The organism is Xanthomonas sp. LMG 12461 (genome assembly GCF_009192935.1).
In the GTDB taxonomy this organism is placed as follows: domain Bacteria; phylum Pseudomonadota; class Gammaproteobacteria; order Xanthomonadales; family Xanthomonadaceae; genus Xanthomonas_A; species Xanthomonas_A sontii.
Map to the genome: position 1 here is coordinate 57,672 of NZ_NQYT01000035.1, position 43,171 is coordinate 100,842.

Genomic DNA, 43,171 nt, shown 5'->3' on the forward strand with positions numbered 1-43,171 from the left:
AGCTGATCGGCGATCCCGAGCAGCGCTACCGCGAAGACCCGGTGCGCATGCTGCGTGCGGTACGTCTGGCGGCCAAGCTCGATTTCGAGATCGAGGCCGTTACCGCCGAGCCGATCCCGCGCCTGGCCGGGCTGCTGGCCGAGGCCGCGCCGGCGCGGCTGTTCGAGGAAGTGCTCAAGCTGTTCCTGTCCGGCCATGGCGTGGCCAGTTTCGAGGGCCTGGAGCGGCACGGCCTGCTCGCCGCGCTGTTCCCGGAGAGCGCGGCGGCGCTGCGCTCCAACCGCAGCGGCGCGCTGCGGCGGATGCTGATCGAAGGCCTGCGCAACACCGACAACCGCGTCGCCAACGACGAGCCGGTGTCGCCGGCGTTCCTGTTCGCGCTGCTGCTGTGGCCGGCGTACTGCCGCGCGCTGATGACCCTGCAGAAGCAGGGCATGCAGATGGAGGAGGCGCAACGCCGCGCCGCCGACCGGGTGACCCTGCACCAGCTTAGCACTGTGGCGCTGCCGCGGCGTTTCTCGCTGCCGATGCAGGAGATCTGGCTGCTGCAGTCGCGCTTCACCTCGCGCCAGCGCAAGCGGGTAGTGCGCACGCTGTCGCATCCGCGCTTCCGCGCTGCGTTCGATTTCCTGATCGTGCGCCAGTCCGCGTCGGACGAGCATGCGGCCGACATCGGCTACTGGCGCGAACTGCAGCAGCAGCCCGGCTACGCGCCGCCGCCGCGCGGCTTCGATCCGGAGGTGGACTACGCCGGCGACGAGCTGGCGTTCGCGCCGCCGGCCGACAGCGAAGAGACCCCCAAGCGCCGCCGGCGCCGGCGCCGCCGCCCGGACGCCGCCACGCCCGTCGAGTGAGCGCTGCGACACCGGCGCCGGTCCAGGCCTGCATCGGCCTGGGCGGCAACCTTGGCGACGCCGCGGCGACCCTGCGCGCGGCCCTGGCCGCGCTCGACACGCTGCCGCAGACCCGCCTGCTGCGTGCCTCGCAGCTGTATCGCAGCCCGGCCTGGGGCCGCGAAGACCAGCCGGACTTCATCAACGCCGCGGCGCTGGTGACCACCACCTTGTCGGCGACGGACCTGCTGCAGGCGCTGCTGGACCTGGAACACCGCCACGGCCGCCAGCGCCTGCCCGGCGAGCGTTGGGGCCCGCGCACCCTGGACCTGGACCTGCTGCTGTATGCCGAGGCGGTGATCGATCTGCCGGGGTTGCAGGTGCCGCACCCGTTCCTGCACCAGCGTGCGTTCGTGCTGCTGCCGCTGGCCGAGATCGCCGCCGACGCGGTCATTCCGGGCCATGGAACGGTGCGTGACGCACGCGACCGCATCGAAACCGGCGGGATCGTGCCAATCGGTAGATAATGCTCGGCTCATTACCGCAGCACATGAGCTTATGAGCAGTCACGCCGACAGCAAGCCCTGGACCGTTCCCGCCCTGGCCGAGGCCAAGCGCCGCCAGCAGAAGCTGGTGATGCTGACCGCCTACGACGCCGGCTTCGCGCGGACCTTCGACGCCAACGGCGTGGACCTGATCCTGATCGGCGATTCGCTGGGCATGGTGGTGCAGGGCCACGATTCGACTCTGCCGGTGAGCGTGGACGACATCGTCTACCACACCGCCGCGGTGGCGCGGGTGCTGCAGCGCGCGCTGCTGGTGGCCGACCTGCCGTTCCAGTCCGATGCCACCCCCGAGCGCGCCTTGGACGCGTCGACCCGGTTGCTGCAGGCCGGTGCGGAGATGGTCAAGCTGGAGGGCGCCGGGCACAAGCTTGAGGTGATCCGCTTCCTCAGCGAACGCGACATCCCGGTGTGCTCGCATCTGGGCCTGACCCCGCAGTCGGTGCTGACCTTCGGCGGCTACAAGATCCAGGGCCGCGAAGAGGCTGCCGCGGCCAAACTGCTCGCCGACGCCAAGGCGGTCGCCGCGGCCGGCGCCGCGCTGCTGGTACTGGAATGCGTGCCGTCGCCGCTGGCCGCGCGCATCACCGCCGAGATCGACATCCCCACCATCGGCATCGGCGCCGGTCCGGACTGCGACGGCCAGGTGCTGGTGATGCACGACTTCCTCGGCCTGGACAGCGGCCACCGCCGCCCGCGCTTCGTCAAGGATTTCCTGGCCGAAGGCGGTTCCATCGCCGGTGCCGCACGCGCCTACGCCGACGCAGTCCGCGACGGCACCTTCCCCGACGCCGAACACGCCTACGCCAAATGATCGAGACCGTCACCGACCTGGCGCGACTGCGCGCCATCGTTTCCGGCTGGAAGCGGCAGGGCCTGCGCGTGGCCTTCGTGCCGACCATGGGCAACCTGCATGCCGGGCATTTCTCGCTGGTGATGCTGGCGCGGCAATACGCCGATCGCGTGGTCTCCAGCGTTTTCGTCAATCCGACCCAGTTCGGTCCGAACGAGGACTTCACCCGCTACCCGCGCACGCCCGAGGCCGACACCAGCGGCCTGGAAGGCGCCGGTTGCGACGTGCTGTGGCTGCCGACGGTGGAGAGCATGTACCCGCTGGGCGTGGAGCTGGCGCTGCGCATGCACACGCCCGGCGTCAGCGAGGTGCTGGAAGGCGCCTGCCGGCCCGGCCATTTCGATGGCGTGTGCACCGTGGTCGCGCGCCTGTTCAACCAGGTGCAGCCGGACCTGGCCGCGTTCGGCAAGAAGGACTACCAGCAGCTGGCGGTGATCCGGCAGATGGTCGCCGACCTGGCGTTCCCGATCGAGATCCTGGGCGGCGGCATCGTGCGCGAGGCCGACGGCCTGGCGATGAGTTCGCGCAACCAGTACCTGTCGGCGGAGGAGCGGCCGCGCGCGGCGCAGATCCACCACACCCTGCGGGCGATGCGCGACGGTCACCTTGCTGGGCGCCCGCGCGCCGAGGTGGAGGCGGCGGCGACCGCGCAGCTGCAGGCGGCCGGTTTCGAGGTCGACTACAGCGTGCTGCGCACGCCCGACCTGAGCGAGCCGCAGGACGGCACCGGTCCGCGCGTGGCGCTGATCGCCGCGCGCCTGGGCCGCACCCGGCTGATCGACAACCTGGAATTCTGAGCGCGGCAGGCCGCGGCACCGTCGTCGTAGCAGCGGCTTCAGCCGCGACCGGGCTTTCCCGCGATCGCCGGTCGCGGCTGAAGCCGCTCCTGCGACGGTTTGAGGCCGCCCCTCACCACCGCCACCTAACCCTCGGCTGCTAAACTGCGCGTCTTTCCTGACCGCAGTCCCGTGCCATGCAACTGAGCCTGTTGAAGACCAAGATCCACCGCGCCACCGTCACCCATTCCGAGCTGAACTACGAAGGCTCGATCGCCATCGACGGGCTGCTGCTGGACGCGACCGGCATCCGCGAATTCGAGCAGGTGCACATCTGGGACGTCACCAACGGCGCGCGCTTCAGCACCTATGCGATCCGTGCCGACGAGGGCAGCGGCATCATCTCGCTCAACGGCGGCGCCGCGCGCCACGTGCAGGTCGGCGACCTGATCATCATCGCCGCCTTCGCCGGCATGAGCGAAGAGGAAGCCGCGCGCTTCCAGCCGACCCTGGTCTATGTGGACGGCGCCAACAAGATCACCCACACCAACCACAGCATCCCAAAGCAGGCCGCATGACACAGTCCACCGGTTTCGACGCACTGCATTCCCACGCCCAGCGCCTGCGCGGGGCGCGCCTTCCCGACCTGCTGGCGGCCGAACCCGGCCGTGCCGAGACGTTGGCGTTGCAGGTCGGACCGCTGTACTTCAATTTCGCCCGGCAGAAATACGACCGCGCTGCGCTCGACGCGCTGCTGGCGCTGGCGGCCGACCACGACCTGGCCGGCGCCTTCCAGCGACTGTTCCGTGGCGAGACGGTCAACGTCACCGAAGGCCGCGCCGCGCTGCACACCGCGCTGCGCGGCAACCTCACCGACGCACCAGTGGCCAGCCAGGCCCACGCCAGCGCCCGCGAGGTGCAGCAGCGCATGCGCGCGCTGATCGACGCTCTGGCGCAGACCGAGGTCACCGATATCGTCAGCGTCGGCATCGGCGGCTCCGATCTCGGCCCGCGCCTGGTCGCCGACGCGCTGCGTCCGGTCACCGGCGCGCGCTTCCGCGTGCACTTCGTCTCCAACGTGGACGGCGCGGCGATGCAGCGCACCCTGGCCACGCTGGACCCGGCGCGTACCGCCGGCGTGCTGATCTCCAAGACCTTCGGCACCCAGGAAACCCTGCTCAACGGCCAGATCCTGCGCGACTGGCTGGGCGGCAGCGAGCGCCTGTACGCGGTCAGCGCCAACCCCGAGCGCGCCGCCAAGGCCTTCGACATCGCCGCCGGCCGCGTGCTGCCGATGTGGGACTGGGTGGGTGGCCGCTATTCGCTGTGGTCGGCGGTGGGCTTCCCGATCGCGCTGGCGATCGGCGCCGACGCCTTCGAACAGCTGCTGGAGGGCGCCGCGCAGTTCGACGACCACGCCCTGAACGCGCCGCTGGAGCGCAACGTGGCCGTGCTGCATGGCCTGACCACGCTGTGGAACCGCAACCTGCTCGGCTATGCGACGCAGGCGGTGATGACCTACGACCAGCGCCTGGCGCTGCTGCCGGCCTACCTGCAGCAGCTGGTGATGGAGAGCCTGGGCAAGCGCGTGCGCCTGGACGGCAGCCCGGTCGAGGCCGACACCGTGCCGGTGTGGTGGGGCGGCGCCGGCACCGACGTGCAGCACAGCTTCTTCCAGGCGCTGCACCAGGGCACCAGCATCGTGCCGGCCGACTTCATCGGCTGCATCCGCAACGACGACCCGTACACCGTCAACCACCAGGCGCTGCTGGCCAACCTGCTGGCGCAGACCGAAGCGCTGGCGAACGGGCAGGGCAGCGACGATCCGGCCCGCGACTACCCGGGTGGCCGCCCGAGCACGCTGATCCTGCTCGACGCGCTGACCCCGCAGGCGCTGGGCGCGCTGATCGCGATGTACGAGCACAGCGTGTACGTGCAGTCGGTCGTCTGGGGCATCAACGCCTTCGACCAGTTCGGCGTGGAACTGGGCAAGCAGCTGGCGAGCCAGTTGCTGCCGGCGCTGCAGGGCCAGTCCACCGAAGTCGCCGACCCGGTGACGCGCGCGGTGCTGGGGCGGTTGCAGGGCTGACGCGAAGCGAAGCGCACGGGTCCGTTCGCCGCCGTGCGTTCGCGAGGAACGATGCGGCCTGCGGGCGTGCATCGCAATGGCAATCTCCGGTCCAGGAAGGAAGCAGGGATGATGAACGCGAAAAGGATGGTGTGTTGGATGTTGCTGCCGGCGGTGCTGAGCCTGGGGGCGTGCCAGCGGCAGGCTCCGGAGCAGAATCCGGCCACGGCGGCGCAACCGCTGCACGTCGTCGAGGTCCGGATCGGCGCGATGCGCGACGGAAGGCCTGTGCCGCAGACCAGCGATGCGCCGATCCTGGTCAACGTGGCCCTGCGCGGCGCTGCCCACGGACAGGCCCTGAAAGCGCGCTTGCTGGACCTGCGCGATGGTCGCCAGGTCGGGCTGGTGGAGCGCGCCATGACCCGCTCCGATCAGCTCCAGTCGCTGCGTTTCGACAACGCGGCCGGCTGGCCGCCGGGGCGTTACATGCTGGAGGTGACGCTCGATGGCAAGCTCGCCTCGCAGCAGGACGTCGATGTGATGGAGCCGGCGAACAGCGCGCCGCGTACGGGCTCCTAGCGCGGCGCGGCGCCCGTACTGGACAGCGCCTGCAGGAACAGCACCAGCTTGTGCTTCTCCTCCGCGGTCAGACTGATCGGTCGATTGCGGGCGAGGTTGCGATAGTAGACCTCGTGTTCCACCGCCGCCGGCAGATCGGCGATGCTGCCGTCGTGCATATAGGGCGCAGTATCGGCGACCGTCCGTAGCGACGGGGTGCGGAAGGCGCCCAGATCCTGCGGCGCCCGCGTCACCGCAAAGCGGCCCAGTTCCGCCACGCGAACGTCGGAGAGGATGGAATCGCCCAGGCTCCTGCCTTCGCGCTTCTGTCGCTCCAGTACGTCGAGCAGGGCGGCGACGTTGCCGGCGACCTGGTTGAAACCGATGCCGGCGTGATGGAAGCGCTGATCGCTCGTGGTCGCAGGCGTGCCGTCCAGCCGGTGGCAATCGACGCAGCCGGCCTTGCCGGAAAACAGCGCCAATCCCTCGCGTTCGTCCTCGCTCAGCGATGCGCGCGCGCCATGCGTCGTCCGGTACGTCTCGTAGCGCGTGGGCGGCGCCGGCAAGGCGCGGATGTAGGTGGCGAGCGCGGCGGCCACGACCTGGATGTCGCCGTCGTCCTCGCCGGCGGCTGCATGCAACAGTGACGCGTAGCGCGGGTCGCGGGCGAGGTGGGCCAGCACGTCCTGCCGATCGGCCAGGCCCATCTCGCGTGGGTTGGTCAATGGTTGCAGGACGGCTTCTTCCAGTGTCGCTGCGCGTCCGTCCCAGAAAAAGTGGGTCATGAAGCGGCTGTCGAGCAGGCTGGGCGCGTTGCGTGCGCCGTGTTGGCCGCCTGTCCCGGTGGACACCGCGGCACCGTCGGTATAGGCCAACTCGGCGCGATGGCAGCTTGCGCAACTGGTCTTGCCATCCGCGCTGAGCCGCATGTCGTGGAACAGCGCCTGGCCAAGCGCGATCCGCGCTGCCGCCGTGTCGTGCTGATCGCCACCACACCCGGTCAGCACCAGGACCAGGGCGGCCGACCACAGGCGCATGCAGATGACGATGTGATGACGCCAGTTCCTTGGCATGACGCTGTTGACTCCTGTCCCCACTGTCGGATATCTATATCCAGGCTGAATGCACGAAGCAAGGTCAGCATACGGACAGCCGGCCATCGTGGCCAGTCTTCAGGGATGAACGCATGGAACGTCGCGGCGCAGGGATGGGCTCGGTCGTGGGTTTGCTGAAGCGGGCGGCGCACGTGCCCGCGCGCGGTTGGCGGCGCATCGTGGGCAGAACGGTGGCGGCCTTGTTGCTCACCCTTCTGGCCTGCACGTCTGGTGCCACCTCCTACGTCTACGACGCGCAGGGGCGTCTGGTCGCGGTCAGCAACGATGCCGGTGCCAGTGCTCGCTATCGCTACGACACGATGGGCAATATCGTCGCCGTCGAACGCGTCTCCAGCGGAACCCTGGCGGTGCTGGGCTTCAGTCCGGGGCGCGGTGCGGCGGGCGATCGCGTGCTGATCCAGGGGCAGGGATTTTCCACCGCTGCGTCCTCCAACAGCGTGGCTTTCAATGGGCAGGCGGCCACGGTGGTGGCTGCCAGCGCACGCGAGTTGACCGTGCTCGTGCCTGCCAACGCCAGTACCGGCCCGATCTCCGTGACCGTGGCTGGACAGAGCGCGAGCAGTGCGCAGCAGTTCGTGGTCGATGCCAACCTCCGTCAGCCGACCATCACCGGCATATCGCCGTTGATCGCCAGCGCCGGTATGGCGATCACCGTCGACGGACAGAACCTGGTCCCGGTCGCCGGGCAGACCACGGCGAAGCTGGATCGCAAGACCGCGGTGCTGTCGAGCGCCACCGGCACGCGCCTGGTCTTTCCGGTGCCGGGCAGGAGCGGCAGCGGACCGGTGACCGTGACTACGCCCTACGGCAGCGCCACCAGCAGCCAGGATGTGCTGGTGGTGCCAAGCAGTGTGTCGTCCGTCGGCATCGCCAGCGTCACGCGCCTGACCCTGGACGCCGCCGCGGTCGACGTCGCGGTCGCCAACGCGGGTGGGTCCGCCGCGGTCCTGTTCACCGGCATGGCCGGCGATTACCTCAGCGCGCAATTTCAGTCGCTGGCGTCCACGACGTTGAACTACCTGGTGTTCGGCACCGATAACGTGGAGATCGCCAGTGGACTGGTGAATGCGAACCAGCCCACCCTGCATCTGCCGCGGTTGAAGGTGGGCGGCACTTACCTGTTGCTGCTCACACCCAGTACTTCCTCCGCCAGCTGGAAGATGGGAGTGGAGCATGCCGGGAGGCTTGCGCTGGACGGTGCCGAAACCAGTGTCGCCACGTCGATCGCCGCGCAATCGAAGCGCTACACCTTCCTGGCCCAGGCCGGGAGCAGGCTGGGCCTGGCGCTGACCGAGCAGTCGCCGGTCGGCAGCGGGTGGGGGACAGCTTTGGCGCAGGTCTTCGACGCCGACGGCGTCAATCTTGGCTATCAGTACTGCAATCAGGCCAACAACGGCTGCGCACTCAACATCGCCGCGCCCAGGACCGGCGTGTATCAGGTGCTGCTGACGCCCGGTACGAGCGGCGCACGCACAATGCGCCTGAATCTGTTGCTCTCATCGGATCTGGTGCAGGCGTTGCCGAAGGACCAGGATGTGGTCGTGGAGACACAGCGTAGAGGCCAGAATCTGCGTTTGTCGTTCGAGGCCGCGGCGGGCGAGGCGTTCGCGTTGCAAGTCGCCGGCCAGACCACCGCGCCCGCCGGCCGCGATGTTTACTACCGCGTTTACGCGCCTGATGGCACCAGTGTTGCCTCGATGGCGGTGCGCGCCGCAGGTACCACCTACGTGACGGCGAAGACCAGCGGCACCTATCAGGTGCTGGTGGATCCCGGATTCGGAGAAACCGTGCGGTTGCAGACGCGGCTCAGCACCGGAGACGCAGGTGGTGGCGGTAGTGGGATCGATGGCGCCACCGGCGCATTCGCAACGCAACTGCCGGGCGACAGCGTGTACTTCACCTTTACCGCGACCGCCGGGCAGAGCCTGGGGCTCGGCATCAGCGAGCTGCAGTCCAACGAAAGCGGCCCGCTCAACGTCACGATCTATGGCCCTTCAGGCACGCCGATGGCCGGTGCCGCCTGCGAGGTGGCCAACGACGGCTGTGATGTGAATCTGCCGGAACTGGCGGCGGGACGTTATGGCGTCCTGGTCGCCCCTGCCACGACGACGCAGACGATGCGCTTCAAGGCGACCCTGTCCACCGACCTGGCGCTTTCCTTGACGCGGGATGCGGTCAGCCAGGTCGGCATCGGCCGGCGCGGGCAGAACGCAGTGCTGTCGTTCCAGGCGGGTGCCGGCGACGCATTGGCACTGCAGGTGTCGGAGCAGACCACGGCGCCGGCGAACGGCGTGGTGTACTACCGCGTGTACCGGCCCGATGGCACGGCGTTGTCGTCGATGGCGGTGTCTGGCTCGGGCACCCTGACGATGAATACGCCTATCGCCGGGACTTACCGACTGTTCGTGGATCCGCGCTATGGCGCCACCGTGGCCGCCAAGGTGCTGGTGACGACCGGGAGTGCGGGTGGGTTGCAACTGGATGGCAGCAGCGGCGAGTACAGCGCCGCCGCCGGTCAAAGCGTGTTCTTCAGCTTCAGCGCAGCGGCCTCGCAGAACCTGGGATTGGGCATCGGCGATCTGAACCTGAGCAGCGGGACCTATGTCAACGTCAAGATCGCCAATCCCAACGGTTCCACGCTCACGACCGCGACCTGCTATGCCGCCAATGGCTGCGCCTTCAATCTGCTCAACCTCGCCGCGGGCAACTATGGCGTGACCGTGAGTCCGCAATCTGGCTCCCAGAGCGTGGCGTTCAAGGCGACCCTCTCCACGGAGGTCGCCGGCTTCCTGCAGAGGGATGCATTGAGTTCCGTGAACATCTCGCGCTATGCCCAGAATGCGCGCCTGACGTTCGCCGGGACCGCCGGCGAGAGCCTGGCTTTGCTCGTCGCTGACGCTGCGACCAGGCCGACAGGCCGCGACGTGGTTTATGCGGTGTATCGGCCGAACGGCGCGTTCTGGAAGGACGTGACGGCCAGCGGCAACGTCATTCTGGCCCTGCCCAATCTCCCGGAGACGGGGAGCTATCGGGTGTTCGTCGATCCGGTGGGCGGCGCGTTGTGGTCGGCCCGGTTGAAACTCTCCACGGGACAGGACGGCAATGTCGAACTGGACGGCGCAGGTGGCAGCTACCAGGCGCCCGCAGGGCAGGGCGTGCATTTCTCCATCGATACCCAGGCCGGCCAGAATCTGGGGCTGGGGATCACCGACATCGCGGTGAGTTCGGGCAGTTACTTCAATATCGCCGTCTACAGCCCGAACGGTACGACCTTGTACAGCGGCATCTGCTACGCCGAGGACGGATGTTCGTTGCCGCTGAGGAACACCTTGGCGGGACGCTACAGCGTGGTGGCGACACCGACCTCGGCGAGCCAGGCGATCAAGTTCCGCGCAGTGCTGTCGTCCGAGTTGCTGGATCAGCTGACCCGCGATCAGCCCTTGCATCTGGCGCTGGCCCGGTATGGGCAGAATGCGCGGCTCCGCTTCCAGGCGCAGGCAGGCGAGTCGTTGATGCTGCTGGTCGCGGCGCAGACGACACTACCCGCCGGTCGCGATGTGGTGTATCGCGTGCTACGGCCGGATGGTGCTGTCTGGAAGACGGCGACCATCAAGGTGGGCGATGCCATCAATCTGATCAATATTCCAACGTCTGGCGAGTATGCAATCCAGGTCGAGAGCCGGACAGGAAGCCCGCTGGAAGCGGACATCATCCTGTCCTCGGGCGTCGCGCTGCCGATCGACGGCGCTCCTGCGCATGTCGTGACCCGGTTGCCGGCGCAGTACAAGCACTTTTCTTTCGTCGCCAGTCAGGGGCAGAACCTGGGACTGGGCATCAGCGGCATCCAGGTCGTCGGTCCCGGCGCGCAGCGCGTCGTCGCGACTCTCTACAAGGCCGATGGCAGCACATTGGCAAGCAGCTACTGCGATGTCGAACGTGGCGGCTGCGATTTCGATCTCGCCAATCTGGCGGCAGGCAAGTACGCGCTCTTGATCGGCCAGGGCGACGATCAGGCGGCGACCTATGACGTGACGCTGTCCAGCGATCTGCCCCTGAACCTGCAGCGCGACACGCCGCTGGCCGTCTCCGTCGCCAGGCGCGGGCAGAACGCCCGGTTGAGCTTCCAGGGGCAGGCGGGCGACAAACTTGCCGTGCTGGTGCAGAACCAGGCGACCACGCCCGCGGATGGCACCAGCTATTACAGCGTCTACCAGCCGAATGGCACCCTGCTCACGTCCGGATCGACGCGTACCGGTACTGCGATCGGCCTGGGCAGTCTGCCGACGACTGGCCAGTACAGCGTGGTGGTCGATCCGCAGTATGGGCAGACGATCGACACCACCGTCGCCTTGTCCACCGGCACGTCAGTGGCCGTGGACAGCAGTCGCACGTTCGCTGCGGGTCCGCCCGGCGCGGGCATTTTCTTCTGGTTCGATGCGCAGGCTGGGCAAAAGCTCGATTTCGGACTCGATCAGATCGCATTGTCCGGCAGCGGGTTCGGTTGGGTCTATGCGACGTTCTATCGTCCGGATGGCAGCAAGGTCTTCTCCAACACGAATTGCTTCCGTACCTACGGCTGCGGATTCTCCATCGACGCCGCGCAAGCCGGACGCTATGGCGTCGTGGTGGTCCCTTCGACGGAAGACCAGAGCTTCTCCCTGACCGCCTCGGTGTCCAGCACCGTCGTCGGCACCTTGGCGTGGGATGTCCCGCAGTCGATCGCGCTGGACAGGCACGGAAAGACCGCCACGCTGTCCTTCAGCGGCACGGCAGGGCAGGGCGTACTGATGCGGGTGGTCAATCAGACGACCTCGCCGGCCGGCCGGCCGGTGACCTACGCGCTGTACCGGCCGGACGGGCAGTTCTACAGATCGTTCAGCGCAAGCACCGGCAGCAGCGACCTGAGTTTCCCGGCGCTGCCGACAAGCGGCACCTATCGATTGCGGATCGTGCCCGAGGACGGTGTCACCGCGGCGATGGACACCACGTTGGACAGTACACCCTAGAACACCGGCGCGGTTCCGTCGAACGGACGCAGAACGGAAGCAGGCATGGAGCGGAGCGAGCATATGACGTGGTTCAACAGCGCATGGAAAAGCGTGATCCTGGGTGGGCTGCTGGGCGCGCTGGCGTCGACGGCCGCCTCCCAACAGTTGGTCTGGTCGACGGCGGCCATGCCGGCCGTCGGCATTGGCGCTGTTCCTGCAGTGCTCGGGCAGTGGCATGCAACCACATTGGCCGATGGCAGCGAGCTGGCGCTGGCGCCCGACGGGCGCTTTCTGCGCCATCGCGTGCCCGGTCAGCGTGCGCGCGAGATCGCGCTGCCATCGGTACGCATCGATGCCAGCGTCACCTTGCTGCCGAGCGGGCGCGTGCTGGTCTGGGGCGGCCGCGATGCCAAGGGCCGGCTGCAGGACGGCGGCGCGTGGTTCGATCCGGCAAGCGCCTCCGTGCAGCCGGCCACGGGGCTGAGCCTGCGTGCGCGCTATGGGCACACCGCCACGGTACTGACCGATGGTCGCCTCCTGCTCGCCGGCGGCACTGGCGATGGCGCCGGTGCGCAGGTGTGGGACGAAGCCAGCGATCGGGCGATCACCCTGCCTGCGGATCTGCCGGGCGGCGGCAACGCAAGCTCGCGCCTGCTGGCCGATGGCCGTGTGGCGTTGCCGGCGTCGCGGAACGCCCAGCGCATCGCCAGCGATGCCGTGTTCGATCCGCTCGCGGGTGCGTTTCTTCCGTATCCGGCCAGCATCGCCGATACGCCAGGCGCGCCACGGCTCGCCGGCAGCGTGCCGGTGCAGGGGGCAGCCGGCGTCGCGCCGACCGCGCGGCTCGCGCTGCGCTTCTCGCGTCCGCTGCACATGCCCACGTTGTCCGCGCGCACCGTCACCCTGGTCGGTCCGGAGGGGCGCGTCGCGGTACGCATCGCGCCTGTGGAGCAGGGGCGTCTGCTGTTCGTGCAGCCGCGTCAGGCCTTGTTCCCGGATTCCCGCTACACCCTGATGGTCGACGGTGCGCGCGGCGCATCGGGCGATGCCGTGCCGTTGATCGCCCTGGATTTCCGCACCGCCGCCTACGACAGCAACGGACAGCCGGTGGCGCACGCAACGGCCGCGCCGGCAGAGGCGGGCGCCGCACCCAGCGTGCAGATGACCGGTGCAGGCACGCCGGCGTCCTGTGCCAACGACGGTGTGCCGTGCCGCGCGCACGGCCTGTTGGTGGACGGCATCTGGTACCCGGGACAGGACAATACCGACAGCCGCTGGCGCATCTATGGCGCCTCGCAACAGCCGGAACATAACGCGCGCATCGCGCGCATCGCCGCGACCTTCCACGTGACGATGGTGCGCGGGCGTGTGGTGCGGGTGGACCAGCAACCCGTGGCCGGGGTCGAGGTCAGCATCGGCAAGGAGCGCGCGCTTACCGACAAGAACGGCTGGTTCACCCTGTTCGATGTGCCGGCGGGGCACCAGGAGCTCTACGTCGACGGTAGCACCGCCAACACGGCCGGCGCCGAATACGGTCAATTCGTCGTCGGCACCGAAGTCGCCGCCGGCCGATTGAACGAACTCGGCTATCTGCTGCATCTGCCACGCATCGCCGCGCGCGACAAGATCCGGATCCCGTCGCCGACCGTCCAGGACATGGTCGTTGGTCACCCGGACATTCCCGGCCTGCAATTGCGCATTCCCAAGGGCACCGTCGTGCTGGACCGCAAGGGCCGCCTGGTGACCGAACTGGCGATCGTGCCGACGCCGGTCAATCGCGCGCCGTTCCCGGTCACCGAAAACCATCCGATGGCGTTCACGGTCGAGCCGGGCGGCGCGCAGATCCGCGGACTCGACCCCGGCGCCAACAACGGCATTCAGGTCTACTACCCCAACTACGACGGCTACGCCGCGGGTACCCAGGCCAATTTCTGGATGTACGACCCGCGCGATGGCTGGCGCGTCTACGGCAAGGGCACCGTTTCGGCCGACGGCAAGCATTTCGTTCCCGAGCCTGGCGTCGCCTTGCACCAGACCATGGGCGGCATGTACAGCGTGCCCAGCAACGACCCGCCCAGCGAGGCCGGGTTGCCGCCGGATGGGCATTGCTGCGGAACCCCGGGTAGCGGCGGCGTCGCCAATGCGGCCGATCCCATCGACCTAAAGACCGGCGAATTCGTCCATTCGGAAACCGACCTGCAGATCGCCGACGTGACGGCGCTGAGCCTGTCGCGCAGCTACCGTCCCCATGACATGAAGCAGCGCGAGTTCGGCATCGGCACCGCGTCCAACTGGGGCTACTACCTGCACAACCCCGGGGGCACCTACGATTCGCTCGATCTGGTGCTGCCGACTGGAGCTTATATCCGCTTCGATCGGGCCTCCGGTTCCGGCCCGCGTGGCGAGTGGCGCCAAGCCGGTTCGACCACGCAGTATGCCGGTGCCGTGCTGCAATCGGTCTACGATCCGGACCCGTTGCAGCCGTGGGGCCGCGGCTTCCGCATCACCCTGCGCGACGGCAGCCGCATGCAATTCTCCAGCTACATGGACACCCGCCTGCGCTGGCTGGAAGACCGCTATGGCAACCGCACCACGCTGCTCTACGATGCCGGCTTGGTCGCGCGCATCGTCTCGCCGAGTGGGCGCTATATCGGCCTGGAGTACGACACTCGCAATCGCATCGCGGCCGCCACCGACAACGCCGGCAATCGCTGGACCTATGCCTACGACAGCAATGGCTTGCTCGCCACGGTGGGGTTCCCCGATGGCGGCAGCAAGGCGTATGCCTACCAGACCAGAAGCCAGAACAACGCACTCGCGCAGCATCGGATGCAGTCCATCACCGACGCGCGCGGCAAGCGCGTCCTGCTCAACGAGTTCGAGGTCGTCAACGGCGTGTCCACCGGCAGGGTCGTCAAGCAGACCCAGGCCGATGGCGGCATCTTCGTCATCGACTATGCGCATGTCGATGGCGGCACCACTGGTGTGCTCGTCACCAGTCCGGACGGCAGCAAACGCCGCGTCGTCTTCGACGGCAACAGCGCCTATCCGAAGACCGACATCCTGGCCTATGGCACCGACAAGCAACAGACGTACAGCTTCGAGCGCAACGCCTACGGGCAGGTCACCGCCAGTATCGACCCGCTCGGCCGTCGCACCGAGTATCGCTACGACGCGGGCGGGCGACCGCTGCAGGTCACGCTGCTGGCGGGCACCACACAGGCGCGCGTGTCCAGCCTCAGCTACACCAGTGACGGCGACCTGCAATCGGCGACGGATCCGCTCGGGCGGGTCACGCGCCTGGACTACGGCGCCAACCGCTGCCTGACCGCGGTCACCGACCCTGGCGGCCGCACGGCGCGCTTCGCCTGCGATGGCGCGGGCCTGCCGTTGAGCGCGACCAATGCGATCGGCCAGACGATCGCCTTCCAGTACGCTGGCTACGATCTGGCCGGCATGGTCGATCCACTCGGGCGCAGCACCCGCTTCCAGTACGACAGCCTCGGTCGGGTGACCGGCAGCCGCGATGACCAGGGCAACGTCACGCGCCAGGAATACGACGCGCTTGGCCGTGTCAGCAAGGCCTACGACGCCGCCGGCAACGTGACCGAGTTCGGCTACGACAAGAACGGCAACGTCGTGGCGATCCTGCTGCCGCACGGCAACGGCATCACCTATACCTACGACGAGCGCAACCGTCCGCTGACCCGTACCGACGCGCTGGGCCAGTCCGAGACATGGACCTACGACACCATGGACCGGGTCGCCAGCTACACCGATCGCAAGGGCCAGAAAAAGACCTTCACCTACGACGTGCTCGGGCGCCTGTCGGTGGTCACCGAGGCCGACGGGCGCACCCAGACCTTCACCTACGACGCCGGCAACCGCCGTGTGGCGCTGGTCGATTCGGCAGCGGGTACCCTGAGCTGGGACTACGACCTGTTCGACCAGGTCATCAAGGCCATCACACCGCAAGGCAACATCGTCTACGAATACGACGCCGCGGGCCGCCGTACCAAGATGATCGCGGCCAACCAGGCGGCACTGGAATACCGCTACGACGACGTCGACCGCTTGCGCACCCTGCTGCAGGGGAGCGAGACCGTGGCGTTCGATTACGACGCCGCCGATCGCCTCACCGAGACCACGCTGCCCAACGGCGTCAAGACCGGGTACGCCTACAACACCGCCAACCAGACCACCGGCATCGCCTGGCTCAAACCGGACGGCACGGCCCTTGGCGAGATCGGCTATGGCTACGACCAACTGGGCCGGCTGGTGGCGCAGACCGGCAGCTTCGCCCCGCAGGCGCTGCCGGCGGCCCGCAGCGGCAGCTTCGACGACAACAACCGGCAAACCCAGGCCGACGGCCAGACGCTCAGCTACGACGCCAACGGCAACCTGCTCTCCGATGGCGTAAGGACCTACGTCTGGAACGCGCGCGACCAGTTGGTGGAGATCAAACAGGGAACGGCGAGCATCGCCAGTTTCGGCTACGACCCGCTGGGTCGAAGAGTGAGCAAGACCGAAGGCGGGCAGACCGTCAGCTATCTGTACGACGGGCTGGACGCGGTGCAGGAAACCCAGGGCGGCACCGTCAACGCGATCCTGACCGGGCTTGGCATCGACGAGCGTTATGCGCGGAACGAAGCCAGCGGACGTGCGTACTTCCTGACAGACGCCCTTGGCAGCACCCGCGCACTTACCAACGCCAGCGGTGCCTTGATCCAGCGCTACGACTACACGCCTTACGGACAGACCAGTCAAGCCAGCGCAGGGACCAGCAACCCGTATCAGTACACGGGGCGGGAGCGGGACGCGAGTGGACTTTACTACTACCGTGCGCGATATTATCAGCCGGAATTAGGGCGCTTTATTGGGGAAGATCCGATTAGGCTTTCTGGTGGGATAAATGGTTACGCGTATGTGAATGGTAATCCGGTGGCCTTGGTGGATCCTTACGGTCTATGGGCCGGTATAGATGATGCAGTTTTTATGTTGGGCGGAGCATTGGTGGGTGTTGGCGGGCAAGGAATATCCGATCTCATCTCCGGAGATTTGAGCGGTTGGGAGAAATATACGGGCGCTGCCGCAGGTGGAGCGTTAGGGGGTGAGGCGCTGCTCTATACCGGAAATCCAATTCTTGCAGGCGCAGTTGGTGGAGCTTCCACTAATGCGACTTCGCAGGGGCTTGAAATGCTTACTGGGAAACGTGCATGTTTTAACTGGAGCACTTTCATTGCTGATAGTGGTATCGGTGCGCTGACTGGGTTTATTCCTGGCGCTGGGAAGCTAATGCCTGGATTTGCTGGCCGAAACGGAATATCTGCGGTGGCAAAATCCTCCTTAACTAAATTAAAGAACGGAAGTATTAGTAGTGTCTCTGGTAAAACATTTTCCAAGATGATGGCTGCTAATATCATTGAGAATTTTCCAGGAGGTGGTGCTGGGGGAGTGGCTGCCGTTCCGTCAGGCGCTCTACTTGATAGTCAGACATCCTGTGGGTGTAAATAAGCATGAAGAATAGTAATCTAGTTTTGCGACCGGCACCTTCGGCATGCATTTTCATGGTTCTTCCACTTGTTGTAGTGGAGCTTGTTGTGATTGCTGGGTTCATTAAGGCTGGCAGTTTCGACTTGTTGTTTTTAATTTTTTCCGTAATGGCAATTGTATTTGTCTTTTATTGTGTGGCTTTTAATGCAATATTTCTTGATGGCGGTTACTTGTGCGCATGGGGGCCTTTTTCCAGGCAGCGCTGTAGTGTTAAAGGACGACTGGTTGAAGTTGGCTTTAGAGGGCGTGGCGATAAAGAATTTGGATTAATTCATAGTGTTGGATTTTATATTTCTCTGAGAGATCAATTCTCTAATAAAATATTGCTAGAGAAAAACTTAAAGATTTTCAAAAGGGGCGACATTGCAAATCTTGTAGGTGCTTTGGCTGAGGCTGGAGCGATTGTTGATATTGATAAGATATCGAGATATTTTATGAGGCTTTAATTTGAGCGGTGTTAGACCGATTTCCCATGTATCGGTGAAGCGCTCAGTTACGCCGCCAATGGTGTCGTAAGCTCCCCTACATAGCAGACACCACATAAGTAGATCTTTATGGCATCGTTTCACAGCCAGGAGGTCCTATGCGCACATCGAAGTTCACCGAGACGCAGATCATCGCGACGCTCAAGCAGGCCAACGCCGGCGTACTGGTCAAAGACATCTGTCGCCAAGTCGGCATCAGTACGGCGGCCTACTACCAGTGGAAGAGCAAGTAGGCTGGCTTGGAGGCCTCCGAGCTTCGACGGGTCAAGGAGCTGGAGTCCGAGAACACCAATCTCAAGCGGATTTATGCCGAGCTGGCGCTCGACAACGCGGCGATGTAAGGACCTAATCGCAAAAAACTCTAGGGCCAGCGCGCAAGCGCGAGGCGGTGCGGCTTCTTGTCGAGGTTCGCGCGCTTCCGTTGCGCCGCTCTTGTGCATGCGTCGGGTTGTCGCGGGCGGCGTGGTACGCACCGCCTTTTGACTGGGCGGTGCGCGACGCCAAGCTGATCGCCGAGATCGACCGTTTCGTTGAAGCATACCCCATTCGCGGCTTCTGGAAGTGCAGCGACCACCTCCGCAAGCAGCACCCGGGCTGGAATCCCAAACGGATCTATCGCGTGTACAAGGCCATGAATCTCAACCTGCGCCGCGCCGCCAAGCGGCGCCTGCCCAAGCGTGAGCGTGTGTCGCTCTACGTGCCGAGGCTGCCAGACACGGTCTGGTCAGTCGATTTCATGAGTGACGCGCCGACCTGCACCGCAGATTTCGCACCTTCAACGTCGTGGATGATTTCAACCGCGAGGTGCTGCACATCGAAGTGGATACCTCGATCAACTCGCAACGCCTGGTGCGTGTGTTCGAGCAGATCAAACGCGACCATGGCCTGCCGCGGCTGGCGCGCTCGGACAACGGCCCCGAATTTCTGGGCGAGGTATTCACCGGTACAACGAATAGCGATCCCACGACTCGCTCGGTAGAATGACCCCGTTCCAGTGCCGCAACCCACACGCAGAAAGTTCTACTTTTAAAGCGCCTGCTTGACGTGGGGCTTACGGTTTTTAAGTGCGGTCCTTTTTAAAAATTTTTGGCTTTATCGGGTTCTCCATTTCTGTTTATAGATTTTTGAAGATAATATATGGCGACAGTGGTGTAGATCCTTGCAGTAAAAATTGTGGGTTGGAGTGGGTGGTTAAATATATCTTGGGGGTATTGTTCATTTTTTCTGGGATGGCTTGGATTATTCTGGGGTTTTTGTTGTGTGTATTGCAAAAATTCGATCTCGCGAATTGAAGAGATAGATTCTATCGCTGGCGTGTCCTCAGCTTGGGGGCGGCGCATTATTCTTGATGCGGCCAGTACTACATGCTGAAAATTTGGATGATTCGTTGGATGGTCCATCGCATCCGATTGAAAGCATCGATCTAGGAGCGTTGCGCCTGTGCCACATGGTCTGTGGCGAACGACTCCAAAAGGACTCAAGCGGACATGGTTCGATGGTGGCAACATGGTTGTCACGAACTTTGCAGCGCCGCAGGCAGGATGTTGGGGGGCGGCACCGCATTCGTGCAGCAGGGAGGCCGATCAGCGATCGATACGTGATTCTTCCAGCTGCGCATTGTGTAAAGTCGACTTTATTGCGATGCAGCAAAATCCCCGGTGCGATCCTGCCGATCTTGGGGATGCAGGGCGGGCCCACGCCCACCAGCACAGGTAAACCCGGTATTCCATCGCTATAGCGTTAGCCGATATCCCGCCGGCATCGGGGCATACCTCGCGGCGCGGTTGACAGGCTTGGGGCGATTCGGGAAGCGTAGGCGCCGGCCGCACCTCGGCGTGTGCGGTCCGGCCGCGACATGGCATGCGTTCGCCGTTCCTGGGAGGGAGTCTCTTGCACACACAGACCGCTGGCGCGCGCGCGCCGCTTCGCACGGCGCTGGCCGCGGCCGCTGCGCTTGGCCTGCTGGCGTTGGCCGCCGCCGTTCCCGGTCGTTCCGTGCCGGTCGCACCGGCGGCCGCGCCGCCGCCGCCGATCCACCCGGACCGGTGGCCGTCGCCGGCCTGGCCGCTGAAGGAGGATCCGGCGCTGGAAGCGCGCATCACCAAGCTGATGGCGCAGATGTCGGTGGAGCAGAAGGTCGGGCAGACCGTGCAGGGCGACATCGGCAGCATGACCCCGGAGGACGCGCGCAAATACCACATCGGCTCGGTGCTGGCTGGCGGCAATTCCGATCCCGGCGGCAAGTACGACGCCAGCCCGGCGCAGTGGCTGGCGCTGGCCGATGCCTATTACACGGCGTCGATGCAGACCGACGGCGCCGGCCCGGCGATCCCGATCATCTTCGGCATCGACGCGGTGCACGGTCAGAGCAACATCGTCGGCGCCACGCTGTTCCCGCACAACATCGGCCTGGGCGCGACCCGCGACCCGGAGCTGATGCGCAAGATCGGCGAGATCACCGCCGCCGAGACCCGTACCACCGGCATGGAGTGGACCTTCGCCCCGACCGTGGCGGTGCCGCAGGACGACCGCTGGGGCCGCACTTACGAAGGCTATTCGGAGTCGCCCGAGGTGGTGGCCAGCTTCGCCGGCAAGGTGGTCGAGGGGCTGCAGGGCGTGCCCGGCATGCCGGGTTTCCTGGACGGGTCGCACGTGATCTCCTCGGTCAAGCACTTCCTCGGCGATGGCGGCACCACCGACGGCAAGGACCAGGGCGATACCCGGATCAGCGAGCAGCAGCTGCGCGACATCCACGGCGCCGGCTATCCGCCGGCGATCGCGGCGGGGGCGCAAACGGTGATGGCCTCGTTCAACAGCGTCAACGGGGTCAAGATGCACGGCAACACGGTCATGCTGACCGACGTGCTGAAGGGGCAGATGCATTTCGGCGGCTTCGTGGTCGGCGACTGGAACGGCCATGCCCAGGTCCCCGGCTGCCGCAAGGACGATTGCCCGGCCGCGTTCAACGCCGGCGTCGACATGCTGATGGCGCCGGACAGCTGGAAGGGCGTCTACGAGAACGCGCTGAAGGCGGTGAAGTCGGGGCAGATCCCGATGGCGCGGCTGGACGATGCGGTGCGGCGCATCCTGCGGGTGAAGCTGCGCCTGGGCCTGTTCGAGGCCGGCAAGCCGTCGCAGCGTCCGCTCGGCGGCAAGTTCGAGCTGCTCGGCGCGCCCGAACACCGCGCGGTGGCGCGGCAGGCGGTGCGCGAATCGCTGGTGCTGCTGAAGAACCAGGGGCAGCTGTTGCCGCTGAAGCCGCAGCTCAAGCTGCTGGTGGCCGGCGACGGCGCCAACGACATGGGCAAGCAGGCCGGCGGCTGGACCCTCAACTGGCAGGGCACCGGCACCAAGCGCGCCGACTACCCCAACGGCACCACCATCTGGGAAGGCCTGCAGCAGCAGGTCGGCGCCGCCGGCGGCAGCGCCGAGCTGGCGGTGGACGGCAAGTTCGCGACCAAGCCGGACGTGGCGGTGGTGGTGTTCGGCGAGCATCCCTACGCCGAGTTCCAGGGCGACATCGCCACGCTGCTGTACAAGCCCGGCGACGACAGCGACCTGGAACTCATCAAGTCGCTCAAGGCCCAGGGCATTCCGGTGGTGGCGGTATTCCTGAGCGGGCGGCCGCTGTGGGTGAACCGCGAGATCAACGCCGCCGACGCCTTCGTCGCGGCCTGGTTGCCGGGTTCGGAAGGCGCCGGCATCGCCGACGTGCTGCTGCGCAAGGCGGACGGCAGCGTGCAGTACGACTTCCACGGCAAGCTGAGCTTTTCCTGGCCGCGCACCGCGGTGCAGTTCGCCAACAACGTCGGGCAGAAGAACTACAGCCCGCAGTTCGCCTTCGGCTATGGCCTCACCTACGAGGACAAGGGCGATCTGAGCCGGCTGTCCGAGGTGTCGGGCGTGTCCGGTGCGCAGGCGGTGGGCGGGGTGTACCTGGACCGCGGCAAGCCGGCGGCGGGCATCAACCTGATCCTGTTCGGCGGCACGCAGGCCAATCTGCCGGCGGCGACCTTCCCGGCGGCACTGGCCGACGGATCGCTGAAGGTCACCGCGATCGACCACAAGGCGCAGGAGGATGCGCGACGCTTCGTCTGGTCCGGCAGCGGCAAGTCCGGGTTGGCGCTGGTGTTGCCCAAGCCGCTGGACGTGTCGCGCGAGAGCAATGGCGACGTGCAATTGATCCTGACCGTCAAGGTGGATGCGGCGCCCGGCGCCGCCGCGCGCATCGGCGTGGCCTGCGGCCACGACTGCGGCGCGCGCGTGGACCTGGGCAAGGCCTTGGCCGCGCTGCCCAAGGGCGAGTGGCGCACGCTGGGCGTGCCGTTGAAGTGCTTCGCGGCGGCCGGCGCCGACCTGACCCGGCTGGAGCGTCTGCCGGAGATCGAGAGCGACGGCGCACTGGATCTGTCGCTGTCGCGGATCGCGCTGGGCAGCAGCAATGACCCGCAGAGCGTGGTCGACTGCCCGCTGCATTGAGCGGCGGCGAACGGTTTTCTTGAACGAGCGGCGCCGCCCATGCGGGCGGCGTCATGGACAACGGTGCGACAGGGCTGCGGCCCGTAGGAGAAGGCAGTGGGGTTGGCGACGTTGGATGTGGCGATCGTGGTGGTCTACCTGGCGGGCATTTTCCTGCTCGCGCAATGGGTCTCGCGGGAGAAGGCCGGGCACCGCAAGAGCGCGGAGGATTACTTCCTGGCCAGCAAGACCCTGCCGTGGTGGGCGATCGGCGCCTCGCTGATCGCGGCGAACATTTCCGCCGAGCAGATCATCGGCATGGCCGGTTCCGGTTACGCGATCGGCCTGGCGATCGCCTCCTACGAGTGGATGGCGGCGCTGACCCTGCTGATCGTCGGCAAGTTCTTCCTGCCGATCTTCCTGCGCAACGGCATCTACACCATGCCGCAGTTCCTGGAGCAGCGCTACGGCAAGTGGATCCGCACGCTGATGGCGGTGTTCTGGCTGCTGCTGTACGTGTTCGTCAACCTGACCTCGATCCTGTGGCTGGGCTCGATCGCGGTGAGCCAGGTCACCGGCATGGACCAGACCCTGGCGCTGGCGCTGATCGGCGTGTTCGCGCTGGTCTACCAGCTGTACGGCGGGCTGAAGGCGGTGGCGCTGACCGACATCGTCCAGGTCACCCTGCTGGTGCTGGGCGGCCTGCTGGTCGCTGGGCTGACCCTGTCGCGGATCGGCGACGGCGTCGGCGTGCTCGCCGGCTTCCGCCACCTGTGGAACGCGCACCCCGAGCACTTCCACATGATCCTGTCCAAGGACAACCCGTTCTACAAGGACCTGCCGGGCCTGAGCGTGCTGCTCGGCGGCCTGTGGGTGATGAACATCAGCTACTGGGGCTTCAACCAGTACATCATCCAGCGCGCGCTGGCGGCCAAGAACATCGGCGAGGCGCAGAAGGGCATGGTGTTCGCCGCGTTCCTGAAGCTGCTGATGCCGGTGGTGGTGGTGGTGCCGGGCATCGCCGCGGTGGTGCTGGCGCCGGACCTGGCCAAGCCCGACCAGGCCTATCCGACCATGATGCAGTTGCTGCCCAGCGGCATCCTCGGCCTGGTGTTCGCCGCGCTGGTGGCGGCGATCGTGGCCTCGCTGGCGTCCAAGATCAATTCGGTGGCGACCATCTTCACCCTGGACTTCTACGCCAAGTTCCGCCCGCAGGCCGACCAGCCGCAACTGGTGCGGGTCGGCCGCGTGGCCGCGGTGACGTCGGTGCTGATCGGCATCCTCACCGCGCGGCCGCTGCTGGGCAATTTCGACCAGGGCTTCCAGTTCATCCAGGAATTCACCGGCTTCTTCACCCCTGGCGTGGTGGTGATCTTCATGCTCGGCCTGTTCTGGAAGCGTGCCAACGAGGCCGGCGCGCTGACTGCGGCGATCGGCTCGGTGCTGCTGTCGTTCGCGCTGAAGAAGCTGTGGCCGGAACTGCCGTTCATGGACCGCATCGGCCTGGTGTTCGTGCTGTCGCTGGTGGCGGCGGTGCTGGTGTCGCTGCTGACCCCGCAGGCGCCGGCACGCGACCTGATCCGCACCGACGACGTGCGCTACGGCACCACGCTGGGCTTCAAGCTCGGCGCCGCGGCGGTGATCGCGATCCTCGTGGCGTTGTACGCGGTGTTCTGGTGAGCCACGGGCGGGCCGTGGCGCGGCATGCTCAGGCGTCGTCGCCCTGCCACGGCTCTGCCAGCCAGGCGTCGAGCGCCTCGGCCGGCATCGGCCGCGCGATCCAGTAGCCCTGGCCTTCGTCGCAGCCCCAGTCGCGCAGCATCCGGTACACGGTTGCGCTCTCGATGCCCTCGGCCACCACCTGCTGGCCGAAGTCGTGGCCGAGATGGATCATCGACGGCACCAGCATGCCGTCGCTGCGGCTGCCGGGCAGGGCGCGGATGAACGACTGGTCGATCTTCAGTGCGCTGGCCGGAATGTTCTTGAGATAGCCGAGGTTGCTGTAGCCGGTGCCGAAGTCGTCGATGGCGATCTTCACCCCGAGCGCGCTGATCTGCTGCAGTTGTTCGGCCACCCGCTGCGGATCGCGGATCATCGCGCTCTCGGTGAATTCGATCTCCAGTGCGCCGGGCGCCAGCGCATGCTGCTGCAGCAGCGCCTGCAGCCGGGCGATGAAGTCGGCCTGTTCCAGGTCCACCGCCGACACGTTCAGCGACACGCTGAAGGTATAGCCGCGCTGCTGCCACAGCGCCGCCTGGGCGATGCCGGCGCGCAGCACCCAGGCGGTGATCCGGCTCATCAGTGCGGTCTTTTCCGCCAGCGGGATGAAGTCGTTCGGCGCCACCGTCCCGAGCAAGGGATGCTGCCAGCGCAGCAGCGCTTCCACGCCCACACATTCGCCGCTGCGCAGGCTCACCCGTGGCTGGTAGTGCAGGCTCAGCTGGCCGCGCGCCTCCAGCGCTTCGGGCAAGGCGGCCAGGATCCGGAAGGCATTGCGCTGGTTGGCGTCGTGGTTGCGCTCGTACAGGCTCCAGCGCTGCCCACGCTGGCGCGCCATGTCCACCGCGGTGGTCAGCGAGCGCACCGTGTGATTGGCGCTCAGCGCCCCGTCCAGACGCACGGCGCCCAGCGAGGGGCTGGCCGCATGCGGAATGCCCTGGTGGTCGATCGCCGCGGCGAAGGCGTCGCAGAGGTGCTCGCACCAGTACTCCAGATGCGCGGTGTCGCTGCCTTCCATGATGAACACGAAGGTGGTGGTGTCGATGCGGTACAGCGGCAGGTTGCCCAGCGCCTTGCGCAGGCGGTCGCGGGTGGCCAGCAGGTAGCCCTCGGCGTACTCCCAGCCCAGCGCCTTGACCATGTCGCGGAAATAGTCGATGCCGCACACGTCGATCGCCACCGCGGTGTCGTGGTGGTCGGCGGTCTGCAGCGACAGCCACATGGTCAGGTCGTCGTTGAAGCGGCTGCGGTTGGGCAGGCCGGTCAGCGCATCGACGAAGCCGCTGTTGCGCAGGGTGTCGATGCGCACCATCAGCAGGTCGCGCAGGTCCTGCAGGGTGCGGCGCGCCACCTCGTCGAACTCGTGGCGCGGCTCGCTGTCGATCACGCACAGCGTACCCAGGCTGGCGCCGTCGGCCATCAGCAGCGGCGCGCCGGCGTAGAAGCGGATGAACGGCGGTCCGGTGACCAGCGGGTTGTCGCAAAAGCGCGGGTCCTGGCGCGCGTCGGGCACCACCATCAGTTCCGGGCTGTGGATCGCGTAGGCGCAGAACGCCTGGCTGCGCGGCGTCTGCGGCACCTCCAGGCCGACCCGGGACTTGAACCACTGGCGCTGTTCGTCGATCAGCGAGACCAGCGCGATCGGCACCCGCAGGTAGCGGGACGCCAGCTGCGTGACCAGATCGAAGACCTGGTCGGCCGGCGTGTCCAGCAGGCACAGCTGGCGCAGGGCGCTGAGCCGTTGCGGCTCGTCCAGCAAGGCGGGTGGGGGAGACTTCAGCATGCCGGGTTATCGGCCCGGTACCTGCGGACTTGAGCGCCGGCCGGAAGGGCGGTTCAGGCTGCCGCGGCGCCGCGCCGCGCCGCACCGCACCGCACGCTCAGCGTGGCGGGTCGCGCTGCGGGCTGGGCCGCTTGGCCAGCTTGCGCTGCAGCGAGCGGCGGTGCATGCCGAGCAGGCGCGCAGCCGCGGACACGTTGCCGCCGGTCTCGTGCATGGCCTGCTGGATGTGCTCCCACTGCAGGCGACTGAGCGGGGTCATCGCGTCCGGCACGTCGCTGCCGTCCTCGTCTTCGTCCTCCTCGGCCTCCAGGCCGATCGCGCGCAGGATCATCGGCACCGTGGCCGGCTTGGGCAGATAGTCGTCGGCGCCGAGCTTGATCGCCTCCACCGCGGTGGCGATGCTGGCGTAGCCGGTGACCAGCAGGATCTGCATGTCGGCGCGGATCGCGCGCAGCGGCTGGATCAGCGCCAGGCCGGATTCGTCGCCGAGCTTGAGGTCGATCAGTGCGTAGTCCGGCGGCGCCTCGGCGGCCAGCGCCAGGGCGGCGGCGGCGCTGTCGGCGGTGCGCGTCTCCAGGCCGCGGCGGGCGAGGGTGCGCTGCAGGGTGCGCAGGTACAGCGGATCGTCGTCGACCAGCAGGCCCAGCGGGGTCTCGGTGTTCATGCGGAGGTCTCCAGGGCGAGCAGCGGCAGGCGGAAGCCGACCCGGGCGCCATGGTCCGGCGCCGGCTCGGTCCACAGTTCGCCGCCCAGGCGTTCGATGGTCGCATGCGACAGCGCCAGGCCCACGCCCATGCTCTCGGGCTTGCCGCTGCGGAACAGGGTGGCCGGCAGGCCGACCTGGTTGGCGTCGAAGCCGCCCCCGTAGTCGCGTACCTCGCCGACCAGTTCGCTACCGGTGACCCGCACGTTCAGGTCCACCTGCGGATGGCCGGCGCGTTCGCCGGCGTCGGCGGCGTTGTTCAGCAGGACCTGCAGCAGATGGCCGATGGCGCTTTCCATGCGCAACTGCAGCGGCGCGTCGTCGTTGCGGCGCAGGCGCACGGTGGGCCGCACCAGTTGCCACTGGTGCAGCACCTGCGCCAGCGACACCGTCTGCCCGCCGGCGCGCTGTGCCGGCGCGGCCAGCGCCAGCACCCGCTCGCGGCACTGCACCAGCAGTTCGCGCAGCGTGTCCAGGTCCTCGCGCAGTTCCGGCTGGGTGCTCTGTTCGGCGATGTCGTCGGTGAGCAGGGTCATCGTCGCCAGTGGTGTGTTCAGCTCGTGCGCCACCGAGGCGGCATGCGTGGCCAGGGCGACGATGCCCTCGTTGCGGGTGAAACGCTCGCGCAGCAGCGCCAGCTCGCGTTCGCGTTCGCGCATGGCCATCGCCAGGCGGGTGGAGAACACCAGCACCACCACCGTGGACAGCAGGAAGTTGGCGGCCATGCCCCAGCGCTGCAGGTCCAGCGCCTGGTAGGGGCCGTGCGGCAACGGCAGGCCGAACAGCGCGCTCACGGCATAACCGGCCACGCAGGCCAGCGCCACCGCCAGCGCCCAGCGCAGCGGCAGCGCCAGCACCGCCAGCGCGATCAGCACCAGGAACAGCGAGCCGAAGGCGTTGCCGATACCGCCGCTCCAGCCGACCATCCAGGTCAGCACGGTCACGTCGACCAGGATGTGGCCGAAGGCGGTGGCCGGCGCGGCCGAGTCGGCATGGCGCAGGCGCAGTTGTGCGTACAGGTTGAACAGCGCCAGCACCGCCACGCCGGCCCACAGCGGCGCCTGCGGCAGCGGCAGCTGCAGCGGCCAGGTCGCCACCAGGATCGTCGCGGCCTGGCCGGCGGTGGCCAGCCAGCGCAGGCTGCACAGGGTGCGCAGGAAGGAGGCGTCGGTGGAATCCATGCTGCGCATCGTATGCGCTGGGCCGGGGGCCTGCCTGCGACAAACCGTCGCAGCGGCGCCGCCTCGCTGAATCGGCGGTGCCGGCGCGTGCGGCAGGAGGCGCCGCGCAGGCTAAAATGGGCGCATGTACGATGCCGTCAGCCGCCCCACGCCTCCCGCCGATGCCGCGCCCTGGGCGCGCCGTCTCACCCAGCCGGTCCGCATCGGCGGCGTCACCATGGGCGGCGGCAAGCCGGTGGTGGTGCAGTCGATGACCAATACCGACACCGCCGACGTCGCCTCCTCGGTCAAGCAGGTGGCCGAACTGTGGCGCGCCGGCTCGGAACTGGTGCGCCTGACCGTCAACACCCCCGAGTCCGCCGCGGCGATCCCGCGCATCGTCGACAAGTTGCGGATGATGGGCATCGAGGTGCCGCTGATCGGCGACTTCCACTACAACGGCCACCAGTTGCTGGCCGCCGAGCCGGCCTGCGCCGAGGCGCTGGCCAAGTACCGGATAAACCCCGGCAATGTCGGCTTCGGCAAGAAGAAGGACACCCAGTTCGCGCAGCTGATCGAGTTCGCGCTCAAGTACGACAAGCCGGTGCGCATCGGCGCCAACTGGGGCTCGCTGGACCAGGCGCTGGCGGCGCAGCTGATGGACGAGAACTCGCGGCGCGAGGTGCCGTGGGATGCCGGCCGGGTGCTGCGCGAGGCGTTGATCCGCTCGGCGCTGGATTCGGCCGAGCGCGCGGTGGAACTGGGCCTAGGCCGCGACCGTATCGTGCTCAGCTGCAAGGTCAGCGGCGTGCAGGAACTGATCGCGGTGTACCGCGACCTGGCGCAGCGCTCGGACTTCGCCCTGCACCTGGGTCTGACCGAGGCCGGCATCGGCAGCAAGGGCATCGTCGCCTCGGCGGCCGCGCTGGCGGTGCTGCTGCAGGAAGGCATCGGCGACACCATCCGCATCTCGCTGACCCCCGAGCCGGGGCAGTCGCGCACGCAGGAAGTGATCGTCGCCCAGGAACTGCTGCAGACCACCGGCCAGCGCGCCTTCACCCCGCTGGTCACCGCCTGCCCGGGCTGCGGCCGCACCACCTCCGAGTTCTTCCAGGAGCTGGCCAAGGTGGTGCAGAACCACGTCCGCGCGAAAATGCCGGAGTGGAAGGTGAGCCATCCCGGCGCCGAGAGCATGACCCTGGCCGTGATGGGCTGCGTGGTCAACGGACCGGGCGAGTCGCGCCACGCCAACATCGGCATCTCCTTGCCCGGCACCGGCGAGGCGCCGGCCGCGCCGGTGTTCATCGACGGCGAGAAGAAGGTGACCCTGCGCGGCGAGAACATCGCCCAGGAGTTCGTGGCGCTGATCGACGAGTACGTCGAACGCACCTATGTCCGCCGCACCGGGTGAGTCCGTCGCCGAGGCGGCCGGGCTGCGCCGCTGGTTGCGGCTGAACGCCTGGCGCGTGGTGCTGCTGTTCGCCGGGGTGCTGCTGCCGTTGGGCGTGTTCGTGGCCCTGGCCGACGAAGTGCATGCGCTGGAAGACCTGTATTTCGACGAGCCGCTGCTGTGGAGCATGCGCGGCCTGACCAGCCCGGGTTGGGACCGCTTCTTCACCGTGGTCACCGAGGCCGGCTATCAGTACGGCGTGATCCCGCTGGACACGCTGATCGTGCTGGCGCTGCTGGGCCTGCGCCGCTGGCGCGAGGCGCTGTTCGCCGCGTTGTCCTTCATCGGCTCGGCGCTGCTGAACATGGGCGCCAAGCAGTTCTTCCAGCGCGACCGGCCCAGCCTGTGGGAGTCGATCGCGCCGGAACACCACACCTTCAGTTTCCCCAGCGGCCACGCGATGGGCTCGATGACCCTGGCGGCGGTGCTGATCGCGCTGAGCTGGCGTACCCGCTGGCGCTGGCCGGTGCTGTGGCTGGCCGGCAGCTTCACCCTGCTGGTCGGGGTGTCGCGGGTGTACCTGGGCGTGCATTACCCCTCGGACATCCTCGGCGGCTGGAGCGCGGCGCTGGTGTGGGTGGTGGGGCTGTACCTGCTGCTGTTCCGCGGCGAGCGCCGGCCGCGCTGGCGCGCGCGGCGCGCGTTGGCATAATTTCCAGTACGCGGCCAATCCACACTGCTGGCGCTCGCTGTGCCGTCGCCTCCAAAACCTGCGAAGGATGAACACATGACCAGATCCGAGCGAGCGTGTCAGATTTGGGCAGTGCTGGCGTGGGCGGCACGCCATCGCCAGTCTTTAACCTACTCCCAGTTGGCCGCACTCACGGGCGCACATCGCGCGGGTCTTGGTCAGCTACTTGAGCCTATTCAATCGTATTGCTTGCTAAATCAGCTGCCCCCGCTCACAGCGATAGTCGTACAGCAGGAGTCGGGTTTGCCGGGAAGCGGCTTTATTGGGGCCACTGCAGAAGAGTTGGGTAGGGCGCAAATGGCGGTTTTCGGATGTGACTGGCTCGCGCATGGCAATCCTCAGCCTGAAAGGTTCGAAGCTGCTGTTCGCGAACGTCCGTCCAATGGAGAGAATTGATTTCTTCCGCCCCATGGTGCGGGCAGCGCTTTATGTAAGTGCAAAGCGGCCCACTCACTATTTTTAAAACGGGAAAAGTATTTTCCGTGCTGATGTTGCTCGAGCGTTCGCTGCAGTCTCCGCTACCAGCTCGAGCTGGCGCCGCCGCCGCCGGAACTGCCGCCGCCGGAGGAGGAGTCGCTGCTGGAACTGGAGGACGACGAGGATGAGGACGATGCCGCGGACTCGGCCGCGGCGCGTTCCCTGGCGGCTTGAGCGGCATGGTAGCTGGCGGTGTAGGCGAACACGCCGGGCGCGGTCTCGGCGATATGGCCCTTGCGGATCAGCGCATTGCGCCGCCGTGTGAGCGCCTGCAGGAAGCGGCTGTAGCGCTGCGGCGAGCGGTAGCGCTGCGCGGCGATGGCCAGGGTCAGCACCAGGATCAGCAGTTCCAGCGCCAGGAAGATCACCGTCATCGTCATCGACCTGGCAGACAGCAGCACCACGAAGATGCCGGGGTTGGCGCTCAGGAACAGGCGGATGAACCATGCCCAGAAACCGCCGCGTGCGGTGTCCTGGACCAGTTCCTCGGGCTTGTCCGACAGGCGCGGATGCCGCCGCAGCAGGCGTTTGCGCAGGACGCCGGTCCAGGCGCTGCGCAGCGGCAGCAGCAGCCACACCAGCACCAGCAGGCCGGCCCAGGCGATGGCGCCGCGCCGCCAGTGCATGCCGTCGTCGGCCGGTTGCGCCAGTTCGGCGACGGCCTCGGGATCCTGCGCGGCGGCGCGGCCCATGAAGTCGAACGCGGCGACGATCGCATCGGCGGTGTCGCCCTGGCGCAGGCGCGGCGCCAGGTAATCGTCCAGCGCGTGCCGGGCGACCACGTCGGGCAGCACGCCCTCCAGGCCGTAGCCGACTTCGAAGCGCGAACGCCGCTCCTGCATCGCCAGCACCAGCAGCAGGCCGTTGTCGCTGCCTTGGCGGCCGAGCCGCCAGGTGCGAAAGGCGCGCTCGGCCAGCGCCTCGATCGGTTCGTCCTGCAGCGACGGCACGATGTAGACCGCGCCCCAGATGTGCTGGCGTTCGCGCAGGCGCTGCAGTGCCGCGTTGATCCGCTGGGTATCGTCCGCACTGAGCGTGCCGGCGGGGTCGACCACGTTCGGCGTGTAGGGCGGAATGGCGACGGCGCAGCGGCCGAGCGCCGGCCACAGCAGCGACGCCAGCACCAGCAGGGCGCCGAGCCGGAACGGCGCCCAGCCGCGCGGAGCGCTGGCGTCGTGGCGCGGGCCGATGGCGGCGACATGTGCGGCCTGGCTGCGCATCGCTAGGCCAGGCTGTACAGGGCCGCGGCGCGCGCATGCAGCGCGGTCGTATCGAACAGCGGCACCGCCGCGTCGGCAGGGCCGACCAGCAATCCGATCTCGGTGCAGCCCAGGATCACCGCCTCCGCGCCTTGCGCCTGCAGGCCTGCGATCACCTCGCGGTAGCGCAGCCGCGACGGCGCCTGCACCACGCCCTGGCACAGTTCCTCGTAGATGATGCGGTGCACGTCCTCGCGCGCCGGCGCATCCGGGATCAGCACGTCGAAGCCGCGCCGTTGCAGTCGTTCGCGGTAGAACGCCTGCTCCATGGTGAAGCGCGTGCCGAGCAGGCCGACGCGGACGATGCCGGCGGCCTGCAGCGCATCGGCGGTGGCATCGGCGATGTGCAGCAGCGGCAGCGGGACTGCGGCGGCGATCGCGTCGGCGACGCAGTGCATGGTGTTGGTGCACAGCACCAGGAACTCGGCGCCGCCGGCCTGCAGCGCGCGCGCCGAGGCCGCCAGCGCGGCACCGGCCGCGTCCCAGTCGCCGTCTCGCTGGTACTGCGCGATCTCGTGGAAGTCCACGCTGTGCAGCAGCAGCTTGGCCGAGTGCAGTCCGCCCAACTGCGCGCGCACCGTCTCGTTGATGTGTCGGTAGTAGGGCAGGGTGGATTCCCAGCTCATGCCGCCGATCATGCCGATCGTCTTCATCGTGCGTCGCTTGCCGCCGTGTCGAGTGCGCAAGGATGGTAGCGGCATCGGCCGCGTGCGGCGACCGCGCGCTGTGCCTGTGTCGGCGATCGACGGGACGCCGCGGCGCGACGCGGCGTCACGCGCATCACTAGGCGTCCAGGGTCGGCGGCGTGCCGGCCCCGGCGCGCGCCGCACGCCGTGCCAGCACCGCCTCGCGGTGGGCGATGTAGGCGTTGGCGCCGAGGATCACCAGCGCGCCCAGCACGGTGCCGCCGTCCGGCGTCTCGTCGAACAGCCACCAGCCAAACAGCGCCACCAGCGGCAGTTGGGTGAAGCTGATCGGGGTCAGTGCGGAGACTTCGCCGAGGCGCAGCGCATGCGTCCACAGCAACTGGCCGAGGGTGCCGAACAGGCCGGTGGCCAGCAGCCACAGCCAGTCGATGCCGTGCGGCCAGCGCCACACGAACAGCGCCGGCAGCAGCGACATCGGCACCCAGAACGCGTAGGTGTAGAACACCACCGTGTTGGCGGCGTCGACCCGCGCCAGTTGCTTGATCTGGATCGCGACCAGGGCGCTCATCACCGCGGCCAGTACCGCCACCAGGGTGCCGGGGCTGAACGCGGCGGCGCCGGGGCGCACGATCAGCAGCACCCCGACGAAGCCGCACAGTACCGCCAGCCAGCGCCGCAGGCGCACCGTCTCGCCCAGCCACAGGGCGGCGGCCAGGGTCGCGAACAGCGGGGTGGAGTAGGACAGCGCGATCGCCTGCGACAGCGGCAGATGCCCGATCGCCCAGAACCCGGCCAGCATCGACACCAGGCCGATCGCGGTGCGCAGCAGGTAACGCGGCAGTTGCGCGGTGCGTGGCAGTGGCCGGCCCGGCCGCAGCAGCATCGGCAACAGGAACAGCAGGCCGAACAGGTTGCGGAAGAAGGCGATCTGCAGCGTGGACAGCTGCGCCGATGCCAGCCGGATCGCGACGACCATCAGCCCGAAGGCCATCGTACTGGCCAGCATCAGCAGCGCCGCGCGCAGCGGCGTGGGCGCGCTTACCACTGCGCGCCGACGATGCGCGGCTCCGGCTCCAGGATGACGCCGAAGCGCTCGCCCACCGAGGCGGTGATGCGCCGCGCCAGTTCCAGCAGTTCGGCGCCGCTGGCCTGGCCGTGGTTGACCAGCACCAGTGCGTGCGCGGCGGACACGCCGGCATCGCCGTCGCGGTAGCCCTTCCAGCCGCAGGCCTCGATCAGCCACGCCGCCGACAGCTTGCGCTGGCTGTCGTCGTCGCCGGGAAATACCGGCAACGCCGGGTACTCGTGCTGCAGCGCCAGCGCCTGTTCCAGCGGCAGCAGCGGATTCTTGAAGAAGCTGCCGGCGTTGCCGAGCACGTCCGGGTCGGGCAGCTTGCGTCGGCGGATGTTGATCACCGCCTGGGCCACGTCGGGCGCACCGGGGGTGGCGATGCCCATCGCCTGCAGTTCCTCGCCGATGCCGGCGTAGTCCAGGCGCAGCGCGTGCAGCCGCGGCAGGTTGAACTCCACCGCGGCGATCAGGTAGCGGTCGGGCTGGCGCTTGAACAGGCTGTCGCGGTAGCCGAACTCGCAGGCGGCCGCGTCCAGCCGCACGAAGCGCGCATCGGCGCGGTCGTAGGCCTCGACTACATGCACGAACTCGCCCATCTGCGCGCCGTAGGCGCCGATGTTCTGGATCGGCGCGGCGCCGACCGTGCCGGGGATCAGCGCCAGGTTCTCCAGGCCGGACAGGCCTTGCGCCAGCGACCACATCACCAGCTCGTGCCAGCCTACGCCGGCGCCGGCGCGGACGATCGCGTAGTCGGCGCGGTGCTCCAGGGTGTCGATGCTGCGGTTGGCGAAGCACAGCACCACCCCGGGCGCGTCGCCGGCGAACAACATGTTGCTGCCGCTGCCCAGCGGCAGCAGCGCGGCGCCGGCCAGCTCCGGCGCCAGCAGCGCCTCGGGCAGCGCCTCGGGCGCGAAGATCTGCAGCAGCCACGGCGCCTGCGCGGCGACGTGGAAGGTGTTGAGCGCCTGCAGCGGCGCCTGCGCGGTGAGCGACCAGGCCGTCGTGCTCATGGGACGACCACGTCCCCGCGGCTGGGCGCTTCGCGGCGCCGGCGCATCGCCTCCACGCACTCGCCGATCAGCTCCGGCCCGCGGAACACCAGGCCGCTGTAGCACTGCACCAGGGCCGCGCCGGCGGCCATCTTCGCCACCGCGTCGGCGCCGGAGAGGATGCCGCCGACGCCGATCAGCGGAATGCTCTCGGGCAGGCGCGCGCGCAGCCGGCGCAGCACTAGGGTGGACTGGCCCAGCAGCGGCGCGCCGGACAGGCCGCCGCTTTCGCCGCCCAGCGGTTCGTGCTCCAGGCCGGGGCGGGCGACGGTGGTGTTGGTGGCGATCACCCCGTCTACCTGCAGGTCCGACAGCACCCGCGCCGCCGCGTCGATGTCGCTGTCGCTCAGGTCCGGCGCCACCTTGACCAGCATCGGCACGCGCTTGCCGTGGCGCGCCGCCAGCGCTTCCTGCGCCTCGCGCAGGCGCGCGATCAGCTGCCGCAGCGCCTGTTCCTCCTGCAGCTCGCGCAGGCCGGCGGTGTTGGGCGAGGAGATGTTGACGGTGACGTAGTCGGACAGCGCATAGACCTTCTCCAGGCAATGCAGGTAGTCGGACGCGGCGTCCTCGTTCGGGGTGTCCTTGTTCTTGCCGATGTTGATGCCGAGCAGGCCGCGCCGGCGTCGCGCGCGCTCGACGTTGCGCACCAGCGCGTCCACGCCCAGGTTGTTGAAGCCCATGCGGTTGATCACCGCCTGCTGCCGCGGCAGCCGGAACATGCGCGGCTGCGGATTGCCGGCCTGCGCGCGCGGGGTGACCGTGCCGATCTCGACGAAGCCGAAGCCCAGCGCCAGCAGCGCGTCGATGTGCTCGCCGTTCTTGTCCAGGCCCGCGGCCAGCCCGACCGGGTTGGGGAAGTCCAGGCCGAAGGCGCGCGTGGGCATCGGTGCGATCGTGCGCGCCAGCAAAGGATTGGTGCCGGTGCGGTAGGCCAGTTCGATCGCGCGCAGGCCCAGGGCGTGGGCGCGCTCGGCATCGAAGGCGAACAGGAACGGTCGGGCGAGGGAGTACATGGCGTGGCTCAGTTCAGCGTCCCGGCGAAGGCGCGGGTGCGGTAATGGAACGCGACGACGCCGTCGCGCTGGTGCCGGTCGAACAGCGCGCGCAACGCGTCCAGCATCGGCGCATGCTGCGGGTGGCCGGGCAGCGGCGCGTAGGAGGAGGACAGCAGGCGTCCGCGCAGCGCCTCGAAGTCCATGCGCTGCGCGTTGGGGAACTGCGCGGTGCCGCGCAGGCCGGCGCCGAACCAGCGCTGCATGGTGGCATCGTCGTGGTAGCGCTCGGCCACCGCGCTGTAGTCGGTGCCGTACTCCAGCAGCAACTGCTCGTAGCCTTCCAGGAACGGCGTGGCGTCGAGCAGGCGCGAGTTCCAGTACACCAGCGCCAACCCGCCCGGACGCAGCACGCGTGCCCATTCGCGGCGCACCGCCTCCAGGTCGAACCAGTGGAAGGCCTGCGCGGCGCTGACCAGGTCGACGCTGGCATCGGCCAGGGTGGTGGCCTCGGCGCTGCCGTCGATGGCGCGGAAGCCCGGCAGGTCCTGCAGCAGCGCCACTGCGGCCTCGCGCATCGCCGCGTTCGGCTCCACGGCCAGGGTCGGATGCCCGGCCTGCAGGAACAGGCGCGTGGAGATGCCGGTGCCGGCGCCGATGTCGGCGACCAGCGCATCGCGCGCCACGCCCAGCTCGCCGTGCACCCAGTCCAGCAGCGCCGCCGGATAGCTGGGGCGGTAGCGCACGTAATCGGCGACGCGGTCGCTGAAGCGTTCCCGCGGCGCGGCGGCGTCCCGGCTCACGACTGGGTGCTGGCGAACCAGGCCAGCCCGCCGAAGAACAGCACGAAGGCCAGTACCGCCAGCACGGCCAGCACCACCGCGGCCCAGCCCAGGATCAGCCCGCCCACCGCCAGGCCATCGCCCTGGAAGCGCTGCGGCTGGCGGCGGATCTCCGCCCGGGCCAGATGCCCGGTGATGATCGCGCCGAGGCTGCCCAGTACCGGCATCAGGGTCCAGCCGAGGATCCCGGCGACCAGGCTGACCACCGCCAGGGAATTGGTCTCGCGCACCTGACTCATCGCTGTCGCTCCTTGCAGAAGGAAAGGGGCGGCGGCCGCAGGGTGCGGGCCGCCGCGCTCGCCGCGTTACAGATCGAACTTGATGCCCTGCGCCAGCGGCAGCGAATCGGAGTAGTTGATCGTGTTGGTCTGCCGGCGCATGTACACCTTCCACGCGTCCGAGCCGGATTCGCGGCCGCCGCCGGTGTCCTTCTCGCCGCCGAAGGCGCCGCCGATCTCGGCGCCGGAGGTGCCGATGTTGACGTTGGCGATGCCGCAGTCGCTGCCGGCCGCGGACAGGAACTTCTCCGCCGCCTTCAGGTTCTGGGTGAAGATCGACGAGGACAGGCCCTGCGGCACGCCGTTCTGCATGTCGATGGCCTCGTCCAGGGTGCTGTACTTCATCACGTACAGGATCGGCGCGAAGGTTTCGTGCTGGACCACTTCATCGCTGTTCTTCAGGCCGGTGACGATGGCCGGCAGCACGAAGTTGCCCGGGCGGTCCAGCGCGGTGCCGCCGGTCTCGATGGTGCCGCCGGCGGCCTTGGCCTTGGCGATCGAGTCCAGGAACTGCTCGACGGCGCCGCGGCTGTTCAGCGGGCCCATCAGGTTGGCCGGGTCGGTGGGGTCGCCGATCTTGCCTTCGACCTGCTTGTAGGCCTTGACCAGGGTGGCCAGCACGGTGTCGTAGATCGATTCGTGCACGATCAGCCGGCGCGTGGTGGTGCAGCGCTGGCCGGCGGTGCCGACGGCGCCGAACACGATGCCGGGCACCGCCAGCTTCAGGTCGGCGCTCTCGTCGAGGATGATCGCGTTGTTGCCGCCCAGCTCCAGCAGGCAGCGGCCCAGCCGGCGCGCGCACTTCTCGGCGACGACGCGGCCGACCTGGGTGGAACCGGTGAAGCTGATCAGCGGGACGCGGGTGTCCTCGACCAGGCGCTCGGACAGGGCCACGCCGGCGTCGTTGATCAGGAAGAAGATGTCCGGGAAACCGGCGTCGCGCAGCGCCTCGTTGCAGATCTTCATCGACGCGATCGCGGTCAGCGGGGTCTTGTTGGACGGCTTCCAGATGCAGATGTCGCCGCAGATCGCCGCCAGGAACGCGTTCCAGCTCCACACCGCGACCGGGAAGTTGAACGCGCTGATGATGCCGACCAGGCCCAGCGGCTGGTACTGCTCGTACATGCGGTGGCCGGGGCGCTCCGAATGCAGGGTGTAGCCGTACAGCATGCGGCTCTGGCCGACCGCGAAATCGGCGATGTCGATCATCTCCTGCACTTCGCCATCGCCTTCCGGCTTGCTCTTGCCCATTTCCAGCGCGACCAGCGAACCCAGTGCGTCCTTGTGCTTGCGCAGCGCTTCGCCGCACAGCCGCACCGCTTCGCCGCGGCGCGGCGCCGGGGTGGTGCGCCAGACCTTGAACGCGGCCTGGGCGCGGGCGATCACCGTTTCGTAGTCCTGCTCGGTGGTGGCCTGGACGTCGGCGATGATGTCGTTGCTCGACGGGTTGAGCGGCTGCAGCACGCCGGCGCCGGTGGCGCTGGACCACTCGCCATTGCCGAGATAGGTGCCGGAGTTGGTGGCGGCGAGGCCGAGCGCCTTGAGCAGGTCAGCGGACATGGAATCTCCTGGGTTCGTTGCGACAGGGAAGGCGACCGCAGGCGGGGGACGCGGGACGCGCAGCCGGCAATTTTAGCAGACCGGACGCATCCGGCCGCCGCCGCTGGCGGGGGCGGCTGGCGAGCGCAAAAAAACGCATTGGCATGCCGTAGAATCCCCGCCAGGCCAATGGCCCCGTAGCTCAGCTGGATAGAGCGGTCCCCTCCTAAGGGACAGGTCGTGCGTTCGAATCGCGCCGGGGTCACCATTTCGTGCATGCCGTCCGCCGTGGCCGCGGCGCCGCCAGCGGCCATCGCGTTGCCTGCCCATGCCTCCTGCGCAGCGGCCGCGATGGTGAATCGCGCGGTGTCCGATCTGTCTGCAATAACGTCCTCTACACCTTGTACCGACGCGGCCTGAGCATCGTCCTGCGTAGGCTGCGTCCGTCGGCCACTGCGCTTGGCGGCGATTCGCGCCGCGTACTCTACTTTTGCAGTGCCGATGGACGACGAGGACGGAGTCGCCTCCGCCACGTCCGCCACCAGCGTCCCGCCCGCAACTCCGTGCGACGGGACGATCGCCGCCGCGCATCGGCGGTCCTGATCGCCTCGGGCCTGGCGTGATCGCCGGCTTGCCGGCACGCCCGCAGCGATTCCCACCCCTATGCGAAGCAGGAGTCACAGATGAAAACAGCAATGAAGATGGTCCTGGTCGGTTCGATGCTGGCTGCGCTTGCGGCTTGCAAGCGCGACGGCGACCAACCGGCCACCGATCCGAATGCGGCCAACCCGCCCGCAGCGGCCGACGGCAGCCCGGCAGGCAGCAGCACCGCCCCGGCCGGCACCACCAGCGGCGATGCCGGCGGCACCGCGACCGGGCAAGGCACGATGCAGGGCCAGGACGCGTCGCAGGGCGTACCGCCGACCACGACGTCTCCGACCAGCCCGACTACCCCCCAGGATCCTGCCAACCCGGATCCGCAGCAGCAGCCGCCGACCGATCAGAAGCAGCAGTAACGGTTGCGCAAAACGCGCGGCGCCGGCGGCGTCGCGCGTTCGCTGCGTGTCGACGCTCAGGCCTGCTTGGACGGCGTTGCGTGTCACCCGGCGCACCCTGCTTGGTGGCCTTAACGTGGTGTTTCCTGGCTTGGCGCGATAGTCACTTTTGCAACCGTTTGCCAGGGCCGCAGCGCCGATGCTGCGGTCGCACACGCGGCGCTTGACAGCGCCCCGGCGCATGATGTCCTCTTGCGTCCATGCCTCTGGTCTTCGCCCCTATCGCCATCTCGCTTCCGCGCTCGCTTCGGCACGCGGCGGGCGCTGCTGCGGGCATTACCACCGGTATTACCACCCTCACCATTCGCCCGGTGCGGCCCGTCGTCTTCGTCTGATCGTCGAACACCACGGCCCCGCACCCGGATCAGGATGCGGGGGAATCCCTCAGCCTGATGCGAGCGGGGCCTCCACTCCGAGGTCTTCCATGTCGCCCCCCGCCGTCGCTCCTGCTGTCGCCGCTTCGCCCGATTCCGCCGTCGATCCCGCGCTCGCCGCCGCCACTGTCGTGCACAAGTTCGGCGGCACCTCGGTGGCCGATGCCGAACGCTACCGTCATGTCGCGCAACTGCTGTTGGCGCGCCCGGAACGTCTCCAGGTCACCGTCGTCTCGGCGATGAAGGGCGTCACCGATGCGTTGATCGGCCTGGCCGAACTGGCCGCGCGCGGCCACGGCGACTGGCGCGAGCGCTGGCACGAAACCCGTGCCCGCCATCGCGCCGCCGCAGTGGCCTTGCTCGGCGAACATGCCGGCGCCACGGTCGAATGGCTGGACGCGCGCTTCGAGCACCTGGCCGAGATCCTCGCCGCGCTGGCGGTGATCGGCGAACTGCCGCGGGAAGTGCTGGACCGCGTGCAGGGGTTGGGCGAGGTGTACTCGGCGCAGTTGCTGGGCGACCACCTGCGTGCGCTGGGCGAGGAGTGCGCGGTGCTGGATGCGCGCGAGGTCTTGGTGGTCGACCGCGGCGAACTGGGCGTGGACGTGGACTGGTCCGCCAGCGCGCAGCGCCTGGCGCAATGGCGCGCGGAGCACCCGCAGCCGCGCATCGTGGTCACCGGCTTCGTCGCCCGCGACCGCGCCGGCCGCATCACCACCCTCGGCCGCAACGGCAGCGACTACTCCGGCGCGATCTTCGCCGCGCTGTTCGACGCCGCCGAGCTGCACATCTGGACCGACGTCGACGGCGTGCTTTCGGCGGACCCGCGGGTCGTGCCCGAAGCGGTGCAACTGGAAACGCTCAGCTACGACGAAGCCTGCGAACTGGCCTATTTCGGCGCCAAGGTGGTGCACCCGCAAACCATGTCGCCGGCGATCGAGCGCGGCCTGCCGATCATCATCCGCAACACCTTCCAGCCCGAGCACCCGGGCACCCGCATCACCGCCAGCAGCGCCACCAGCGGCCCGATCAAGGGGCTGACGCTTAGCCCGGACCTGGCCGTGCTCAACCTCGAAGGCACCGGCCTGATCGGCGTGCCCGGCACCGCCGAGCGCGTGTTCGCCGCACTGCGCAACGCGCGGGTGTCGGTGGTGATGATCTCGCAAGGGTCGTCCGAACATTCCATCTGCTGCGTGGTGCGCCAGAACGAGGCCGAACGCGCGCGCGACGCGGTGCTCTCCGCGTTCGCCCACGAACTGGTGGTGGGCCAGGTGCAGCGCGTGCAGCTGACCACCGGCATCAGTGTGCTGGCCGCGGTCGGCGACGGCATGACCGGGCAGCCCGGCGTGGCCGCGCGGCTGTTCGAATCGCTGGGCCGCGCCCAGGTCAACATCCTGGCGATCGCGCAGGGCTCGTCCGAGCGCAACATCTCGGTGGCCATCGACAGCGCGCACGCGACCAAGGCGCTGCGCGCCGCGCATGCCGGCTTCTGGCTGTCGCCGCAGACCTTCTCGGTCGGCGTGATCGGGCCGGGCAACGTCGGTGCGGCGCTGCTGGACCAGTTGCGCGCCGCGCAGCCGCAACTGCTGGCCAAGGCCAACCTCGACCTGCGCCTGCGCGCGGTCGCCTCGCGCAGCACGATGCGCCTGGAGCCGCGCGCCTTCGCCGGCGACTGGCGGCAGGCGCTGGCCGCCGGCCAGCAGCCGACCGACCTGGACGCGTTCACCGCGCACCTGCTGTCGGCGCATCTGCCGCATGCGGTGATCATCGACTGCAGCGGCAGCGCCGACGTCGCCGACCGCTACGCCGGCTGGCTGGCCGCCGGCATTCACGTGGTCACGCCGAACAAACAGGCCGGCGCCGGGCCACTGCCGCGCTTCCACGCCATCCGCGCCGCGGCCGCCGCCAGCGGCGCGCGCTTCCGCTACGAAGCCACGGTCGGTGCCGGCCTGCCGGTGATCACCACCTTGCGCGACCTGGTCGATACCGGCGACGCCGTTACCGCGATCGAAGGCATCTTCTCCGGCACTCTGGCTTGGCTGTTCAACAAGTACGACGGCAGCTTGCCGTTCGCGCAACTGGTGGCCGAGGCGCGCGGCATGGGCTACACCGAGCCGGACCCGCGCGACGACCTGTCCGGCACCGACGTGGCGCGCAAGCTGGTGATCCTGGCGCGCGAGGCCGGGCACGAGCTGAGCCTGGAGGACGTGGCGGTGGAAAGCCTGGTGCCGGAAGCGTTGCGCCAGGCCAGCGTGGACGATTTCATGGCGCGCCTGCACGAGGTCGATGCGGTGTTCGCGCAGCGCCTGCAGGCGGCCAGGGCGCGCGGCTGCGTGCTGCGCTACGTGGCGCGGCTGGCGCCGGGCCATGCACCCAGCGTGGGCCTGGTGGAACTGCCGGCCGACCATGCCTTCGCCAATCTGCGTCTGACCGACAACGTGGTGCAGTTCACCACCCGCCGCTACTGCAACAATCCGCTGGTTGTGCAGGGGCCGGGCGCCGGCCCGGAAGTGACCGCCGCCGGCGTGTTCGCCGACCTGCTGCGGGTCGCGGCGGGCGAGGGCGCGCGCCTGTGAGCCGGATGCAGACGCTGGCAGCGAGCGCCGCAGGCCCGGCCGCGCTGCCGACGCAGGCGCGCGCGTTCGCGCCGGCCTCGGTGGCCAACGTGGCGGTGGGCTTCGACCTGCTGGGCTATGCGGTGGAAGGCGTCGGCGACACGGTGACGGTGCGCCGCATCGACGCGCCGGAGGTGCGTATCGCCGCGATCCGTGGCACTACCGTGGCCTTGCCATTGGAGGCCGCACGCAACACCGCCGGTGCCGCGTTGATGTCGCTGCGCGAGGCGTTGGCGCTGCCGTTCGGCTTCGAACTGGAGATCGACAAGGGCATCCCGCTCAGCTCCGGCATGGGCGGCTCGGCCGCGTCGTGCGTGGCCGCGTTGGTGGCGGCCAATGCCTTGCTTGCCGCGCCGCTGTCGCGCGACGAACTGTATCGCTATGCGCTGGACGGCGAGGCGGTGGCCAGCGGCAGCCGCCATGGCGACAACCTCGGCCCGATGCTGCTGGGCGGCCTGGTGCTGTCGACCCTGGAGCGGCTGGTGCCGGTGCCGGTGCCGAGCGGCTGGCACAGCCTGCTGGTTCATCCGGACGCGACGCTGGAGACGCGCCACGCGCGTGCGGCGCTGGCAGGGGAATACCGGCTCGGCGAGTTCGTGGCGCAGAGCGCGAACCTGGCGCTGGTGTTGGCGGGTTGCCATGCCGGCGACGAGGCGCTGGTACGCGCCGGCTTGCGCGACGTGCTGATCGAGCCGCGGCGCGCGCCGCTGATCGTCGGCTTCGACGCGGCCAAGGCGGCGGCGCTGGCGGCGGGGGCGATGGGTGCGGGCATTTCCGGCGCTGGTCCGAGTGTGTTCGCCTGGTTCGCCAGCCGTGCCGAGGCGGAGGCCGCGGCGCCGGCGGTGCAGGCGGCTTTCGCGGACGCTGGTTTCGGTAGCCAGCACTGGGTGTCGCCGTTGCAGTGTCCGGGTGCGGCGTTGCTGTAGCCACTTATCAGAGCGGTGCGTTGTCGGCGCCGCTGTTGCTGTCGCTAGTGTTGTTGCTGTTGCCGATTTTGAATTTGCTTTTGCTTTTGCTTTTGCAGTCGCTGTTGCTGTTGCTGTCGCTCTGGTCTTTGCTTTTGCTTTGTTGTTGCTGTTGCCGTACCGGGTTCCCTTCCGAAGCGGCAGCCATCGCGGGGAAATACCCGAAGGGCGGCGTACATGGATGTACGCCGTCCGCGGCAGGGGCAGGATGCCCCTTCCGCGGATCCCCGCGATGGACGCGGACCCGGAGC

At 68.1% G+C, this 43,171-nt stretch carries 30 protein-coding genes, 1 tRNA gene and 1 pseudogene (1 of these 32 running past the window's edge); 19 read left to right on the plus strand and 13 right to left on the minus strand.

Translation table 11 applies throughout. The annotated features are described in order from the left end of the window. The 7 genes from pcnB to CEK68_RS09715 all read left to right on the plus strand — a co-directional run. Positions 1 to 854, plus strand: the 3' portion of a protein-coding gene (pcnB, locus tag CEK68_RS09685; protein ID WP_152239271.1) for a polynucleotide adenylyltransferase PcnB. 565 nt of this gene lie to the left of the window's left edge; the window shows 854 of its 1,419 coding nt (coding positions 566-1,419); its start codon lies off the left edge, out of view; its stop codon occupies positions 852 to 854. Continuing rightward, positions 851 to 1,360 carry a 2-amino-4-hydroxy-6-hydroxymethyldihydropteridine diphosphokinase gene (folK, locus tag CEK68_RS09690; protein WP_152239251.1) on the plus strand — a complete coding sequence of 170 codons (510 nt, stop codon included), beginning with the start codon at positions 851 to 853 and terminating at the stop codon, positions 1,358 to 1,360. The genes pcnB and folK overlap by 4 nt, the downstream gene beginning before the upstream one ends. Before the next feature lie 31 nt (positions 1,361 to 1,391). Further along, positions 1,392 to 2,210 (plus strand): 3-methyl-2-oxobutanoate hydroxymethyltransferase, encoded by an 819-nt coding sequence (gene panB / locus CEK68_RS09695; protein WP_150410827.1) that lies wholly within the window; start codon positions 1,392 to 1,394, stop codon positions 2,208 to 2,210. Then, positions 2,207 to 3,046, plus strand: coding sequence for a pantoate--beta-alanine ligase (gene panC, locus CEK68_RS09700; protein ID WP_152239252.1), 840 nt, complete (start codon positions 2,207 to 2,209; stop codon positions 3,044 to 3,046). Before panB ends, panC begins: the two co-directional genes overlap by 4 nt. 176 nt (positions 3,047 to 3,222) lie before the next feature. After that, positions 3,223 to 3,603 carry an aspartate 1-decarboxylase gene (panD, locus tag CEK68_RS09705; protein ID WP_017916972.1) on the plus strand — a complete coding sequence of 127 codons (381 nt, stop codon included), beginning with the start codon at positions 3,223 to 3,225 and terminating at the stop codon, positions 3,601 to 3,603. Next, on the plus strand, positions 3,600 to 5,114 hold the full coding sequence (pgi, locus tag CEK68_RS09710) for a glucose-6-phosphate isomerase (protein WP_152239253.1): 1,515 nt from the start codon (positions 3,600 to 3,602) through the stop codon (positions 5,112 to 5,114). The genes panD and pgi overlap by 4 nt, the downstream gene beginning before the upstream one ends. A 108-nt stretch (positions 5,115 to 5,222) precedes the next feature. Next, on the plus strand, positions 5,223 to 5,672 hold the full coding sequence (locus CEK68_RS09715; RefSeq protein ID WP_152239254.1) for a hypothetical protein: 450 nt from the start codon (positions 5,223 to 5,225) through the stop codon (positions 5,670 to 5,672). Here the strand turns inward: CEK68_RS09715 and CEK68_RS09720 are convergent. Then, positions 5,669 to 6,811, minus strand: coding sequence for a cytochrome c peroxidase (locus CEK68_RS09720; protein ID WP_152239255.1), 1,143 nt, complete (start codon positions 6,809 to 6,811; stop codon positions 5,669 to 5,671). The two genes, CEK68_RS09715 and CEK68_RS09720, sit on opposite strands and share 4 nt — an antisense overlap. 26 nt (positions 6,812 to 6,837) lie before the next feature. On the opposite strand from CEK68_RS09720, the gene CEK68_RS09725 reads away from it, so the two are divergent. The 6 genes and pseudogenes from CEK68_RS09725 to CEK68_RS09750 all read left to right on the plus strand — a co-directional run bounded on the left by CEK68_RS09725 (position 6,838) and on the right by CEK68_RS09750 (position 23,930). Continuing rightward, a complete protein-coding gene (locus CEK68_RS09725) occupies positions 6,838 to 11,772 on the plus strand; it encodes an IPT/TIG domain-containing protein (protein WP_152239256.1) in 4,935 nt (1,644 codons plus the stop codon). 63 nt (positions 11,773 to 11,835) lie between these two features. Next, positions 11,836 to 17,268 carry an RHS repeat-associated core domain-containing protein gene (locus CEK68_RS09730; RefSeq protein ID WP_193314153.1) on the plus strand — a complete coding sequence of 1,811 codons (5,433 nt, stop codon included), beginning with the start codon at positions 11,836 to 11,838 and terminating at the stop codon, positions 17,266 to 17,268. 2 nt (positions 17,269 to 17,270) lie between these two features. Continuing rightward, positions 17,271 to 17,753 carry a hypothetical protein gene (locus CEK68_RS09735; protein ID WP_152239258.1) on the plus strand — a complete coding sequence of 161 codons (483 nt, stop codon included), beginning with the start codon at positions 17,271 to 17,273 and terminating at the stop codon, positions 17,751 to 17,753. Between the two features lie 137 nt (positions 17,754 to 17,890). Beyond that, a pseudogene (locus tag CEK68_RS09740) lies at positions 17,891 to 18,835 on the plus strand (transposase). An 817-nt stretch (positions 18,836 to 19,652) separates the two neighbouring features. Then, complete coding sequence (locus CEK68_RS09745) at positions 19,653 to 22,271, plus strand: exo 1,3/1,4-beta-D-glucan glucohydrolase (protein WP_193314154.1); 2,619 nt, start codon at positions 19,653 to 19,655, stop codon at positions 22,269 to 22,271. Positions 22,272 to 22,367: 96 nt separating this feature from the next. Beyond that, positions 22,368 to 23,930: a sodium/sugar symporter gene (locus CEK68_RS09750; RefSeq protein ID WP_152239260.1), complete on the plus strand. Its 1,563-nt coding sequence runs from the start codon at positions 22,368 to 22,370 to the stop codon at positions 23,928 to 23,930. 28 nt (positions 23,931 to 23,958) lie between these two features. Here the strand turns inward: CEK68_RS09750 and CEK68_RS09755 are convergent, their stop codons facing one another. The 3 genes from CEK68_RS09755 to CEK68_RS09765 form a co-directional block, all read right to left on the minus strand. After that, a complete protein-coding gene (locus CEK68_RS09755; RefSeq protein ID WP_193314155.1) occupies positions 23,959 to 25,752 on the minus strand; it encodes a sensor domain-containing phosphodiesterase in 1,794 nt (597 codons plus the stop codon). Positions 25,753 to 25,849: 97 nt separating this feature from the next. After that, positions 25,850 to 26,416, minus strand: a complete 567-nt coding sequence (locus CEK68_RS09760) for a response regulator transcription factor (RefSeq protein WP_043091894.1) — start codon at positions 26,414 to 26,416, stop codon at positions 25,850 to 25,852. Next, the gene (locus tag CEK68_RS09765) at positions 26,413 to 27,636 is read right to left on the minus strand and encodes an ATP-binding protein (protein ID WP_043091040.1); all 1,224 of its coding nucleotides are present in this window, start codon (positions 27,634 to 27,636) and stop codon (positions 26,413 to 26,415) included. The genes CEK68_RS09760 and CEK68_RS09765 overlap by 4 nt, the downstream gene beginning before the upstream one ends. Positions 27,637 to 27,760: 124 nt before the next feature. Between CEK68_RS09765 and ispG the strand changes: the two genes are divergently transcribed. Next, positions 27,761 to 29,026 carry a flavodoxin-dependent (E)-4-hydroxy-3-methylbut-2-enyl-diphosphate synthase gene (gene ispG / locus CEK68_RS09770; protein ID WP_010340040.1) on the plus strand — a complete coding sequence of 422 codons (1,266 nt, stop codon included), beginning with the start codon at positions 27,761 to 27,763 and terminating at the stop codon, positions 29,024 to 29,026. Beyond that, entirely contained in the window at positions 29,007 to 29,717 is a 711-nt protein-coding gene (locus CEK68_RS09775) for a phosphatase PAP2 family protein (RefSeq protein WP_152239261.1), read from the plus strand. The genes ispG and CEK68_RS09775 overlap by 20 nt, the downstream gene beginning before the upstream one ends. A 557-nt stretch (positions 29,718 to 30,274) precedes the next feature. Here the strand turns inward: CEK68_RS09775 and CEK68_RS09780 are convergent. The 8 genes from CEK68_RS09780 to CEK68_RS09815 all read right to left on the minus strand — a co-directional run bounded on the left by CEK68_RS09780 (position 30,275) and on the right by CEK68_RS09815 (position 37,932). Next, complete coding sequence (locus CEK68_RS09780; RefSeq protein WP_152239262.1) at positions 30,275 to 31,453, minus strand: TPM domain-containing protein; 1,179 nt, start codon at positions 31,451 to 31,453, stop codon at positions 30,275 to 30,277. 2 nt (positions 31,454 to 31,455) lie between these two features. Further along, complete coding sequence (locus tag CEK68_RS09785) at positions 31,456 to 32,145, minus strand: aspartate/glutamate racemase family protein (RefSeq protein ID WP_152239263.1); 690 nt, start codon at positions 32,143 to 32,145, stop codon at positions 31,456 to 31,458. 130 nt (positions 32,146 to 32,275) lie between these two features. Then, positions 32,276 to 33,184, minus strand: coding sequence for a DMT family transporter (locus CEK68_RS09790; protein ID WP_017916938.1), 909 nt, complete (start codon positions 33,182 to 33,184; stop codon positions 32,276 to 32,278). Then, the gene (murB, locus tag CEK68_RS09795) at positions 33,178 to 34,221 is read right to left on the minus strand and encodes a UDP-N-acetylmuramate dehydrogenase (RefSeq protein ID WP_152239264.1); all 1,044 of its coding nucleotides are present in this window, start codon (positions 34,219 to 34,221) and stop codon (positions 33,178 to 33,180) included. The genes CEK68_RS09790 and murB overlap by 7 nt, the downstream gene beginning before the upstream one ends. Next, entirely contained in the window at positions 34,218 to 35,273 is a 1,056-nt protein-coding gene (locus CEK68_RS09800) for a quinone-dependent dihydroorotate dehydrogenase (RefSeq protein WP_043091899.1), read from the minus strand. Before CEK68_RS09800 ends, murB begins: the two co-directional genes overlap by 4 nt. Positions 35,274 to 35,281: 8 nt before the next feature. Then, a complete protein-coding gene (locus CEK68_RS09805) occupies positions 35,282 to 36,055 on the minus strand; it encodes a class I SAM-dependent methyltransferase (protein ID WP_152236844.1) in 774 nt (257 codons plus the stop codon). Beyond that, a complete protein-coding gene (locus CEK68_RS09810; protein ID WP_017913403.1) occupies positions 36,052 to 36,333 on the minus strand; it encodes a DUF4190 domain-containing protein in 282 nt (93 codons plus the stop codon). Before CEK68_RS09810 ends, CEK68_RS09805 begins: the two co-directional genes overlap by 4 nt. Before the next feature lie 66 nt (positions 36,334 to 36,399). Further along, on the minus strand, positions 36,400 to 37,932 hold the full coding sequence (locus tag CEK68_RS09815; protein WP_017909982.1) for an aldehyde dehydrogenase family protein: 1,533 nt from the start codon (positions 37,930 to 37,932) through the stop codon (positions 36,400 to 36,402). A gap of 170 nt (positions 37,933 to 38,102) precedes the next feature. Between CEK68_RS09815 and CEK68_RS09820 the strand changes: the two genes are divergently transcribed. The 4 genes from CEK68_RS09820 to CEK68_RS09835 all read left to right on the plus strand — a co-directional run bounded on the left by CEK68_RS09820 (position 38,103) and on the right by CEK68_RS09835 (position 42,881). Further along, positions 38,103 to 38,179: transfer RNA gene (locus tag CEK68_RS09820), tRNA-Arg, on the plus strand. A 415-nt stretch (positions 38,180 to 38,594) separates the two neighbouring features. Then, positions 38,595 to 38,927: a hypothetical protein gene (locus CEK68_RS09825; RefSeq protein ID WP_226977831.1), complete on the plus strand. Its 333-nt coding sequence runs from the start codon at positions 38,595 to 38,597 to the stop codon at positions 38,925 to 38,927. Positions 38,928 to 39,471: 544 nt separating this feature from the next. Continuing rightward, the gene (thrA, locus tag CEK68_RS09830) at positions 39,472 to 41,916 is read left to right on the plus strand and encodes a bifunctional aspartate kinase/homoserine dehydrogenase I (protein WP_152239274.1); all 2,445 of its coding nucleotides are present in this window, start codon (positions 39,472 to 39,474) and stop codon (positions 41,914 to 41,916) included. A gap of 5 nt (positions 41,917 to 41,921) precedes the next feature. Continuing rightward, positions 41,922 to 42,881 (plus strand): homoserine kinase, encoded by a 960-nt coding sequence (locus tag CEK68_RS09835; RefSeq protein ID WP_152239275.1) that lies wholly within the window; start codon positions 41,922 to 41,924, stop codon positions 42,879 to 42,881. A 7-nt stretch (positions 42,882 to 42,888) separates the two neighbouring features. On the opposite strand, the gene CEK68_RS21220 is transcribed toward CEK68_RS09835, so the two are convergent. After that, a partial coding sequence (locus CEK68_RS21220) for a hypothetical protein (protein WP_226977832.1) occupies positions 42,889 to 43,171 on the minus strand: 283 nt, incomplete at its 5' end.

Coding starts and splice junctions, on each gene's coding strand:
- CEK68_RS09835 (WP_152239275.1), top strand. CDS start 41,922: ATGCAGACGCTGGCAGCGAGCGCCGCAGGCCCGGCCGCGCTGCCGACG.
- CEK68_RS09725 (WP_152239256.1), top strand. CDS start 6,838: ATGGAACGTCGCGGCGCAGGGATGGGCTCGGTCGTGGGTTTGCTGAAG.
- ispG (WP_010340040.1), top strand. CDS start 27,761: ATGTACGATGCCGTCAGCCGCCCCACGCCTCCCGCCGATGCCGCGCCC.
- CEK68_RS09760 (WP_043091894.1), bottom strand. CDS start 26,416: ATGAACACCGAGACCCCGCTGGGCCTGCTGGTCGACGACGATCCGCTG.
- CEK68_RS09780 (WP_152239262.1), bottom strand. CDS start 31,453: ATGCGCAGCCAGGCCGCACATGTCGCCGCCATCGGCCCGCGCCACGAC.
- CEK68_RS09730 (WP_193314153.1), top strand. CDS start 11,836: ATGACGTGGTTCAACAGCGCATGGAAAAGCGTGATCCTGGGTGGGCTG.
- CEK68_RS09720 (WP_152239255.1), bottom strand. CDS start 6,811: ATGGCCGGCTGTCCGTATGCTGACCTTGCTTCGTGCATTCAGCCTGGA.
- CEK68_RS09825 (WP_226977831.1), top strand. CDS start 38,595: ATGAAAACAGCAATGAAGATGGTCCTGGTCGGTTCGATGCTGGCTGCG.
- CEK68_RS09775 (WP_152239261.1), top strand. CDS start 29,007: ATGTCCGCCGCACCGGGTGAGTCCGTCGCCGAGGCGGCCGGGCTGCGC.
- CEK68_RS09765 (WP_043091040.1), bottom strand. CDS start 27,636: ATGGATTCCACCGACGCCTCCTTCCTGCGCACCCTGTGCAGCCTGCGC.
- pgi (WP_152239253.1), top strand. CDS start 3,600: ATGACACAGTCCACCGGTTTCGACGCACTGCATTCCCACGCCCAGCGC.
- CEK68_RS09810 (WP_017913403.1), bottom strand. CDS start 36,333: ATGAGTCAGGTGCGCGAGACCAATTCCCTGGCGGTGGTCAGCCTGGTC.
- CEK68_RS09785 (WP_152239263.1), bottom strand. CDS start 32,145: ATGAAGACGATCGGCATGATCGGCGGCATGAGCTGGGAATCCACCCTG.
- CEK68_RS09815 (WP_017909982.1), bottom strand. CDS start 37,932: ATGTCCGCTGACCTGCTCAAGGCGCTCGGCCTCGCCGCCACCAACTCC.
- panD (WP_017916972.1), top strand. CDS start 3,223: ATGCAACTGAGCCTGTTGAAGACCAAGATCCACCGCGCCACCGTCACC.
- CEK68_RS09735 (WP_152239258.1), top strand. CDS start 17,271: ATGAAGAATAGTAATCTAGTTTTGCGACCGGCACCTTCGGCATGCATT.
- CEK68_RS09800 (WP_043091899.1), bottom strand. CDS start 35,273: ATGTACTCCCTCGCCCGACCGTTCCTGTTCGCCTTCGATGCCGAGCGC.
- CEK68_RS09755 (WP_193314155.1), bottom strand. CDS start 25,752: ATGCTGAAGTCTCCCCCACCCGCCTTGCTGGACGAGCCGCAACGGCTC.
- CEK68_RS09715 (WP_152239254.1), top strand. CDS start 5,223: ATGATGAACGCGAAAAGGATGGTGTGTTGGATGTTGCTGCCGGCGGTG.
- murB (WP_152239264.1), bottom strand. CDS start 34,221: ATGAGCACGACGGCCTGGTCGCTCACCGCGCAGGCGCCGCTGCAGGCG.
- panB (WP_150410827.1), top strand. CDS start 1,392: ATGAGCAGTCACGCCGACAGCAAGCCCTGGACCGTTCCCGCCCTGGCC.
- panC (WP_152239252.1), top strand. CDS start 2,207: ATGATCGAGACCGTCACCGACCTGGCGCGACTGCGCGCCATCGTTTCC.
- CEK68_RS09745 (WP_193314154.1), top strand. CDS start 19,653: ATGCGTTCGCCGTTCCTGGGAGGGAGTCTCTTGCACACACAGACCGCT.